The organism is Bacillus sp. TCT6 (genome assembly GCF_056033845.1).
In genome coordinates this window covers 3762762-3820432 of record NZ_JBVYHX010000001.1, presented here as the reverse complement: position 1 = coordinate 3820432, position 57671 = coordinate 3762762, and the positions used below count along the sequence as shown (strand labels likewise).

The window sequence follows — 57671 nt, the reverse complement described above, 5'->3', positions numbered from 1 at the left end:
TCATTACAGGTGCTTCTAGTGGGATTGGTGAGCAAGTTGCAATGCAAGTTGCAGCACAGGGAGCGACTCCAGTATTAATGGCTCGAACAGAAGAGAAACTACAAGCGTTAGTAGACAAAATTAAAGAAACTTATAATACGCCTTGCTATTATTATGTATTAGATGTAAGTGAAGAGATGGAAGTACAGTCTGTTTTTTCAAAGGTATTACAAGAAGTGGGACGTATTGATATATTAGTAAACAATGCGGGATTTGGTATTTTTAAAACGTTTGAAGATGCGTCAATGGGTGAAGTAAAAGATATGTTCCAAGTAAATGTATTTGGATTAGTAGCATGTACGAAAGCGGTACTACCTTATATGGTAAACAAGAATGAAGGACATATTATTAATATTGCTTCACTTGCTGGAAAAATTGCAACTCCGAAATCGAGTGCTTATGCAGCAACGAAACATGCCGTATTAGGATTTACGAATAGTTTACGCATGGAATTAGCGAATACAGATATTTATGTTACAGCAATTAATCCAGGTCCGATAGATACAAACTTTTTTGAAATAGCGGATCAATCTGGTACATATGTAAAGAATATGGGACGTTACATGTTAAAACCAACATACGTAGCAGAACAAATCGTAAAGTCGATGCACACGAAAAAACGTGAAGTAAACTTACCGAAGTGGATGGGCATTGGTCCGAAACTTTATGCTTTATTCCCAGGTTTATTTGAGCGTGTTGCAGGTAAATCATTAAGTAAAAAATAGGAGATTTCCATATGGAAATCTCCTATTTTTTATTGTTTTCCAGTTACATAATCATAAACAATATCCTCAATTTCCTCGTATAAATCAATTTCAATATTTGAATGAGTCACCGTTTGAATATGTTTCACTAGCATTTCCTGATCTTCTTTTGATATTGGACTGCATTGATATTGTTGAAAACTTTTTATAATCATTTTCTCAATTAATTTTTCGTTCATATTTTTCCCCGCCTGTATGTACGTATGTATTGTTTTATTGTACTTGAAGTGAAATAAAAAAACTACTATGCACTATTTTTGTATAAAAATTCGGTTGAGTATATTATTTTTCTAATAAAATTAAGTTTTTTTAGATTTAAAAATTTATAAATATTTAATTGACTCTATAAATATACAATATTATAATCATACTTAATTTAAAGAATCGATATGAGGAGGAACTTATGAAAGTCGCAATTATTGGAGCCACTGGATATGGGGGCATTGAGTTAATTCGTTTATTAGAACAACATCCATATTTTTCGATAGCATCTCTCCATTCTTTTTCACAAGTTGGTGAGTGTATAACAAATGTATATCCTCATCTTCGAAATGTCCTTTTTCATACGTTACAAGAAATTGATGTGGAGACGATAGGAAAAGAAGCAGAAATCGTATTTCTAGCAACCCCAGCAGGAGTATCGGCGGAGTTAACTCCTAAGTTATTAGCAGAAGGTTTAAAAGTAATTGACCTATCTGGAGACTTTCGTATGATAGATCCTTCGTCATATGAACTGTGGTATAAAAGGCCAGCAGCGAAAGAAGAAATTCTTAGAAAAGCAGTGTATGGGTTAAGTGAATGGAAAAGGACTGGGATTCAAAAGGCAAATTTAATTGCAAACCCAGGATGTTTTGCTACAGCCACATTGCTAGCGATAGCGCCGTTAGTACGTAGCGGCATGATTGAAGAAGATTCGATTATTATTGATGCGAAATCAGGGGTATCAGGAGCAGGTAAAACACCAACAACAATGACTCACTTTCCTGAGCTATATGATAACTTGCACATTTATAAAGTGAATGAGCATCAGCACGTTCCAGAGATTGAGCAAATGCTTACAGAATGGAATAGTGAATCACAGCCAATTACATTTAGCACACATTTAATACCGATATCACGAGGAATCATGATTACACTTTATGCAAAAGTAAAACAAAAGATGGAAATAAAGCAACTTCAAAAATTGTATGAAGAAACGTATGAACAATCGCCTTTCATCCGAATTTGTACGCAAGGGAAATTTCCAAGTCCAAAAGAAGTGAGAGGCTCAAATTATTGTGATATTGGCATAGCTTACGATGAAAGAGCTGAAAGAGTTACGGTCGTTTCTGTTATAGACAATATGATGAAAGGCGCGGCTGGGCAAGCGATTCAAAATGCAAACATAATAGCGGGACTAGAAGAGACAACAGGTTTACAACATATACCGCTTTATGTATAAGGGGGACATGGTGATTAAAGTAGCGTCTATTACAAAATTAGAAAATGGTTCAATTGTAACGCCGAAAGGCTTTTCGGCAATTGGTACTGCAAATGGTTTAAAAAAGGAGAAAAAGGATTTAGGTGCCATCGTTTGTGATGTACCAGCATCATGTGCCGCTGTGTATACAACGAATCAAATACAAGCAGCTCCTTTGCAAGTAACGAAGGATAGTATAACGGCAGAAGGGAAGTTACAAGCAATTATCGTTAATAGTGGAAATGCAAATGCTTGTACTGGAATGAAAGGATTACAAGACGCATACGAGATGCGCGCATTAGGGGCGGAACATTTTGGGATGAAAGAAAATTACGTTGCAGTAGCTTCAACAGGTGTAATTGGTGTTCCACTGCCGATGGATATAATCCGAAAGGGAGTTGCAACTCTTATACCGACGAAGGAAGAAAGTGAAGCATATTGTTTTTCTGAAGCAATTTTAACGACGGATCTTATAATGAAAGAAACTTGCTATGAAATGATTATTGATGGGAAGAAAGTGGCGATTGCGGGTGTTGCAAAAGGTTCAGGGATGATTCATCCGAATATGGCAACGATGCTTAGTTTTATTACGACAGATGCTCATATAGAGCATGACGTATTGCAAACAGCGTTATCCGAAATTACGAATCATACATTTAATCAAATTACGGTAGATGGAGATACTTCTACGAATGATATGGTCATCGTTATGGCAAGTGGATTATCAGAAACAAGGCCGATAAATATGGAACATACAGATTGGGAAACTTTCGTATGTGCTTTACAGCAAGTATGTGAAGATTTAGCGAAAAAAATTGCGCAAGATGGTGAAGGAGCTACGAAGTTAATAGAAGTAAATGTGCTAGGAGCTCAAACGAATGAAGAGGCAAAAAAAATTGCAAAGCAAATAGTCGGTTCGAGTCTTGTGAAAACAGCAATACATGGTGAAGACCCAAACTGGGGGCGAATTATTAGCAGTATTGGACAAAGTGAAGTAGCTATTCATCCGAACACAATTGACATTACTCTTCAATCTATATCGGTATTAAAAAATAGTGAGCCTCAAATATTTTCTGAAGAAGAAATGAAAGAGAGATTACAAGAAGATGAAATAGTCATTAATGTGTACTTACACTTAGGTGAAGAGACAGGATCAGCTTGGGGCTGTGACTTAAGCTATGAATATGTGAAAATAAATGCTTGTTATCGTACATAAGGAGAGAGAAGATGAGCGATTATATTGTAGTGAAATGCGGCGGTAGTATGTTGAATCAATTAAATGCTGTGTTTTTTGATTGTATAAAGAAATTGCAACAGAAGTATAAAGTGGTGATTGTTCATGGTGGTGGGCCAGAAATTGATGCCAAATTAAAAGATTGTAACATCAACGTAGAAAAAAGAGATGGATTACGCGTAACACCAAAAGAAGTTATGGATGTTGTTCAAATGGTGCTATGCGGAAGTACGAATAAAAAACTCGTAATGAATTTACAAAAGCATAATTTACTTGCTGTAGGTTGTTCAGGGTGTGACGGTAATTTACTTCAAGTTCAACCTGTCAGCGAGGAGATAGGATATGTGGGAGAAGTAAGTTATGTAGAAACAGCCTTATTAAAAGGATTAATAAATATGGGGTATATTCCTGTTATTGCTCCAATCGGGGTAAATGGTAATGAAATTTATAACATAAATGCGGACAATGCTGCAGCTGGGATTGCGGCCGCGTTAGGGGCAAAAGAGCTGATTTTTATTACGGATGTAGATGGAATATTACATGAAGGGAATTTGGTAAAGGAAACGGATGAATCTGAAATTGCAACTTTTATAGAAACAGGTGTTATTACAGGTGGGATGATTCCGAAAGTACAGGCGGCACTAGCATCATTAAAAATGGGAGTGCAAAAGATAAGTATTGTGAATGGTACAAAAGATTTTACTGAGGTTACGGGAGAGTGTATTGGAACGACGGTAACGAAAGGTGTGAGTATTGCATGACGAGTCATCTTTTTCAAACGTATGGCAGAAGAACTATTGAGTTTGTAAAGGGAACTGGAACGAAAGTTATTGATAATAAAGGTAAGCAATATTTAGATTTTACATCAGGAATTGGCGTATGTAATTTAGGACATTGTCACCCTACTGTTCTCAAAGGTGTACAAGAGCAACTTGATGATATATGGCATATATCTAACCTGTTTACAAACAGCTTACAAGAAGAAGTTGCGTCATTATTAACAGAAAATAGAGCATTAGATTATGTGTTTTTCTGTAATAGTGGGGCAGAGGCAAATGAAGCGGCTTTAAAGTTAGCACGTAAGCATACTGGAAAATCTCTCGTCGTAACATGCCAGCAGTCTTTTCACGGTAGAACATTTGGAACGATGAGTGCAACAGGCCAAGATAAGGTAAAAGAAGGATTTGGTCCATTACTTCCATCTTTTTTACATATCCCTTTTAACGATATTAAAGCATTAGAGGAAGTAATGAATGAAGAAGTTGCGGCGGTAATGGTAGAAGTAGTTCAAGGAGAGGGAGGAGTAATACCTGCTGATCTATCTTTTTTGAAAGAGATTGAAACATTATGTAATAAGTTCGGTTCCTTATTTATTATAGACGAAGTACAAACGGGGATAGGAAGAACTGGAACACTATTCGCTTATGAACAAGTGCGAATAGAGCCTGATATCGTTACCGTTGCAAAAGCACTTGGGAATGGGATTCCTGTCGGAGCAATGATTGGCCGGAAAGAGCTCGGAACGTCGTTTACTGCAGGATCACACGGTTCAACTTTTGGCGGGAATTACATCGCGATGGCTGCAGCGAAAGAAGTATTGCAAGTAAGTAAAAGACCATTGTTTTTAAAAGAAGTACAAGAAAAAGGCGAGTATGTATTAGAGAAGTTGCAAGAGGAATTACAGCATGTCGAATGTATTCAAAATATACGTGGTAAGGGGCTTATGATTGGGATTGAGTGTAAGCATGAAGTTGCAAGTTTTATAGAACAACTAGAAAACGAAGGACTTCTCGTATTACAAGCAGGCCCTAATGTTATAAGACTATTACCGCCACTCATTGTCACGAATGAAGAGTTAGAACAGGCAGTATATATAATAAAAAAAGTAGTTTGTACAAAAAACGTATCAATCATATAAGGGGGAAGTTTCATGTCAACTGTACAAGTACCGAAATTAAATACGAAAGATCTTTTAACACTAGAAGAATTAACGAAAGAAGAAATTATTTCTTTAATTGAGTTCGCTATATATTTAAAAAAGAATAAGCAAGAGCCTTTATTACAAGGCAAAATATTAGGGCTTATTTTTGATAAGCATTCAACTCGTACTCGTGTATCTTTTGAAGCGGGAATGGTACAACTCGGGGGACATGGTATGTTTTTAAGTGGGAAAGAGATGCAAATGGGAAGAGGAGAAACCGTTTCAGATACTGCGAAAGTATTATCGCAGTATATTGACGGGATCATGATACGTACATTCTCACACGCGGATGTAGAAGAGCTTGCAAAAGAATCGAGTATTCCTGTTATTAATGGATTAACGGATGACCATCATCCTTGTCAAGCATTGGCAGACCTCATGACGATATATGAAGAAACAAATACATTTAAAGGAATAAAATTAGCTTACGTAGGTGACGGAAATAATGTATGTCATTCATTGTTGTTAGCTAGTGCAAAAGTTGGAATGCATATGACTGTTGCAACGCCTATAGGGTATGAACCGAATGAGGAGATTGTAAAAAAAGCGTTAGCGATTGCCAAGGAAACAGGAGCTGAAATTGAAGTTTTGCATGATCCTGAATTAGCGGTGAATGAAGCAGATTTCATTTATACTGACGTTTGGATGAGCATGGGGCAAGAGGGCGAAGAAGAGAAATATTCTTTATTTCAACCTTACCAAATCAATAACGAACTTGTTAAGCATGCGAAACAAACATATCGTTTCTTACACTGTTTACCTGCCCATCGTGAAGAAGAAGTAACAGGCGAAATTATAGATGGACCACAGTCTATCGTATTTGAGCAAGCTGGTAATCGATTGCATGCTCAAAAAGCGTTATTAGTGAGTTTATTTAGAAATGTAGAAGAGCCTTCCTAAAAGGGAGGTTTTTTTATATTAAAATGTCGGATGTATATTTGGTTAACCATTTCGATATCATTTATAATAAAAGAGAAAACTAAATTTGTTTTTCAGAGTGTGTAAGGACATACTACATATAAAAATATAGTTAAAGAGATGATGAGGGTGAAAACAACTAAGAAAACATATTCGTTTTTTCAGCGGATGTGGAGAATATTAAAGTTTCAATATTATAAGTTGCTTCGATCGCCAGAAGGCGCAAAGAAAGTATCGTTAGGGTTTGCTATAGGATTCGGCTTAGAAATGTTAGTCATTTATACGGCATCGCTCGTATATGTAATATTTTATCCAATCGTCAGGTTAGCAAAGGGATCTTTCCCTGCGGCAGTTATTGGCAATATTATTGGGAAAATATCGTTTCTCCCAGTATTTTTATTTCCGCTTGCGTATGCGCTAGGAAAAATGATTTATCCATTCCATGTACAGAAAATTCATCATGAACCATTTACGGTATCGGACTTGTTTTCAAGTCACATTTTTACGATATTAAAGAGCTTATTACAAAGTGAAGTGTATGTATTAATTGGAATGACGATTTTAGGAGTTGTGTTTGGTCTCATTTCGTATTTCGTTGTGCATTATTTATACGAAAAGAACCGTAAGTTACGCTTGAAGAAAAGGAAGAAACGAGTGAGAGAACCACTTGTACAATTATAAACAATGTCACATCCATTTTCTCCTTTGAATATGTTTAAGAAAAAGGAGGAGAGGATAATGTATTATTATTACGTACCTCAAGTATATCCATATGTAAATTATTATCCGGTTTATGATACGAGTAGACAATACGAATTATATCGGCAACAACAATTACAGCAATTATCACAAATACCACAATTACCACAACAACAGCCTACACAGGAAAAAAAACCATATTTAACAACATGGCCATATTCCAATGTGTACTATGGTAACTATTACGAATCATAAAGCTGCTTCTATTTAGAAGCAGCTTTATACGTTTGTTTTCAAAATTAAATTTTGAATGGTTTGAAGAGAATGAATGAGCTTTTCGCGCTCTTCCTCAGATAATGTTTGGAAATTTTCTTTTAGTTTGTCTAAAATGAATTGCTGATACTGATTTACTAATAATTTCCCTTCAGCTGTTAGGGAAATTAAAATGACCCGTCGATCTTTTTCGCTATAATGACGCTCTATTAGTTCTTCTTGAATAAGTTTGTTTAATAGAGGTGTCATGTTAGGCCGTGAAATCGCTAGCCGCTTGCCGATTTCGGAAACTGCTAATGTGCCGTTTTCATGCAAAAGCAGTAATACTTGTGTATGTGATGGCGGCATATGTCTTTGAGAAGAAAATTCTCCAGGAAGCATAAATTTGCGATAAAAAAGAGGCACTAGCGAAAGAAGATGATCAACAATACGTTCCCACTCGCGTGATTCCATATAAAGGCCCCCTTCCACTATCATTGTAACAAAAAAGACATGTTATAAAAATAGAATTGTTTCATGGGAATTTTAATATTTGTAGGCCAATACTTTTTTTGTAAATGAATCGGCAATAATCGTATAGCCTTTATCATTTGGGTGTACTTGGTCAAAGAGCAATTCTTTTTTATCATTCGATATTAATTTACGAATTGGCAAAACGATAGATGGTTGATTCACTTTTGCAATGGAATAAACGGATTCATTCCAGCCGTCTAAAAACATATCTGCATAACTTGCGATGGAGTCATCGAGTTGTAACGGGTTATAGAGTTCAGAAAGAATGAGTAAAGCATCCGGATTTTGATCTCGGACTGTCTTTACAATATTTTTTACATCCGCTTCAAAATGAGCTTTTTCTTTATTTAACATTTTAATACCGTCTATAACACCGACATCACGATTTAAGCGAAATAAATTATTTCCCCCAATATTAATTGTAATGATATTTGCTGCTCTAATTTTTTGCTTTACATCTTCTGATTGAACTTTTTTAGCGAGACGATCTGTTGTAAGACCGTTTATCCCAAGGTTTTCTACAGTAATTGGTTTATGAATTTGTGCTTCTATTTGTTTAGAGGCTAATTCAGCAAATCCACCTTGTGTTGATCCATATCCTTTGGCGAGCGAATCACCTAGTACGAGATGATAAAAGGAATCGTTTGTTTGCTTATCAATCCAACTTGGAGTAGATGTTTTTTCTTCGGGTTCATTTTGTTTTGTCTCGTCGTTCTTTTCAAAATAAGAATAAGAAATGATCAGAAGGAGGAGACAAACAATTGTTAAGATGACTTTTTTCATAAATTCATCCTCCTTGTAATTGGTAATTGTATCATATTCAGCAGTATTAGCAATGTAAGGGCATATTATATGTTTATGAAAAGTTTATAATAACTTTACAGAAAATTTGTTGAAGTTTGTCAAAAAATATTGACGATAGGAAAGAACTTTATATATGATAATGTCAGATAAGGTGAAATTTTAATTAGTGGGAGCTTTATTTCCTATTAATTGTTAGTCTTCATCAATCGAGCGTTTAAGGGGACTACTCGTTAGCGCAGGGTGAAATGAAAATTGTGTCTCTAATAGAAGAAAAAAGGTATGTGGTTAGAGACAGATAGGGATTCATTTCATTATTTCTGGTAATTGTATAAGGGGGATTTTTTGTGAAAAAGTCAAAAAAAATGCTAGCTGGAGCAACTCTTGCGATTGGTGTAATGGCACCGCAAGTAATGCCAGCAACAGCTCATGCAGATGAGAACACTGGGGAGAGTACAGTTAACTTACGAATTCTAGAAACATCAGATATTCACGTTAACTTAATGAATTACGATTATTATCAAACGAAAACAGATAATAAAGTAGGTCTTGTACAAACGGCAACACTCGTTAATAAAGCACGTGAAGAAGTGAAAAACTCTGTCCTATTTGATGATGGGGATGCATTACAAGGGACACCGCTTGGGGATTACGTAGCGAATAAAATAAAAGATCCGAAGAATCGTGTGGATCCTAGTTATACACATCCATTATATCGTGTAATGAATTTAATGAAGTATGACGTCATCTCTCTTGGGAATCATGAATTTAACTACGGTTTAGATTATTTAAAGGAAGTGACTAGTAAAACAAAAATTCCGGTTATTAACTCGAATGTCTACAGAGATGACCATGATGGTAATGATGAGAATGACGAGCATTACTTTGATAGACCATATCATATTTTAGAGAAAGAAGTAGTGGATGAAGCAGGCCAAAAACAAATAGTGAAAATTGGTGTAATGGGATTTGTTCCACCACAAATTATGAATTGGGATAAAGCGAATTTAGAAGGACAAGTTAAAGCGAAAGATATAGTTGAAACAGCGAAGAAAATGGTACCAAAAATGAAAGCAGAAGGTGCAGATGTTATCGTTGCACTAGCTCATTCCGGTGTTGATAAAAGTGGATACAACGTTGGTATGGAAAACGCGTCGTATTATTTAACAGAGGTTCCTGGCGTAAATGCAGTATTAATGGGACATTCACATACTGAAGTGAAGGATGTATTTAATGGTGTTCCAGTTGTAATGCCGGGTGTTTTTGGTAGTAACTTAGGTATTATTGATATGCAATTGAAGAAGGTAAATGGAAAATGGGAAGTGCAAAAAGATCAGTCTAAGCCGCAACTTCGTCCGATTGCTGATAGTAAAGGTAATCCATTAGTAGAATCTGATCAAAAATTAGTTAATGAAATTAAAGATGAACATGAAAAGACAATCGAATATGTAAATACACATGTAGGTGAAACGAAAGCACCAATTAATAGTTATTTTTCATTAGTACAAGATGATCCTTCCGTACAAATTGTGACAAATGCGCAAAAATGGTATGTAGAACAAGAACTTAAAAAACCAGAATACGAAAAGATTAAAGATATTCCAGTTTTATCTGCAGGAGCACCATTTAAAGCAGGTGGCCGAAACGGTGCGACATATTATACTGATATTCCAGCTGGAACGTTAGCAATTAAAAACGTTGCAGATTTATACGTGTATCCAAATACGTTATATGCTGTAAAAGTAAATGGGGCACAAGTGAAAGAATGGCTTGAAATGTCTGCAGGTCAGTTTAATCAAATTGATCCAAAGAAAACAGAAGAACAGCCGTTAGTAAATATAGGCTATCCTACATATAACTTCGATATTTTAGATGGCTTAAAATACGAAATTGATGTAACACAACCGGCGAAATACGATAAAGATGGAAAAGTTGTAAATGCAAATGCTAATCGTATTGTAAATATGACATATGAAGGTAAGCTAGTAGCTGACAAGCAAGAGTTCATCGTCGCTACAAATAACTATCGTGGAAGTAGCCAAACGTTCCCAGGTGTAAGTGAAGGGGAAGTTGTATACCAATCACAAGATGAAACACGTCAAATCATTGTGAAGTATATGCAAAAAATAAAAAATATTGATCCAGCAGCTGATCAAAATTGGACGTTTAAACCGATTGTTGCAGATAAATTAAATACAACATTTGATTCTTCACCAAATGCACAAAAGTATATAAAGAAAGATGGGAACATATCATATGTTGGACCATCTGAAAATGAATTTGCTAAATATGCAATTGATATAACGAAGAAGAATGATGATAAAGAAACTGGTGGAGAAAACCCAACAATACCACCAAAAGGTGATGGAGAAAACCCAACAACACCACCAAAAGGTGATGGAGAAAACCCAACACCACCAACAGAAGAAGGTAATAATGGTAATGAACCAAAGCAAGATGGAAATAATACCGGATCTGGACAAACTACAACAGATGATCAAAATACAAAAGAAACAACAACAACTGTAAGTGAAAATAAAGAAGCTGAAAAAGATGAACGTGATTTACCGAAAACAGGTGCAAGTATTGCTTCTACAATTGGAGCTGGTCTTGCGTTTGTTGGAGCGGGATTACTTATGTTATTTAGAAGAAAGAAAGCGAATAGATAGTCGAGAAATATAAAAAGGATTACCGATTTGGTAATCCTTTTTGTTATATTATGAAACTGGTACTGCTTTTTCTTTTTTCCATGAAAGACCGAATCCAGTAAAGCCGACGATAATGGTTACGACTGGACACGCTAAACAGAAGATTGCGTATGGCAGGTAATCGAATGTTGGAACGCTAAGAACGTTTGTTAAGAATACGCCACTGACACCCCATGGTACGAGTGGATTAATTACTGTACCAGCATCTTCTAATACTCGTGATAAATTACGACGCTCTAAACCGACTTCATCGTATTTATTAGCAAATGCTTGTCCTGTTAAAACGATGGATAAGTACTGCTCACCGAGTAAGAAGTTTACACCAATTGCAGTTGAAGCAGTAGAAATAATTAAGCGTGTGCTATTTTTTACGAAGCTAGAGATAATATTCATCAGCTGCGCTATAATGCCCATTCCTTGTAATAATCCTCCCATACAAAGAGCTAGGAAAATAAGAGCGATTGACATCATCATACTTTGCAGACCACCGCGAGATAATAAGCTATCAATATCTTTAATACCAGTTTTAGAAACGTATCCGTCTTGCATAATTTTCATTAAATCCGCTAAAGAAGTGCTAGGTTTAAAAATAAAGAGAATAATAATCCCTACCACAATTCCTGCAAGTAATGTTGGAACTGCGGGTACCTTTTTAAATGCGAATAGGAACAGTAATAAAATGGGAATCAGCGTAACGATAGAAATCGTTGCATTTTTTTCTAGTGTGTTGATAAATGCTGAGAAATCAACGTTTCCACCAGATCCGCTTCCTAAAATGAAAAATGCGATAAAAGCAATAATGAAAGCTGGTACTGTTGTCCAAAGCATGTTACGAATATGTTCAAATAAATCTACACCCGTTACAGCAGGCGCTAAGTTTGTTGTATCAGATAAAGGAGACATTTTATCTCCAAAGAATGCACCAGAAATAATTGCACCAGCAATAAGAGCTGGATCGTATCCAAGGGCAGTACCCATTCCCATAAAGGCAAGTCCTACAGTTGCAGCAGTTGTAAATGCACTACCGATACTCGTTCCAACAATTGCACAAACAACAAAAACAGTTGGAACGAAAATTTTTGGAGATACAAGTTGGAAGCCGTATACCATTAAAGTCGGAATAGTTCCAGCTGCGATCCAAACGCTAATTAATACGCCTACAAGTAAGAAAATAAATATAGATGGAATACCAGCTGAAATACTACTAATCATCCCTTTCTCCATAGTAGACCAAGAGATTTTCTTCAGGAATCCAAATGCTAATAAAAGAACGATACCAAATAAAATTGGGATGTGTGGTGAAACTTCTAATTGAATAACACTAAAACCAATACAGAAAAAGATAAAAATTGTTAAAAGAACAGACTCAATTTTTGAAACCATTGTTTTCCCCTCCTAAGTAATGTGAAATAGCTCTTTTTTATATAAAATTCGCCAATATTGTATATTTCCTTCTAAATTTTAGAATTTTGTGACAAATTACCGGTAATTGTTGGTTCTTCTATATGATGCGGAAATGATTGGATAAAAAAACGTCCCTGCATATAATTATGCAGGGACGAAGAAATCGCGGTACCACCCTAGCTTGTGAAATGAATGTATCACAAAATAAAGGGTCATATGATATGCGCTTATAAAATAAAAAACGCCCCTGCAATATATGCAGGGACGAAAAATTCGCGGTACCACCCTAAATTGTGAAACAGTGTCGTTTCACCACTCTTTAGACATAACGGTCTATAACCGTCTTTCACTACTCCTCACGTTTCGTAAAAGAAGCTCCAGGGGGTAATTCATAATTCGCTCTGTACTGGTTCGCACCGACCACCAGCTCTCTGAAATCAGAAATCGAAATACTACTAAATCCTATCATCGCCGATTCATATGATGTTAGTTAAATTTTTATCACATTTTCATCTTAAATGTCAATAAAAATATTAAATGTTTTTTTAGGGAAATAAAGGAGAATTGTTTTAAAGCTCTAATTTTGTACGTTATAATGAATTTGAAAGGGGAGGAAAGAGTGAAGAAAAAAATAATTCTTTTTACCACCTTACTAGTCGTTGGCGGAAGTGCTGGAATTTACACAGCTTTTGCGGCTGAATCAGAGCAGTTGAAACAAAAACAAATACAACAGTCAGAAGTGAAGAAAGTAAAAGAAATAGAAGAGAAGAAATCAATGGAAAAAGCAGCAGAGAAACTAGGAGTTTCTACTGAGGGGAAAACAAAAGAAGAGGTTACGAAAGAAGTAAATACCGCTAGGTTTGAGAAGCGTCATGATTTATTAATTGAGCACGCTAAACAACTTGGAATTGATACAGAGGGAAAAAAAGATGAAGAAATTATTTTAGAAATTGGAAAGATACAGCATGGAAAGTAGAACAACTTATCGTATGATAAGTTGTTCTTTTTTAAGAACTATTTGATTTTAAAATAATTGACAGTCATTCGGATTTAATGTTAACTATATTTATAAACAAGTTAACATTAGGAGTGACAGTTGTGACAATAAATAGTAGAACGATTGAAAAATCATCTTATACATATGAAGAATTAGCAGAGAAAAATAAAGCTTACGTATGGCACCCATTTACACAAATGAAAGATTATTTAGAAGAAGATCCTGTCATTATTGAACGTGGAGAGGGAAGAAAGCTATACGATGTAAATGGTAATGAATATTGGGATGGTGTTTCATCTATATGGTTAAATGTTCACGGACATCAAGTACCGGAATTAGATGAAGCAATTCGTGAGCAATTAAATAAAATTGCTCATTCTACTATGTTAGGACTTGCTAACGTTCCATCTATTTTATTAGCAGAAAAAATTATTGAGGTTGTACCAGATGGATTGAAGAAGGTATTCTATTCTGATTCAGGTTCTACCGCTGTTGAAATTGCAATTAAGATGGCTTTCCAATATTGGCAGCATAAAGGGAAACCAAAGAAACAAAGATTCGTTACATTAAAAGAAGCATATCACGGTGATACAATTGGAGCTGTTTCAGTAGGGGCAATAGACTTGTTTCACCAAGTGTATAGTTCGCTCTTATTTGATGCGATTAAAATGCCGTATCCATATACATATCGTTCTCCTTACGGAAATAATAAGGAGGAAATTGTAAAAAGCCATTTAGCAGAAATGGAAGAATTGTTGAAAGAAAAGCATGAAGAAGTAGCTGCCATCATTGTAGAGCCATTAATGCAAGGTGCTGGTGGAATGATTACAATGCCAAAAGGATATTTAAAAGGACTGCGCGATTTATGTACAAAGTACAATGTATTATTTATTACAGATGAGGTAGCGACTGGATTTGGGCGTACAGGGAAAATGTTTGCGTGTGAACATGAAAATGTGACGCCAGACATTTTAACTGCTGGTAAAGGTTTAACAGGTGGATATTTACCAATTGCAGTTACCGTAACGACAGATGAAATATATAATGCCTTCTTAGGAGAATATGAAGAACAAAAAACATTTTTCCATGGACATAGCTATACAGGCAATCCGTTAGGGTGTGCCGTAGCAATCGCGAATCTAGAACTATATGAAAAAACAAATTTAATAGAAGAAGTGGCACGTAAAACGGATTATGTGGCAGCGCAATTAGAAAAGCTCTTTGCGTATAAACATGTAGGTGATATTCGTCAGTGCGGATTAATGGTTGGTATCGAGCTTGTGAAGAATAAGGAAACGAAAGAAGCTTTTGACTGGACAGAAAGAGTCGGTGTTCAAGTATGTAAACGCTCAAGAGAGCTAGGTATGATTTTACGACCGCTAGGTAACACGATTGTATTTATGCCGCCACTTGCTTCTACTTTTGAAGAGATTGATGATATGTTACGCATCTTATATAAGGCAATCTCGGATGTTACGGAGGGAGAATAATGAGTGGTTTTTTCATAACAGCAACTGATACTGAAGTTGGAAAAACAGTAGTTGCAGGTGCTATAGCAGGTGTATTTAGAGAATTAGGATATAACGTAGGGGTATATAAACCGTTGCAAAGTGGGCATGTTGCATCAAACCCTGAGGGAGATGCGGCAAGGTTAAAAGTATTATCAGGTGTACCGACACAAGAAAATGAAATTTGCCCTTATTCTATTGAAGAACCACTTGCTCCGAGACTTGCCATGAAAAGAGCTGGAAGAGTAGTAAAGTTAAAAGAAATTACTGATTACTATAATGAACTATTAAAAGAGTTTAATAGCTTATTTGTAGAAGGAGCAGGTGGGCTTGCTGTCCCATATACAGAAGATGCTTTAGTAATTGATTTTGCAAAAGAATTACAGTTGCCTCTTATTGTAGTAGCTCGTCCTACATTAGGAACAGTAAATCATACAGTGTTAACGATTGCTTACGCAAAGGCGCATGGCTTAACCGTAGCGGGTGTCATTTTATCAGGTTGCAAAGAATGTGAAATGGAAAGAGTGCAAGAAAATAAAGAGATGATTGAAGAGTTGAGCGGGGTACCAGTTTTAGGATTATTACCATTCTTTGAAGGTGAGTTTACGAAAGAAGAAGTATTGGAATCTGCAAAAGAATATATTATGATTTCAAAATTAGAGGAGTTTATCCAAAATGAATCAAACGTGGCGGGCGCACCTTCAATCTAAATTACAACAATTACATAAGCAAGGGCAGTATCGAAATTTATATGTAACAGAGCAGGCAGAAGAGACTTGGCTTATTCGAGATAAAAAAAGGATGTTAAATTTAGCGTCAAATAATTATTTAGGGTTAGCTGGAGATGAAAGGTTAAAAGAAGCTGCTATTGCCTGTACAAAAAGATATGGAACTGGAGCGACTGCCTCTCGTCTCGTTGTAGGAAATCATCCATTATATGAAGAGGTTGAGAGAAGCATATGTGACTGGAAAGGTACTGAAAGAGCTTTAATTGTAAATAGTGGGTATACGGCAAATATAGGTGCCATATCTTCTTTAGCCTCTCGGCACGATATTGTTTTTAGTGATAAGTTAAATCACGCAAGTATTGTTGATGGAATCATATTAAGCGGGGCAGAGCATAAAAGGTATCGTCATAATGATTTGGATCATTTAGAGAAGCTTTTGAAAATGGCTTCGCCTGAAAAGAGGAAATTAATCGTAACAGATACCGTTTTTAGTATGGATGGTGATACTGCGTATTTGAGAGATTTAGTACAACTGAAAGAGAAATACGGAGCAATCATTATAGTCGATGAAGCACATGCGAGTGGAATATATGGAATCGGCGGAGCTGGATTATCTCACATAGAAAAAAATCTTTCTCAAAAAATTGATATACATATGGGGACGTTTAGCAAGGCTTTAGGGTGTTATGGTGCGTATTTGACAGGTGATGAAATTTATATAGAGTATTTACAAAATATGATGAGAAGCTTTATTTTTACTACAGCTTTACCACCAAGTACGTTAGGAGCGGTGCAAAAAGCAATTGAAATTGTAAAAGAAGATAACGAAAGAAGAGAGAACCTTATAGCAAATGGAGAATACTTCAGAACTAAATTAAGGGATGCTGGTTTTGATATTGGGAATAGTTCAACTCATATTGTACCGATTGTAGTCGGTTCAAATGAACATGCTTTACGGTTTAGTAAAAGGTTGCAAGAGGCAGGGATTGCGGCTATTGCAATTCGTCCGCCAACTGTGCCGGTTCATAGTTCTCGAATTCGCTTTGCAGTTACATCGCAACATACAATAGCTGATTTAAAATGGGCTATTGATCGAATTATTCACATTGCGAAAGAAGAGGAGATTTTCGTATGAACGAGCTAAAGATTATTTTTATTCCCGGATGGGGAATGGAAGAGAATATTTGGGATTTAGTAATTCCGTATTTTAAAGGATATCCTGTTCAATGCATAGATTGGCGTAATGTGAAAGAACGAAGTGAATTTGCGGAACGAATTATAGATGTAGCGCATAATGACAACGTAATTTTAGTTGGATGGTCACTAGGAGCGTTAGCAGCAGTTGAAGCTTATAAAAAGATTAAGGCAAAAGGCATCGTATTAATTGGTGGTACTGCTAAATTTACAAGTACGAGCGATTACAGTAACGGATGGAATGCTTTGCATGTAGAACGGCTGAAAAGAAATTTGGCGAGAAGGAAAGAAGATACGCTCAAGCGGTTTTATGAAAATATGTTTACGAAAGATGAGCTAAAAGAGAATAAAAACTTTGAAGACATTGTAGACCGTTTTAAAGGTGATTCTATTCAGTCTTTACAACTAGGTTTAGATTATTTAATAGAAACAGATATGAGAGAAGAACTAAAAGAAATTAAAGTACCTATACTACTTATTCACGGAGAACAGGATGTAATATGCCCATTGTCTGCGACACGTAGTATGACGGAGAATAGCAGCAGCGAGCTGAAAGTAGTAAGTGAAGCAGGGCATGCATTATGTGTAACGAATTTTGAATATTGTGCAAATGAGATAATTCAATTTGTAGAGGGGATACGACATGATCAACAAAACGTTACTACAAAAACGGTTTAATGGGGCAGCCGTATCTTACGATCGATATGCAAATGTACAAAAAAAGATGGCACATTCATTACTTTCAATCTTAAAGGAACGATATAGTGAAACGGCATCAATACGTATTTTAGAACTGGGATGCGGGACGGGGTATGTAACAGAACAATTATCAAAGTTATTTCCGAAAGCACATATTACAGCAGTTGATTTTGCTGAAAGTATGATTGCGATTGCGCAAACTAGACAAAATGTAAAAAATGTAACGTTTCACTGTGAAGATATTGAGCGATTACGATTAGAAGAATCATATGATGTCATTATTTCAAATGCTACATTTCAATGGTTAAATAATTTACAACAAGTGTTAAGAAATTTATTTCAACATTTGTCTATAGATGGCATATTACTCTTTTCAACGTTTGGACATGAAACATTTCAAGAATTGCATGCTTCGTTCCAACGTGCGAAAGAAGAAAGAAATATAAAAAATGAAACATCGATTGGTCAACGTTTTTATTCAAAAGATCAGTTGCTTCATATATGTAAGATAGAAACAGGGGATGTGCATGTTTCTGAAACATGTTACATAGAGAGTTTTACAGAAGTTAAGGAGTTTCTGCATTCTATTCGAAAAGTAGGAGCAACTAATAGCAATGAAGGATCATATTGTCAAAGTCCCTCACTCTTTCGTGCGATGCTGCGCATATACGAAAGAGACTTCACGGGAAATGAAGGGATAATGGCAACGTATCATGCTTTATTTATGCATATAACAAAAGAGGGGAAGAGATGAAATGAAACAAGTACAAACAAAAAGGGATTGGAAAAAACTTGCATACGACGTAGTGGAAGAAAAGATGATTACGAAAGAAGATGCAATAGCGATATTAGAAGCTGATGATACAGAAGTTTTAGAAATTATGAATGCAGCTTACATTATTCGCCATCATCACTTTGGTAAGAAAGTAAAATTGAATATGATTATTAATACGAAATCTGGATTATGTCCTGAAGATTGTGGATATTGCTCACAGTCTATTATTTCAGAAGCACCAATTGATAAATATGCATGGTTAACGCAGGAGAAAATTGTAGAAGGGGCACATGAAGCAATACGCCGTAAAGCAGGTACATATTGTATTGTAGCGTCTGGTCGTCGTCCGACGGATAAAGAGGTAAATCACGTAATTGGAGCAGTTAAGGAAATTCGTGAAACGACAGACTTGAAGATTTGTTGTTGTTTAGGTTTCTTAAATGAAGATCAAGCAGGACGTTTAGCGGAAGCAGGCGTGCATCGTTATAACCACAACTTAAATACACATGCAAATAATTACGATAGTATTTGTTCAACGCATACGTATGATGATCGTGTTGATACAGTTCAAAAAGCGAAACAAGCTGGTATTTCACCATGCTCTGGAGCGATTTTTGGCATGGGAGAAACAATTGAAGAGCGTGCTGAAATTGCATTTGAATTACAACGTATAGATGCAGATTCTATCCCTTGTAATTTCCTTGTTGCTGTAAAGGGGACACCTCTTGAAGGGCAAAAAGAGTTAACGCCAGTAGAATGTTTAAAAGTACTGGCAATGATGCGTTTTGTAAACCCAACAAAAGAAATTCGTATTTCAGGAGGACGTGAAATCAATTTACGTTCTGTACAGCCAATCGGTTTATTTGCAGCGAATTCTATTTTTGTCGGGGACTACTTAACGACAGCTGGACAAGAGCCGACTGCGGACTGGGGTATGATTGCAGATTTAGGATTTGAGATTGAAGAATGTGCATTATAAGATAGATGAAAAAGCAAACTTGTAAAAGGGTTTGCTTTTTTTGTAAATAAAATGTAATAAATAGTTGTGAACGCTTGGTATTATTGGTTTTTGAGCGAAAAAAAGAATTTTTGTGGACGAATTTTCCAAGCCCTAGTTGTACATAGTAAATATGTAATTTATATTGGGTTGGAGGATTTTACATGTACAAATACATATTAGCGATTATGACTTGTTTAATTTTAATAAAAGCAATAAGTTCTGATCCAGTTAAGGCTGCTGAAAATCCTGAACAAAAAGAGATGCAACAAAGAATCGAACAACACTTTCGAACGAAAGCTGAACATTTTGGATTGAAAACGGAAGGAAAAGATTTAAAGGAAGTTAGAAAAGAAATTACTATTATAGAAGAAGCGAAAAAAAGAGAGAATGTATGGAGAACAGCACAAGCTCTTCATATAAAAACAGAAGGAAAAACGATGAATGAATTAATAAAAGATGTACAAAAAAAGGTGAAAAAATAAAAAGAGGCCGCAGCCTCTTTTTTTATGCCCATTGTTTTGATAAGTGAGCCATTTCAATTGCAGCAACAGCTGATTCATATCCTTTATTACCAGCTTTCGTACCTGCGCGTTCAATCGCTTGTTCAATTGTTTCTGTCGTTAATACGCCGAAAATAACTGGGATGTCCATTTGTAGTGATAAAGACGCAACACCTTTTGCTACTTCATTACAAACGTAATCGTAGTGAGTTGTAGCACCTCGGATTACAGTACCTAATGTAATAACAGCATCATACTTTCCGCTACTAGCCATCTTTTTAGCGATTAAAGGAATTTCAAATGCACCAGGAACCCAAGCAACATCAATATCATTTTCTTCTACACCGTGACGCTTTAATCCGTCTAAAGCACCGCCAAGTAACTTACTTGTAATAAATTCATTAAAACGTCCAACAACAACTCCAACTTTTAATCCTGTACCAACCAAATGACCTTCGAATACCATAATAAATCTCTCCTTTAATTATAAGTTTAGTAAGTGTCCTAATTTGTTTACTTTCGTTTGTAAATACGATTTATTCTCTTCTTTTGCTGGCGTTTGCAACGGTACACGCTCGACTACTTCTAAATCGTAACCTTGTAAGCCAGCAATTTTTCTTGGGTTATTCGTTAATAATCGTAAACTTTGTAAACCTAAATCTTTTAATATTTGTGCACCGATACCGTAATCACGAAGATCAGCAGGGAAGCCGAGTTTTTCATTTGCTTCTACAGTATCAAATCCTTCTTCTTGTAATTTATAAGCACGAAGCTTATTAAGAAGCCCAATGCCTCTTCCTTCTTGTCTCATATAAAGAAGAACACCTTTTCCTTCACGCTCAATTTGAGCAAGTGCTGCATGGAGTTGTGGTCCGCAATCGCAGCGATGTGAACCGAATACATCTCCTGTTAAGCATTCAGAATGAACACGCACAAGTACCGGTTCACCTATTGAAATATCACCTTTTACAAGTGCGATATGTTCTTTCGTATCTAATGAGTTAGAATAGCCAATTGCGTGGAAAGTACCGAAATCTGTAGGTAATGTAATTTCCACCTCTCTCGTCACAAGTGTTTCATGATGGCGGCGGTAAGCAATTAAATCTTCTATTGTAATCATTTTTATATCAAATTGTTTTGCGCATTCTATTAAATCAGGTACACGTGCCATCGTGCCGTCCTCATTTATAATCTCGCAAATAACTCCAGCTGGTTCGGCACCGCATAGCTTTGCTAAATCAACAGCAGCTTCTGTATGACCTGCACGACGCAGGACACCGCCTTCTTTCGCAATTAATGGAAAGATATGTCCAGGTCGATTGAAATCAGTGCCTTTTGATGCGGGATTTAACAATTCTTGTATCGTAGTTGCACGTTCGTGAGCGCTAATCCCTGTTGTTGTAGAAACATGGTCAATGCTCACTGTAAACGCAGTATGATGTGAATCTGTATTATGAGATACCATTGGTTCTAATTGTAGACGTTCTGCGTATCCTTCCGTAATCGGTACACAAACGAGACCACGACCATGTGTAATCATAAAATTAATTGTTTCCGGTGTAATGTACTCTGCTAAAGCAATAAAGTCGCCTTCATTTTCTCGGTTTTCATCATCACATACGATAACGACTTTACCTTGTTTTAAATCTTCTAGAGCTTCTTCAATACGATGAAACATTGTGCTTCCCCCTTATAGAAATCCGTTTTCTTGTAAAAAACTTTCGGTCATTGAACCTACTCGTTTTGCAGGTTTAGTAATAAAGCGTTCGATATATTTACCAATCATGTCACACTCAATATTTACGATATCTCCGGCATTTTTTTCTCCAATGACAGATTCGCTTACTGTGTGCGGGATGAGTGAAATCGTTATGGAAGCTTCGTCTATATCAAATATCGTTAAACTCGTTCCATCAACAGCAATGGACCCTTTATGCAAACAATAGTGTAGCAATTCATCAGAAATTGCTATTTTATAATAGACGGCATTGTAATGTTGTTTTTTAGTTAAAATCGTTCCGATGCCATCAATGTGTCCTGAAACGAAATGTCCACCGAATCTTCCATTTGCAGACATTGCCCGCTCTAAATTTACTTTAGAGTGGGGTTTAAGCATGCGAAGCGATGTCGACTGCATCGTTTCAGGCATTGCATCAACTGTAAATGAAGTAGTTGTAAAGTTTGTTACAGTTAAGCAAATACCGTTAACTGCGATACTATCACCTAAGTGAACATCTGATAAAATTTTCTTTGCATGAATCGTTAATTTCATCGCTTCTCCGCTTTGTTGCATGTTTGCTATCGTTCCTAATTCTTCTACAATTCCTGTAAACATTCCGTCACCTCGTTTCGGGCATTCGCAACGATTTTTATATCATCACCAATTTGTTTCATCTCTTGAATTTTCAAGGAAAGCGCATCTTGTAATTTTGAAAAACCATTTCCTCCAAATAAAGTAGGAGCATCTTTTCCACCAATTAATTTCGGGCTTATATAGGTTACAATTTCATTGAAATTGTTTGTTTTTAAGAAACTTGCATGAATTGATTGGCCACCTTCAACGAATAGAGAAAGAATTTGTTTCTCTCCAAGAAAGGAAAGAAGGTCCTCGATTTCTATATGCTTCGTTTCCATTTGGAATATAGCTATATTTTTAGAATTATAAGAAGATATCTTCTCTTTCTTTACATCCTTACCGACAATAATCCATGTCGGTGCTAAACCATCTGTTATAACATGAGAAGATGGTGGCGTTCGTAAATGGGTATCTAAAACAACGCGAATAGGATGTTTCCCACCATTTGGAATTCTTGTTGTTAAATGAGGATTATCAGCTATAACTGTATTCACTCCAACAAGAATTGCATCATGTGTATGGCGATATTGGTGAACATCAGCACGTGCTTCTTCACCTGTAATCCACTTACTTTCACCAGTTACAGTTGCTATTTTTCCATCTAAGCTCATCGCTGTTTTGATTGTTACAAAAGGGCGTTTCGTTTTCATGTAGTGAAAAAAGTAGCGATTTAATAAAACTGCTTCTGCTTCAAGAACACCGGTAGTTACTTCAATTCTAGCTTCCTCTAATCTTCTTTTTCCGTTACCAGAAACGAGCGGATTACAATCGAGAGTAGCAATTACCACACGCTTAACTCCTTTTTCGATGAGCAATTCACAACAAGGTGGTGTTTTTCCAAAGTGGCTACACGGTTCCAGTGTTACATAAACGGTAGCGTCTTTGGCGTTCTGACTAGCCATTTGAAGGGCATGAACTTCTGCGTGTTCTTCACCAGCTCGTAAATGAGCCCCCATACCAACGATGTTTCCATCTTTTACAACAACAGCACCAACCATAGGATTTGGACTTGTTTGTCCTGATGTTCCTTCTGCTAACTGCAGGGCAATCCTCATATATTCTTGATCTGTCATTTTCTTCACCTCTCCTAAAAAAATCAAAAAACCCCAAGGATTTAATATCCTTGGGGTTTGGGAGACGTGATTTCTAGAAATATAGTTTGAATACGAAAGCATAGGAAAGAAACCTAACGATAATTGATATTTCTGCATAAGGAAAAAACCTAGCAAAATATCGAATTTTTAAACGCTAGTTGTCTCTTTTTATTTCAGTATAAAAAATAAGTATAGAAAATTAAACATATATAAAGAATCAAAATGAATCTTTAAAAATATGCATACTGAAATAAAAGTGTATTCACTATATAAAAAACTAGAAACATATCCTTCTCCCATCCAGACTATACTGTCGGCCCTAGAGTTTCACTAGATCCACCGTTTTCGAGTTGAAAACGGGTCACGGACTTAGAAGTTTTCACTTCATCACCGCCGGTTGGGAATTTCACCCGACCCCGAAGGATGCTGTTTGCTCAAATTATAGCACAAAAAAAATAAAAGGCTAGTAAAAAATATTCGAATGTGAAGAATTGTGTGAAAATATATGTGGGCTGGAATGGAAATAAAAGTATTAGAAGTGTTGTAAGGAGAAGGGATATAACGGAGTTGCTAAAAAGAAAAAACATGCACAAAAAAATGTGCATGTCACATGTAAAATTATTCTGCCTCTGGTGCTCTAACAACAGACTCGAATTTACCTTTATGCGAAGCGTCGCAATAAGGCATATTTTTTGATAAACCACAACGGCATAAAGAAAATGCCGGTTTTGCTGGGAATACATTCCCTTGTGAGTCGACTAATTCCACGTCCCCTGTAACGCGAAAAGAGCCATTATCATTTACTTTAATTTGTACTTTTGCCAACGTTATCCCTCCTTCCCAAACGCTTAATTTCATCATATAATCAAGGGAAGTGCTTGACAATATAAAAAGAGCACTTTGTTTGAGAAAGAAGAGAGTGTTATAATAGTTTTCATAACTGACTAGAGTAAGGTGACGAGAGATGGATAAACAATTACATACATTACGAAACATTGCAAATGAGCGCACGTGGGCATCATTTTTGAATGATAATCATCCATATAGTTTGTTACATTGGTCCATTGCAGGTGTAGGGCAAGAGGCAAAGGATGTTTGGTTACTTCAAGATGAAGTAACATTTCAAACGACAGAATTCCCAACGTTAGATGATGCAATGCAATGGATTTCTGAAAATATGGAACAAGTTACAGACGTTTTAGCGCAATAAAAAAACAGGCTTATGCAAGCCTGTTTTTTGTTTCTTTCACATATGTGTTTAAAAATTGATCGATGGCTGCTTCGTACTCTTCTTTATTTTCGTTATAAGAGCAAGCGTGTGCACCACGTTCTGCAATATAAAGTTGTTTATTGTTTTCTTTTGCTTCATATAGTGATTTCGTCATATCAGCTAAAATATAATCATCATCTTTACTATGAATAAAGAGGACGGGATTGTTAATATTTTTTATACAATCAATTGGTGAAACTTCGCGAATCGTATAACCGTCACGCACTTTTAAAAAAGCATTTGCTAAAGGTAATAAAGGCCATTTTGGTAAATGGAATTCAACCTTTAAACGGTGCTGTAATTGTCCGTGAAAATCAGAGAAAGGACAATCTGCAATATAGAAATCAGCACCATCTTCTACAAGTCCTGCGTATTGAAGAAGTGTTGCAGCTCCCATAGATTCACCATGAATACCGAGTGTTATATTTGTTCCAAAGCGACTTTTTAGCCAGTCAACTACAGATTTTAAATCATGTTTTTCATAGTATCCATAGCTTGTTGTTTTTCCGCCAGTTTTACCATGACGACGATGATCATAAATAACGACATTATACCCTCTGTTTAAAAATAACCTTGCATATTTTACAGAGTTCATTTTATTTACAGTTACGCCGTGACAAAAAATCATAAACTTATTGGAATGACCAGCAGGAATGTAATAGCCGTGAAGATCATATCCGAATTGTGAAGGAATATGAATTTCTTCTTTATGAAGAGCATCAAAATCTTCTATACGAAAATGTTTTTTCGTTTCTCTTTCGAGTACTTCTTCCTCTGTTTTTTTCTTTAAATACATCACTTTATTTGTAAAGAAAATCCCAAGGGCTGTTATCGCACCTAGTACAGTAAACAATGCTGCAAAAAAACGTTTCATACTTTACCTCATCCTCCAAATACCGTTACATGTGATACACTTATATTGTATCACAATGATATAAAAGGGGAGAAATAGGAAATGGTGCATATACAAAAAATTACGCCAACGATGAAAGAAACAATTCGAATGTTTATGTGTGAGAACTGGGGAAGTTCATTGATGGTTTCACGTGGTAAGGGGCATCAATTAGAAGAGTTGCCAGGATTTGTTGCGTTTTCTAATGACAGAATAATCGGAATTATAACGTATGAAGTGACTGGAAATATGTGTGAAATTATATCGTTAGATAGTATTGAAGAAAGAAAAGGAATAGGGAAGAAGCTTGTGGATTGTGTATTGCAAGTTGCAGAAGAAGAACGGTGCAGGCAGGTTTGTCTTATTACAACAAATGATAATATGAATGCGTTACGATTTTACCAAAAACGTAATTTTGTAATGACTAATTTATATGTGAATGCGGTAGAGGAGGCACGAAAAATAAAGAAAGAAATTCCACGTATTGGATATGATAATATCCCAATTTTACATGAAATTCAGTTGGAGTATCGTTTAGTGAAATGATGTAACAATTTTCAGAAATATGAGTTATTAATCTTGACGGATAGTGTAATTTAGGTTACCGTAAAATTGTAATCTATTACCATATTAAGGGGTGACGATGTGGCAACTATACGTGATGTTGCAAAATTGGCAGGTGTTTCAGTCGCAACCGTTTCACGAGTTATTAATGAAAAAGGATATGTTCATGAGGACACAGTAAAACAAGTAAAGGAAGCAATTGAAGAATTACGTTATAGGCCAAACAGTGCAGCGAAGCCACTATTTAAAGAGAATTCAACGATAATTGCATTACTTGTAGATAATCTATATGACCCATCAAACATCACTTTGCTACATTGTATTGAGGAAATAGCATATAAAGAAGGATATCAAATCATTGTTTGTAATATAGAGAATAAAGATAGATACATATATATGTTGAAGGAGAATAACGTTGCAGGTGTTATTTTAACAAAATCCGTTTTTAAAAGTATAGGAGAAATTCCATTTCCGTTTGTTGTGATTGATGAGCAACAATCACATGGAAATTATTATGAAAGTGGACAGAGGGCTGTTTCTTTATTAAAAGAGAAAGGGTGTCACTTTCTTGCATATTTCGGTGAGGGAGAAGAAAGTGAAGAAATGGAAGATCATATAGCAGGTTTTTTAGATACTGTTTGGGATGAAGGAATCTCTTATCGAGAAGAATGTGTACAAGGGTATACAAATAAACAGTTTATTACATTATTGCGAAACAATCCGTATATAGATGGAATTGTAACCTCAAGTGATCAGATTGCTATTGAGTTAATTCGGTCAGCAAGATTTGTAAATATACATGTACCAGATAAATTAAAAATTGTTGGACCGAATGGGAGCATAGAGTGTGAATGGATAGGTTCATCACTACCGGCAATTGAAAGCTATGTCAAAGATAACGGAAAAGTAGCTTTTCAACAATTAAAAGGAAAAATAAAAAAGTAAAAGGTGCGTTTTATACGCACCTTTTTATAATGTAATTGCGGCAATAAAGCCAAATATAAGTAACGGTATATTGTAATGTAGAAAAGTGGGTACACATGTATCCCATATATGATGGTGCTGACCATCAGCATTTAAACCGGATGTTGGTCCGAGGGTACTATCTGATGCTGGAGATCCTGCGTCACCTAGCGCTCCGGCTGTACCAATAATTGCAATTGTAGCCATCGGACTAAATCCAAGCTGAATGCACAGAGGTACAAAAATTGTTGTTAAGATAGGGATGGTTGAAAAGGATGAACCAATTCCCATCGTAACGAGAAGTCCAATAACAAGCATAAGAAATGCAGCGAGTGGTTTGTTATTTCCGATTATATGTGCACTCGTTTGCACCAGAGATTCAACATGTCCTGTTTTTCGAAGAACAGCGCCGAATCCAGCGGCAGCAATCATAACAAAGCCAATAAAGGACATCATACGCATTCCGCTTGTTAATATCGCATCTGCTTCTTTAAGTGGTAGACTACCACTTACTGATAAGACGATAATACCTGCTAAAGCACCGAAAATCATTGATTCTGTTGTTAATTGAACAGTTAATGTAGCAATGATAGATAATAACCCGAAAGTAATGCTACGTTTTGTATAGGGAACGATCTCATTTTCGGTAGTATGAATTTGTTCTGTTTCATACGTACGAGGTTTTCGGTACGTAATGAATACCGCTACACATAATCCAATAATCATACCGAGTGCTGGAATAGTCATTGCTTTTGGAATAAGTGTGACATCAAATGTAAGACCGCTTTGCGCAGCGTTGGTTTGCAATACGTCATGATAAATTTTTCCGAACCCTGCAGGGATCCACATATAAGGAGTAATTAATCCAAATGTAATAATACACGTGACAAGTCTTCGATCCACTTTCAGCTCATTTAATACTTTTAAAAGTGCTGGAATTAAGATGGGGATGAAAGCAATGTGAACAGGAATCACATTTTGTGAGAAACAAGCCATCGTTAAAATAATGAATAAAATAAGTATTTTAGAATAAACTTGTTTTTTCGTGTCTTGTTCATTGCCAATCCATTTTAATGCAGTTTGAATCATAGCATCTGGAAGTCCTGTTTTGGAAAGGGAAATAGCGAAACCACCAAGCATTGCATAACTTAAAGCGATTGGAGCACTGTTTCCAAGACCAGTTGTAAAAGTGTTAATCGTTTCTGAAATACCGAGTCCGCCGATAATTCCGCCTGTTAAAGCTCCAACAATGATGGCGACAATGACCTGGACACGTAACAAACTAAGCAATAGCATAATTGCTACTGCGACGAGTACAGCGTTCATAATAAATGTAATCTCCCTAAATTTTTATTCTGTTAAGACAAGTAAATATGAAACATTTTGCTATGTTTATACATACTTGCGACATATTATTATAAAATGTTTTCTATGAAATGTAAAAGAGCCTTTTGTTACTAATGCTGAAAAGCTAGCTCTTGTTTAATTGATTGCAAAGAATTGGCGAATAATTCTGGTTCTTCTAGATCAGGAGAATGTGCTGAATTTGGGAACCAAATCATTTTTTTTATAGGCGCTTCAATAATATCGCAATATTCCTGAACGAGTGCATAAGGAGTTTGATAATCATAGCGACCAGAACAAAAATAAACTGGAATAGATAAACTTGAGATAGAAGAAAAGAAATCGATTGTCAGCATTTCTTCCCATAAAACGCCAGATTTTAAATTTCCTGCGAGAAACTTGAACCAATCTAATAGCGTATATTCAGGAGAAAAGAAACCTTTTCGTATGAAAGAAAAGGAAGATCCGTTTTGGATTGCTCCTCCGAATGTGCCAAGCCACTTTCTTTGAATAATAAGACGTCTCATATCTAAAAATGGTGGTTTTCCTAATTTTAAAAGGGAAGCTAATGCTTTTTTATGATCATGTTTTTTTGCAGAACTAATTAAATGTTGATATAGCAATTCTTCATTTTGTTTCATATGTACAATTTGCCCAATACCGATGTAAGCCTCGATATACTTTGGATATTGATGTGCTATGTTAAGCCCAATAATACTTCCCCAAGAATGACCAGCGAGAAATAGTTTTTGTTTGTTGAACCTTTTAAGTGCATATTGAATCACTTCTTTTGCATCGGAAACGAATTGTTCGATTGTAAAATTTGCTCCGAAATCTTTCATTGAAAAAGATTTACCCGCCCCGCGCTGATCCCAATTAATAACAATAAAGTGCTTCTCTAATTCTTTTTGAAAATGACGAATAAATCCGATTTGTGCCATGCCGGGTCCACCATGGCAGCATAATAAAATAGGCTGCTCTACGTTTTGCCCACGCATAAGGAGAGTTTGTTTTCGATTATTAATCATAACGCTTTCTATCGTAGCGATACTATTAGGAATGAGTTGTTTGTTTTCAGTATAGAACTGAGGGGTATAGCTACGCAAAAGCATATTGAAAACCTCCTTTTGTGAAATCGTATGAATCGCACAGGCTATTCATTTTGCATATACTGTTAGAAAATCATTGTAACATACCATACTAGTGTCATTTCAACACGGGAGGAGGGAAATTGTGACGATTGGAGAAATTATAGATGGTTTAAATAGGCGTGAATCCATCGCTATTATAGCAAAACGTCTTGAAATAAGCCCGTATACATTATCGAAGAAATTAAGATTGATTGGATACGAATATGATGGAGAGCAGAAGAAACGTATTTTTGTAGGAGATGGAGAAGAACCACGTCACTTACAACTCCAAGAAGCGACCGCCCTTCAATATGAGAAAACAGATTATCAATTATTAATTTATGAGCAATTACAAAGTATTTATGAATTATTAAGAAGAAGAGAAGAAGTAATTGCACCAATTATGAGTAAAAGTACAGAGAAAAAGAGACGCACCTTTTCTATTAATACAGAAATATTAGCAAGATTGGACCTTATATCAGAATCGAAAGGAATTCAAAAATCTAAAATTGTAGAAGAGGCGTTGCAACAATTTTTACAGCAATATGAATTTAACAAAACATCACATTTTGATAACTAAAGAAAAGGATACTATGTTCATTGGAAGAACGAGTATCCTTTTTATGATGCATATTACGTATAAATACAGGATTAGTGCAAATCTTTTATGGCGTGAAAAATGAAATTTCTTATTAGAGAAACACTTAATTTACTTTTTGGATTCTTCCATCAATAACTGGCTGAATTGGTTCTTTTAATTGTTTTACGTAATCGACTAACGCTTCAAAGTCGTTTGGACCAGTTTCTGCATTTTTACCATTTTTAAATGATATGAATCCGTCACCGCCAGAAGCTAAGAAAGCATTTGCAACTACGCTATACGTTTTAGATGGAGATAATTCTTCTCCGTTTGTTAAACGTATATTTGTAACTTTTTCACCGTTTGGTTTATTTGCATCCCACGCATATTGAATACCTGAAATTTGAAGCATTCTTGTTGTTCCTTTTTGCCATTGCTGATTTAAAATATCGCGAATGTCTTGACCTGTTAAATCTACTTTAATCAATTGATTTCCAAAAGGTTGAATGCCGTATAACTCACCCCACGTAATATCACCAGCATCTAAGTCATTACGAATGCCACCAGGATTCATGAGGGCGATTTGAGTTTGCATCGTTTGACGCTGAGCATCGGCAACTAAATTTCCAAGAGTGGACTCACCAGCATCATTTTGTTTACGGTCGATAGATGCTGTAGATTTTCCGACCACTTCATTTACAAGTGGTGCGATTTTTTCTTTATATTGATCTAGTTTTTTCTTTACTTGTTTATCAGGTTCTACACCTTCATGATACGTTGTAACAACTTCAGCTTTTTTCTTTATAATATCCTTTGTTTTACGATCAATTGTTACATCCACGTCTGAGAAAGCCGTGCCGTAAGAATTTGCTTGGACAATTAGCTTATTATTTACTGTACCATTTACATACGTATGACTATGTCCACCGAAAATAACATCAACTTCTGGGTCTGTTTCATTTGCAATTCGAGTAAGGTCGCCATTTGTTACCCCAGACTCATCGGTTGTTCCACCGACATGAGCAAGAACGACGATAGATTTAACGCCGAGGCGTTTTAATTGTTGTGTTGATTTATTAATTGCTTCTACTTCATCAGTAATTTGTACATTTTTAAGCATCGTAGGCATAACGACATTTGGTGTATCAGTTGTAACAACACCAATGAATCCTACAGGAACACCATCTACCATTTTTACAGTAAATGGTGGTAAAAATAAGCGGCCAGTTGATTTGTTATAGAAGTTAGCAGCTACATAGGGGAAGTTAGCCCCTTTGAAATTCCCTGTTTTTTCATGATATCCACCGTAAATGAGGCGTTTCATTTCATCAATGCCTTCATCAAATTCATGGTTTCCGATTGTACCAACATCAAATTTTAAATCATTTAAAAATTCAATCGTCGGTTCATCCTGTAATAATGCTGAAACTGGTGGACTAGCTCCGACGATATCACCAGCATGTACGAGAAGTGTATTAGGGTTTTGTTTTTTACGTTCTTTTAAATAAGTAGCTAAGTAATCAGCGCCACCAGCTTCTTTATTATTAATTTTTTTAACAGTATCTAGTTGTCCATGGAAATCATTAATACCAAGCATTTGTACGTCTATGTAGCGGTTTTGTTCAGCTGGATTCTGAGATGGGGGAGCGGCAAATACGCTTGAAAAAGTAATAGTGCTTAAAACAGCAACGGCAGGAATAATTTTTTTCCACATAGTTCATTTCTCCTTTTTTATAATCTGACATCATACGACATAATTTTAATAGATTCATAGGATTATAGCTACATAAAAATTTAGTCTTTTCGAAAAATTAACATATTCACAAAAAGTGGATAATAGAGTAAAGACCCTTTTTTATTGTCGATTGCATCGTGTATCTACTATAATGGAGAAAAAAGTAAAAGGTGAGTAGCATGAAGAAAAAGAAACAAAGACAAATGCAAAGACAATCGCAAGTGAATCCACCAAAGAAAGAAACACTTACATTAGGCGATCAATTAAATGATTCACTCATGCAACAATTAAAGAGTAAGAAGAAAGAGTTGCAAGTGAGAGAAGAGGAAAAAGAGGCAGCTGAACTGGAAAGAAAGCGCAAAGAACAAAAAGAACGTGAAAAGAATAAATCATTTGAAGAACTGCTAAGTGAAAGTAACCTTACTTGGAAAGACTTTAAATAATAAAAAAATGATCAGTGAAATTCACTGATCATTTTTTGACGAGCTTGTAAGAAAAGGGGAGTTATTATGAGGAAAATTGTAGTTGTTCCGCATGAAAATCATTGGAGTGAAAAATTTCAAATGGAGGCTGAAAGATTAAAAACAGCGATGCCAGAAACGGTGAAAATTCATCATATTGGAAGTACGTCAGTGCCAGGACTGGCAGCTAAACCTATTATTGATATGATCATGGAAGTAGAAAGTATTGAAAGGGTAGATAGGTGGAATGAACGATTTATAGAGCTTGGTTACATCGTAAAAGGGGAAAATGGTATTTCAGGACGCCGATTTTTTATCCATGGAACGGAAGAAAAACGTTTGTATCATTTACACGTGTTTGAAAAAGGAAATCCAGAGATAGTAAGGCATTTAGCATTTCGTGATTATATGATGGCTCATTGTGAAGAAGCAGAGGCATATGCAACCTTAAAGAAAGAATTGGCCGAAAAGTATACATATGATGGCACGTTATATACGGAAGGGAAAAATGAGTTTGTGCGCAATGTGGATGAAAAAGCGAAAGAATGGAGAGAAAATAACGTGAATAAATGAGTTCACGTTATTTTTTAGCTATATAAAAGTGTTATGTAAACTGTACGTATGTTTTGACTTTTGGGATGAATCTTGTTGAAATAAAGTTGTGGCTTATAAAAAAATGTAACAATGAAAGGGAGACGACTGTGTATATTCCAACAACTACACTTCATAATGGCGTGAAAATGCCGATGATTGGTCTAGGCGTTTATAAAGCAAAAGAAGGCGACGAAGTAAAACAAGCAGTAAAAACAGCGTTAGAAGTTGGATACCGTTCGATTGATACAGCAACTGTGTATGAAAATGAAAGCGGTGTCGGAGAAGCGATTCGTGAATCAGGAATTCCAAGAGAAGACCTATTTATTACAACAAAAGTTTGGAATGACGATCAAGGATACGAGGAGACACTCGAGGCGTTTGAAAAAAGCTTAAAGAAATTACAAATGGACTATGTAGATTTATATTTAATACATTGGCCAGTAAGAGGGAAGTATGTGGATACGTACCGAGCGTTAGAAAAATTATATGAAGAAGGTAAAGTGCGTGCGATTGGTGTTTCTAATTTTCATAAACATCATTTAGAATTGTTATTACCAAATTGCAAAGTGAAGCCGATGGTGAACCAAGTAGAACTTCATCCGATGTTAACGCAATTTGAATTGCGTAATCATTGTCAAGGTGAGCAAATCCAAATGGAAGCGTGGAGTCCGTTAATGAGGGGCGGAGAAGTATTTCAGCATCCAATCATTCAGGCTATTGCTAACAAATATGAAAAAACACCTGCGCAAGTTATATTAAGATGGGATATTCAAAGCGGGATTGTTACAATTCCTAAATCTGTTACACCATCTCGTATTAAAGAAAACTTTACTATTTTTGATTTCTCACTAACTGAAGAAGAGATAAATCAAATTAACACGTTGAATCGCGATTTACATGTAGGCACAAATCCTGATAAATATGATACGTTATAAAAAAGACTGTCTCCTAATAAAGGAGACAGTCTTCTGTTTATCGGTAATTCGATATTTTTAACGATGCAAAGCATATGTGTCATATTTAACAATTTTTTGAAGTTGTACATATTCTTCTTTAGTTAAAGGTAACTGTTGGCTAGCTCGTATATTTTCCTGCAATTGTTGAAGAGAGCTTGCGCCAGGTATAACAGCTGCAACAGTCTTATTATGTAAGCAATATTGAATAGCTGTTCCTGTTAAAGAGCTTTCTCCAATCGTTTCTTTTACACTCGCTAGAGTTGTATGTAATTCATCGTAAGAATAAGAGAGGTAATCCTTTTCCTTTACTCTTTCTATTTTTCTTGCATTGTTATCAGTTAAAATTCCTTTTGCAAGTGGTCCGCGAGCAATGATGCTAATTTGGTATTCATTCAGAAGCGGGAACCATTCTTCTGGACGACGATTTAAAAGGCTATATTCCATTAGTACACTAACGATGTTTGAGCGTTTTGCATATTCACGGATTACATTTGGACGTATAGAAGAAATACCGTAATGGCGGATAATACCTTCTTTTTTCAATTCTTCAAAAGCTTCAATTGTTTCATCTATTGGATCTTCAATCGTTCCGCCGTGAAGTTGGTAAAGGTCAATATAATCAGTTTGAAGTCTACGTAAACTTTCTTTTACTTCAGCCTTTATGTAAGCTTTAGAAGGGTCCCAAGACCAGCCGTTTTTTTCTTCTGTCCAACGATTTCCAACCTTCGTTGTAAGAACAATTTTGTCTCGTTTCCCCTTCAAGGCTTTTCCAACAAATTCTTCATTTAATCCGTAATCATATAAATCTGCTGTATCAAAAAAATTAATTCCTAAATCGATTGCTTCATCGACAATACGCATAGCCTCTGTTTCAGATGTACCGAGAGACATACAGCCAAGGCCCATTTCTGTAACAAATAAATCTGAGTTTCCTAATTGACGTTTTTTCATAGGTCAACCTCCTTACCTTTATTGTACGAGAGGGAAAAGAGGTTGACAAACGTTTCCTTTTCGCTTTGCATTAACTGCCCGTAAAAGCATAATTAATGTGAGCTTAATGGATTAATGTTTCATTTTATTTGCTGTAATCCACTCTTGTACAGTTGTATACTCTTTGCTATATTGTTTTAGCTTATGGCGAATTTGCCATGCTTTTCCGACTAACGTGATGCGATTTGGTAAAATATAAACTTTCATTTCTATCACGCTCCTTTCAATGTGGTAAAATGTATGAAGAAAGAATAGGAAATAGAACAGGGAGATGAAGTAGTATGAGTAATCTTACAGAGAGAACAGTAAAAACTGAGCCGATTTTTGATGGTAGAGTTATAAAAGTTCGTGTTGATGATGTAGTATTACCAAATGGAGAAATGAGTAAACGTGAAATTGTAAATCACCCTGGTGCAGTTGCGATTATTGCTATTACAGATGAGGGGAAAATTGTGCTTGTTGAGCAGTATCGTAAAGCGCTTGAAAAGGCGATTATAGAAATTCCAGCCGGCAAGTTAGAGCCTGGTGAAAAACCAGAGGTAACAGCAGTTCGTGAATTAGAAGAGGAAACAGGATATGTATGTGAAAATATGGAGCTTATTACTTCTTTCTATACATCTCCAGGATTCGCAGATGAAATTTTATATGTATATAAAGCGACAGGTTTGACAAAAAAAGAAAATAAAGCTGAGTTAGATGAAGATGAGTTTGTGGAATTAATGGAAGTATCGTTAGAAGAAGCGATTACTCTTATGAAAAATCTTCGTATTCATGATGCGAAGACGATGTTTGCAGTACAATATTTACAACTACAAAAATAAACACTCGCCAAAGGCGAGTGTTTTTAATTGATTTTTGCATATACACGTGCATCACGTAAGCTACCGTCTGGTGCTAGGAAATCATTTTCCATTGTACCTTCTAGAATGAATTCTAAACGTTCTGCTAAGCTACATGCATTTATATTTGTTGCATCAGTACGAATTTCAATTCTTCTAGCGCCTAGTTTATCAAAGGCGAATTGGATAGCGCCTTTAACAGCTTCAGTCATATAGCCTTGTTTTGTATAATCGCTATGCAACCAGAAGTGAAGTGAAAACTTTGGAATATCCCAGTTTTCAGGTTTTAGTGTAATTGCTCCGATGAATGTACCAGATACTTTATCGTATAAGTGAAAATCAAGTGTTTCACGAAGTAAAAACTGTCCGTGAGCTTCGCGAACAATTTCTTCAGCACTCTCTTCTGTTTCAGCGTTAATTGGTACCCACGGTACTAAGTCTTCTAGAGAAGCTTGGATTGCTTCATATACTTCTGCACCATCACCTGGAAATGGTTTACGAACTTGTAAGCGTTCAGTTTGAAATAATGTTGGAAAATCTAATAATAATGGTTTCAAGAGAAATCCCTCCTATTCTCTACTTTTTAGTTTAGCAAAGTAGAGCGGAATTTCAATGTTAATTCGTCATACTTTTTTCTTTCTTTCATACATTTTTAATAAGAGTGTGAACGGAGGGAAGAAAAATGTGGCGAAAAAATTGGCAAGACCTTGTAATGTCTCACATACAGGAAAACTCTTCATTATATATATTTAACGCTGTTTTATTATTGATGGGAGTAATATTTGGAGCCATTCTTGTGAATAGTTTACAAATCAATCAAAAACAAGATTTATCATTTTATTTACAACGTTTTTTTGGACAAGTCTCTAAAGGAGAATTTGCCATTGCGGGCGAAATGTTTCGAGAAAGTTACTTTTCGCAATTAAAATACATCGGATTTATTTGGATTTTAGGGATTTCAATTATTGGATTACCACTTATTTTTATTTTATTATTTGTAAAAGGAGTTGTTGTTGGATTTACAGTTGGTTTTTTAGTAAGTCAGCATGGATGGAATGGACTATTATTAGCATTTGTATCTGTTTTGCCACAAAATTTAATTATCATTCCAGTCTTTCTCATTATGACAACCATTGCTGCAAGTTTTTCTTTACGGATGATTAGGCATCAATTTATTAGAAAAATAACCGAGCCACTATTACCATTATTAATCCGGTATACATGTTTCTTTCTTGTAATTGGAGCGGTATTAGCAATGGCTTGTAGTGTGGAGGCTTACGCATCACCAGTTTTAATGAAAGAAGTTGTTGAGGCTATTAATAAAAAATAAATATTTTTTGAGAATAATTATCAATTTGTTTTTATTGTTTTTCTTTTGACAGAAGCCCTTCTTCTGATATAATGGTGTAAGAGTGGCGAGGAGGGAGTAGTACCGAATGGAAGAAAGAATTGAACGAATTAAGAAGCAATTACATGCAGCGAGCTATAAATTAACACCGCAACGTGAAGCAACAGTTCGTGTGCTGCTAGAAAATGAAGAAGATCATTTAAGCGCAGAAGATGTTTACCTCCTTGTAAAAGAAAAGTCGCCAGAGATCGGATTAGCAACCGTCTATCGAACTTTAGAACTATTATCTGAGTTAAAAGTTGTCGATAAGATTAACTTCGGAGACGGTGTTTCACGCTATGACTTACGCCAAGAAGGTGCGCAGCGTTTTCACCATCATTTGATTTGTACACAATGTGGTGCTGTACAAGAAATACAAGAAGATTTACTTGGTGAAGTGGAAAGGAAAGTAGAACGAGACTGGAGCTTTAAGGTGAAAGATCATCGTTTAACATTCCATGGGATTTGTAAAAATTGTCAAGAAAATGAAACGGATGAAAAATAACCTTTTCCTATTTATCTAGGAAGAGGTTTTTTATTTGAATAAGGTATAAATTGGTGAAAGCTTGGCATATGTTGTAATAACTTATATTTTGGAGGAATTTACAATGCGCCGAGCTTTAAAATTAACTTTTGATGGAATAAAAGTATTTTTATTATTTACAAGTTGTACGATTTTGTTTTATTTCGCTATACTATGGATAAATGAAGAATATGAAAGCTATCATCGTTATGAAAAACCTAAAGAAGAGACTGTAGAAAAAGTATCAGGGAATGAAGAACCGGCAAAGGATGCTTTCGTAAATAGAATGATGTTTTTCTATGAAAATGGGGAGTAGTGTAGAGTGGAAGATCAATTAAAAGATTTTATTCATTATATGGTTGTCGAAAAAGGATTAGCAAAGAATACAGTAGTATCTTATGAACGGGATTTAAAAAGCTACGTAAAGTATTTGCAAAATGTGGAACAGACGAAAACTTTTCATGAAGTGACCCGTTTACACATTGTTAACTTTTTGCAGTATTTAAAAGAAAACGGAAAATCTTCGAAAACATTGGCGCGTCATATTGCATCAATTCGTTCGTTCCACCAATTTTTACTTCGTGAACGAGCGGTAGAACACGATCCATCCGTACATATTGAAACGCCGCAAGGGGAACGGAAATTACCAAAAGTATTATCAGTTGATGAAGTAGAGGCGTTACTTCAAACACCAAAAATGACAAGTGCTTTTGGGATACGTGATAAGGCGATGCTAGAGTTACTGTATGCGACAGGACTTCGTGTTTCAGAATTGATTGCACTCAATTTAGAAGATGTACATTTAACGATGGGATTTGTTCGTTGCATAGGGAAAGGGAATAAAGAAAGAATTATTCCACTAGGAAGTTTAGCAACGGAAGCGATTCAAAAGTATATTGAAAAAGGAAGAAGAGAATTAATGGGGAAAAAAGTAGTAGATGCACTCTTTTTAAACCATCATGGTAATCGATTATCAAGACAAGGATTTTGGAAAATATTAAAACGATTAGCGAAAGAAGCAAATATTGAAAAAGAGCTTACACCTCATACGTTGCGTCACTCGTTTGCTACGCACTTATTAGAAAATGGAGCAGATTTACGTGCTGTACAAGAAATGCTTGGTCATGCAGATATTTCAACGACGCAAATCTATACGCACGTTTCAAAAACTAGATTAAAAGATGTATATAAACAGTTTCATCCAAGAGCATAGTTACTATGCTCTTTTTTCATAGATTCAGAAGGGAAGACCGTTTCACAGAAACTTCACAAACATTTCGTATATTGTTTTCAGCAGAAGACTGGAATATTACAATGTATTTCCTCTATACTAAATAAAGTATAAAGGAGGAAATGATGATGAAAAAACTGATTATAACTTTATTTATCGCGATGCTAGCGTTGGCTGGCTGTAATACAAACAAAGAAGAACCGAAAAAAGAACAGAAACTTGAAGCTGTAAAAGTAGCAGTCCAAACAAATCCGAAAGAAATTAAACCAGGTGAAAAAACAGAAGTACAAGCACTTGTTACACAAGGGAAAGAAAAAGTAACGGATGCCGATGATGTAAAGTTTGAAATTTGGAAAGATGGCGACGAAAAGCACGAGATGTTAGATGGTAAGCATAAAGGAAAAGGTGTTTATGCAGTAGAGAAAACATTCGAAACGGATGGAGTATACCATATTATCGCTCACACAAATGCACGTGAAATGCACGTTATGCCGGAAGTGAAAGTTGCTGTAGGAAATGCGAAAGTAGAAGATGCGAAAAAAGAAAATAGTGATCACAGTGCAGGACATGGAGATCATAAAAGTGACACAATGATCCATCTTATGGCTGGAGACATAAAGGCAAATGCTGAATCTACAATGAAAGTTCATTTAAAGCAAAAAGAAGAAGCATTAGCTGGTGCTGAAGTACAACTAGAGATTTGGAAAGATGGTGTTGAAAAACACGAATTTATTCCAGCGAAAGAAGGGAATAAAGGAGAGTATGAAACGAAACATACTTTCAAAGAGAACGGTGCTTACAAAGTGAAAGTGCATGTAAGAAAAGGCGAATTGCATGAACATAAAGAAGAAACAATAGAAGTAAAATAAAAAGTAGCTCTTTAGAGCTACTTTTTATTTTTAATATGAAGAAATAAATCATAAAAAAATTAGCACTTCGTTGCAGAATGAATTACAATAGAAGTGTGAAGAAAATGAGAAATTCTACGAAAATGTATTAAAAAGAAAGCGTAAACATGTTATGATATCAGTATCAGATGTCTGACATCTGACTTAGAAAAAACTAGAAATGTTTTTGAGTCGTTTCAAGTAAAACGAAATAGGTTAGAGAATGGTTTAAAGAAGTACTGTTTGACAATGAGAATTCTTATGGATAACAGTTTCACTTTATAGCGTTTTGAACATACTACAAGAAGTAGAACTGAACTTATAGGAGGTCGCAGTTATGAATAAATATAAACGTATATTCCTAGTCGTAATGGACTCTGTGGGAATCGGTGAAGCACCAGATGCTGAGCAATTTGGTGATTTGGGATCTGACACAATTGGTCACATTGCTGAACATATGAATGGTTTACAAATGCCTAACATGGTGAAATTGGGTCTTGGTAACATTCGTGAAATGAAAGGTATCTCTAAAGTAGAGAAACCACTTGGATATTACACAAAAATGCAAGAGAAATCTACTGGTAAAGATACAATGACAGGTCACTGGGAAATCATGGGCCTTTACATTGATACACCATTCCAAGTGTTCCCGGAAGGATTCCCGAAAGAATTACTTGATGAATTAGAAGAAAAAACAGGCCGTAAAATTATCGGTAATAAGCCAGCTTCTGGAACTGAAATTCTTGATGAACTTGGCCAAGAGCAAATGGAAACCGGCTCTTTAATCGTTTATACTTCTGCTGATAGCGTATTGCAAATTGCAGCACACGAAGAAGTAGTGCCACTTGATGAGTTATATAAAATCTGTAAAATTGCACGTGAATTAACATTAGATGAGAAATACATGGTAGGTCGTGTTATTGCTCGTCCATTCGTTGGTGAACCTGGAAACTTTACACGTACACCAAACCGTCATGATTATGCATTAAAACCATTCGGCCGTACAGTAATGAATGAATTAAAAGATAGTGACTACGATGTAATTGCTATCGGTAAAATCTCTGACATCTATGATGGTGAAGGGGTAACGGAATCACTTCGTACGAAGTCTAACATGGATGGAATGGATAAGCTTGTAGATACATTAAATATGGACTTTACAGGTCTTAGCTTCTTAAACTTAGTTGACTTTGATGCATTATTCGGCCACCGCCGTGATCCACAAGGATACGGAGAGGCTCTGCAAGAATATGATGCACGTCTTCCAGAAGTATTCGCAAAACTACAAGAAGATGATCTATTATTAATTACAGCAGACCACGGTAATGATCCAATTCACCCTGGTACTGACCATACACGTGAATATGTACCATTATTAGCATATAGCCCAAGTATGAAAGAAGGCGGACAAGAGTTACCACTTCGTCAAACATTTGCTGATATTGGTGCAACAGTAGCAGAAAACTTCGGTGTGAAAATGCCAGAATACGGAACAAGCTTCTTAAACGAGCTAAAGAAATAGGGGGATAAACAAATGAATCGTGAACTTATTACAAAATCAGCTTCATACTTAAAAGAGAAATTTCAAGAGACACCACAAGTAGGACTAATCCTTGGATCAGGACTTGGTGTATTAGCAGACGAAATTGAGAACGCAGTAACAGTACCTTACAGTGAAATCCCTGAGTTCCCAGTATCAACTGTAGAAGGCCATGCAGGTCAACTAGTATTTGGCACACTTCAAGGTGTAACAGTAGTAGCAATGCAAGGACGTTTCCACTTCTATGAAGGATACGACATGCAAAAAGTAACATTCCCAGTTCGTGTTATGAAAGAACTAGGTGTAGAAACGGTTGTTGTAACAAACGCAGCTGGTGGTGTAAATACATCATTCGAGCCAGGCGATCTTATGTTAATTTCAGACCACATTAACTTCATGGGTACGAATCCATTAATCGGGCCAAATGATTCTGAAATGGGCGTACGTTTCCCTGATATGTCTACATCGTATACAGTAGAACTTCGTGAAATGGCGAAACAAGTTGCAGCAGACTTAAATATTAAAGTACAAGAAGGTGTATACGTTGGAATGACAGGTCCTGTATATGAAACACCTGCTGAAATTCGTATGCTTCGTACACTTGGCGGAGATGCAGTTGGTATGTCAACAGTACCTGAAGTAATTGTAGCACGTCATGCTGGAATGAAAGTATTAGGTATTTCTTGTATTTCAAATATGGCAGCTGGTATTTTAGATCAGCCACTTCATCACGATGAAGTAATTGAAACGACAGAACGTGTTAAAGCTAACTTCTTAGCATTAGTAAAAGCAATCGTCAAACAAATGAAGGGGTGACTTCACAATGAGAATGGTGGACCTAATTGCAAAAAAACGTGACGGACATGCATTAACGACAGAAGAAATTAACTTTATTGTTGAAGGATATACAAATGGTGATATTCCTGATTATCAAGTAAGTTCACTTGCAATGGCAATTTTCTTCCAAGATATGAACGACCAAGAGCGTGCTGATTTAACGATGGCAATGGTAAATAGCGGCGATACAATTGACTTATCAGCTATTGAAGGTGTAAAAGTAGATAAGCATTCGACAGGTGGTGTTGGTGATACAACAACACTTGTATTAGGTCCATTAGTAGCTGCTTTAGACGTACCAGTAGCGAAAATGTCTGGACGCGGTTTAGGACATACTGGTGGTACAATTGATAAATTAGAAGCAGTTCCAGGATTCCATGTGGAAATTGAAAACGATGAATTCATGCGACTTGTAAATGAAAACAAAATCGCTGTTATCGGCCAAAGTGGTAACTTAACACCTGCTGATAAAAAGTTATATGCACTTCGTGATGTAACAGCAACAGTAAACTCAATTCCGCTTATTGCAAGTTCGATTATGAGTAAAAAAATTGCTGCTGGTGCAGATGCAATTGTTCTTGATGTAAAAACTGGAGCAGGTGCATTTATGAAAACGGATGAAGATGCAAAACGTTTAGCAGAAGCAATGGTACGCATCGGTAATAACGTTGGTCGTAATACGATGGCAGTTATTTCTGATATGAGTCAACCACTCGGTGAAGCTATCGGTAACGCACTAGAAGTACAAGAAGCAATTGATACATTACAAGGTAAAGGGCCAAAAGATTTAGAAGAGCTATGTTTAACACTTGGAAGCCAAATGGTGTACCTTGCTGGACAAGCTTCATCTTTAGAAGATGCACGTGAAAAGCTAATTGAAGTAATGAACAACGGAAAAGCGCTAGAATCATTTAAAACGTTCTTATCAGCGCAAGGCGGCGACGCATCTGTTGTTGATGACCCTTCTAAATTGCCACAAGCACAATTTAAAATTGAAGTGGAAGCGAAAGAAGACGGATATGTATCAGAAATCGTTGCAGACGAAATCGGAACAGCAGCAATGCTTTTAGGAGCAGGACGTGCAACGAAAGAGTCAGAAATTGATTTAGCAGTTGGTCTAATGCTGCGCAAAAAAGTAGGCGATAGCGTGAAGCAAGGTGAATCCCTTGTTACAATTTACGCGAACCGCGAAAATGTTGAAGATGTAAAAGCGAAAATTTATGAGAACATGAAGATCTCTAAAGAACACGTAGATGCACCAACTTTAGTACACGGTATCGTAACGAAGTAATAAAAAAAAGCTGAGGAGATTTCTCCTTGGCTTTTTTTACTATTTTTTGTTTATAATAATAATGGGTGAAATTATGATTAGAATTTGTGCAGTAACAAAAACAGATGAAGTATTATATGATGTTTCTCTAGAAGAAACAAAGAAAGACCATATTGTATGGTATTGGCTAGATTTATATAAGCCAACGAAAGAAGAGTATACATATATTCTGCAAGACCATTTTAAGTTCCATCCCCTTGCAATTGAAGACTGTCTAGAATATGTACAAAGGCCAAAAGTTGATTTTTATGATGGATATAACTTTTTAGTTCTTCACGCGTTTGGAGAAGATGGGCTAGAACCACATGAAATTGATTTGTTTGTTAGTGATCGCTATATTGTTTCTTTCCATTTTTCTCATAATAATGCAATTGAAAGAGTATGGAAAACACTTGGTGAGAAGAGGCGGATTAAGAAAGGACCTTTACATGTAGCACATACAATCACTGATCAAATTGTAGATGATTATTTCGCACCTGTATATTACATTGAAGATCATTTAAATGCGATTGATGATAATTTAACAGGTGAGACAGCAGGAGCCGTGCTAGAAGAAGTATTTGATATTAGGGCAGATTTATCTAAGTTAAGACGTACAATTATTCCAATGCGTGATTTATTGTATCGTATTTTGAATTCCACTCGTTTTTACGGTATAAGTGATCATGAGATTTATTTTAAAGATATACATGATCATTTACTTAAACTTACGGAAATGATTGAGGCAAGTCGAGAGTTAACGGCGGATATTCGGGATAGTTATTTTTCATTAAACTCACATCATATGAATAACATTATGAAAACATTAACTGTATTCTCGACTATTTTCATGCCATTAACATTTATTGCGGGAGTATATGGAATGAACTTTACGCATATGCCAGAGCTTGGTGGACAATATAGTTATTTTATTTGTCTTCTTCTAATGGCATTAATTGGCGGCGGAATGATGGCATGGTTTTATAAAAAAGGATGGTTTAAGTAAAAAACACCGAGGATTTCCTCGGTGTTTTTTCTTAACCAATAGCATGTAATACAAACATAGCTAAGAATAAGCATGTAATGATATACATAGATGGTGCGACTTCTTTACGCTTTCCAAGAGCAACTTTTAAGATAGGGTAAGCAATAAATCCGAACGCAATGCCATCAGCGATACTATATGTGAGCGGGATCATAACGATAATTAAGAATGCTGGAAATCCTTCTGAAAAGTCGTTCAGAGGAATTTGTTGAATGCTTGTAATCATCAGACCGCCAATAATAATTAAGATTGGTGCAATGGCACTATCAGGAATTAATTTGACAAATGGAAGAGCAAACAGTGATGCAAAGAATAGCAACCCAGTAACGATAGACGTCAGACCTGTCTTACCACCTGCAGTAATACCTGCGGCACTTTCTACTGTTGAAACGGTAGGGCTTGTGCCAAATAGACCACATGTCATTGCTGAAATTGCATTGGCTTGGTAAGCACGTGGGAATTTACGATCATCTTCTAATAAACCGTGCAGAAGTCCCATGTTCTCAAAAATAAGCACCATGCTTAAAGAGAATGTTGCAATCCAAAATGGTAAGGAAGAAAGTTTCCCAAATGACATAGCTCCAAACACATCACCGTAATTAGCGAATGAGAATGAACTATTTCCCATTTGACTCGTATCCACAAGACCAAATAACCATGAGATACCAGTTCCTATTGCAATCGTCCATAAAAAGTTTCCACGTACGTTACGAATAAATAATACAAGTGCAATGATAAGAGTAAGTAATGTCGCAAGAACGACAGGATTACTTAATTTCCCCATTGCCACAGCAGTATTTGGGTTCGAAACGACTAAACCACCTTTTTGCAATCCGATAAACGCTAAAAATAATCCAATGCCGACAGTAATCGCTTCCTTTAATGACTTTGGAATTGATACTGATAGCACGCGAGCGATTGGTGTAAAAGCGGCAATTGCAAAAATAATACCAGAGATAAAGACAGCAGCTAATGCTTCTTGCCAAGTTAGTCCAAGCGTATGCACAGCTGTGTACGTGAAGAATGCATTTACACCCATACCAGGGACAAGAATAGCAGGTGCATTTGCCCAAAATGCCATGAGTAGACATCCGACAAATGAACTAAAAACAGTTGCTAAAATTCCAGCTTCAAGAGGAATGCCAGCATCTGATAAGATGGACGCATTTACAATCATAATATATACGATTGTGAAAAATGACGTAACTCCAGCTAAAACTTCTTGTTTTGGTGATGTTTCGTGTAAACCTAATTTAAATGTTCTTTCAAGTATTCCTTTCATGTTAAACCTTCTTTTTCATATCCCTCTCCCACCCGTGATATCTCTTTTGTAAGAGCTCACCGTCCTTTATTATATCAGAACATCATGTTTTTACAACAAGTAAAATGATAACGTTTACTTGTAAAGAGAATTCGTTATAAATACGTAAAAATAGCCCGTATGGATGAAATGATTTCTAATTCACCAGATTGAATGGGCGGGGCTGCTTGTGCATGTAAAGTAGCATAAGACGTAACCTCCCGTGGTAATTGGGCAGATTCTTCAACGAATGAGAGGGGAACAGGATTAATATTTAGATTATATGTACTCGCAATAGCACGAGCTTTTTCTACTGCCTGGTGCAGAGCTTGAATGAGAGCCTTCTCATAATATTTATTTGGATGAGATACTCGGAAACGTAAACCTTTTGCTACATTTGCGCCATTTGATACGGCTATATCATATACTTCCCCAGCTTTTTGTACATTTAAAACGGTAATTTCATACAAATGCTCCACACGGTATCCTTGGAGCAATGCTTTATCATTTACATATTCGTATTGAGGAGTGATCGTATAAGAAATCGTTTCTATATCTTTATCGGCAATACCAAGCTGTTTAAGTGCATCCAGTAATTGTTTTGATTGTACTGCATTTTCTTCCTGCGCTTGTTTTACATTTTTACTATCAGTTCGAATGCCAAGCGTTAATATAACAACGTTTGGTTTTGCTTTGACAACGCCTTCGCCTTGTACAGTAATAGTAGCTTCTTTACCAGTATTAGCTGTGCGTACGTTGTGTAAATAAGGATTTATTCCACCCTGCATTTTCCATCACCATCCTTTTTATATGTATATGTGTGAACAAAAAAGAAATTTATATGAAAAAAGTTACATAAATGAGAATGTTGAGGAAAGAAATCATATACAATATAGGTATTTATAGATTATAATATGTGTAAATATGATAAAAAAGGGACGAGGCTATTGAACGAAAAAAGAGAAACGCTGATTTTAGATTTATCTGCATCATTTCGAAAAATGATACGTTTATTACAAAATGATATTAATACACGTTTTGCAGAACATATGCCATATAATGAATTTTCTGTATTACGTGCGTTATTTTTAAACAGTCCACAGATGGCTTCGCAAATTGCGAGTGAAGTAAACGTAACCTCCAGTCATATTACAGCTGTTACAGATCGACTTGTACGAAAAGGATTAGTAGAAAGAAAACGTTCTAATTCAGATCGTCGTATCGTGTACTTAGAAATTACAGAGCACGGAAGAGAAGTAACTGAAAAACTTGAAGCTGTGCGTAAAGAATATTATAAAGAGAGATTTAAAGGTTGGAGCGACCAAGAAATAGAAATGGTCTTAGAACTATTTGGCCGCGTATTATAATAAATGAGGATAGGAAGCGAAAGCATTCCTATCCTTTTTCTTTTGAATAAAAATATTTTGAAACTCCGATACTTTAATTAAAAGATCGGAGGAAAGATTATGAAATATATTGCTGCACTTACCATTTTATTTGGTAGTTTTTTCTATTTTAAAACATTCACGTACGCAGATACGCCTATCCAAGTGGTGCGAAAAGAAGTGAAGTACATTGAAACTGATAATACAGTTTTATATTCGAAATTATGGGTTCGTTCTATGCAAAACGCAGTATTATTTCACCATAGCGATAATATTCGTAATCGGGACACATTACGTAATGTAACAAGTTCATCGTTTGTTAAAGCGAAGCAACTATCTTTTCAGAAAGCAGCACTTTATATACCGAGACTATCGCAATACGTATCAAAAATAGGGAAAGAAAACATTCAAGTGTACTACATTGCGATTCACTATAATGTGAAAAAAGAAAATGCATATCAATTAGATGGTATGAACTATTTTCTACAAGTATTTGTAAAAGAGCGTGGGGAATGGAAAATTGCCGAAAGTGTAGTTGCACCGACAGAGCAAATTGTGCAAAATGGTGATGGATTTGGGATGAAAGAAGAGATGGTGTATGGGGATAGGAGAGAGAATGTGAAATAACCTCCTCTTTAAGAGGAGGTTATTTCGTATGAAGTAAAAACTTTTTATTGACCAAATAGTTAAGTATTACATAGCTAAATAATCCTATTATTATGAATCCGGTGTAATAATTTAATAGAGGATCATTTTTTCCACCTGTTATCCGACCTCCTAATAAGGCAAAACATATTGTGGCACATGGTATAAATAAAACATGTAGTTTAGTGAATAATAATATTTTACCGCTATTTTCATTTGGAGTTCGATCATATAAAAATACTCCTAATGGTAAAAGAATGAGAATATAAAGAATCGGTGTGGAAATCTTCCAGATGGGCATGAATTGATGGTGCTCCTTAACGGATTCTTTTGAATTATTATTGCCATCTTCTTTTACTTTGGGATTAAATGTATAAGATATATAAGTATTATTAGTAGGTGCGAAAACTTCAATATTTTCTATATATGATGCATAATTCGTTTTTTTAAGGAAAAATTCAGTTGTAGATACATTTGTGTGAATCCAAGAAAAGTGAAACAGTAACATGCCTATTCCAGATGGTAATATAATGAAAATTAAGCTTAATATACTATGCGAAATGACATTGCCAGCAATTGTTCCGATAAAAATAGCTATTGTAAAAATTGCCATCCATGTAATGGTAACATAACATAATAATGTACCCATTGGCCCAAAAGATTGGTGTTGGCTAAAAAGATTAATTTTTAGGATGAAATACAATACGATGGCATTAATACCTATTATGAATATAATTGCGGTTGTCCCGAACAGCCACTTAGAAAGAAAAAGCTCTTTTCTTGTGAATGGCATTGCAAATAACAGATAGTCTGTTTGATTATGTCTTTCCCAACTGATTAATGAACAGGCAAGTAATATGAAAATTGGAATGAAGGGGATAATAAGAGTATCCCCATTTAAACTATAAAAGAAATAGCCATCTTCGTTTGGTTTAACCTGTAAATCCCTAAAATAGTTAATAGGTAAAAACCAAAAACTACTACAAGCAAAGAGTAAAAGAATGTACTTACTTTGTTTGTAATGATGGAGCCATAAAGCTTTATGAAACATGTAATCCCTCCAGTACAAAATTGTGATAATGATGAGTTTATTTAGCGTTCCAAGAGAACTTCCATTTCAATAGTTTGGATAGAAGAAAATAGCTCATTGTGCTTGCGCCAAAAAATCCAATGTAAAAATTAAGTAATGATTTATCTCCCCTTAAGACTAAACCAGCAACGATTCCTATAAAGAAAACAGCAAGGCCTATAACTATTTTTTGTAAATTCGGATAAAGTAAGAAGCTACCGTTTCGCTCATTGACTGAACGAACATATAAATATATACCCAAGGGTAATAAAATAATGGTATGTATAATAGGCGCAATCAATAATTTTGCTGAAGGGATTTTTGTAAAGTTTGGTTCGTTATGACGCACTTCATCAGAATCGGTATAGGCACTTTGTGGATTATAATCAAATCTAATACGAAAATCTTCTACTGGACCAGAAATACGGATGTTTTCCAAAAAACGGTGCATAATTCCATTGTTTTCATGAAAATCTATATTCGAGTGAACAGCAATGACTCCTGAAATAAGTGCTGGAATTAACATTGGGAACATGAATAGAGCTGCAGTGAGAAATCCTTGCGATATAACATTCCCAGCGATTGTTCCTATACATAAGGCAAGTGTATAAATAGCGATTAATACAATTAACATGTATATAAAATAACTATGGAATGGGGAGAATACTTGATATTTATTATGAAAAGTCAACTTTTTCATAATAGCAAATAGTCCCCAGTTTAAAATGACAACAGCGGCGATATTACAGATTCCAAACAACCACTTTGTTATATAGAGGTGTGAACGTTTAAAGGGCATAGACCATAACAAGTCGCTAGCGTTATTTTGTCTTTCCCATCCAATTAACGTACAAGCTAGCAAGATAAGCACAATACCTAACAGTGTGACGGGATTTATGAGTGTTAAATCAAAATTGTAATGATATACATAGTTCCACTTTTTATTGTCATTTAGAAATTGTTGCTGTTGAATAGAAGTCATATAGTAGTAATATGACAAAGTATAGAAGCTGACGAGCCAAAATAACCATACAACATATTTACTTTGTTGATATGTTCTTAGCCATAGTGCTTTTTGAAACATAGGATCTCTCCTTTAAAAAACTTTATAATTTGTTAGGCGTGATAATATAACATAAGTAATGATTCCAGTGAGAAACAAACAAATATAGTAGTTAAGTAAGAAATTAAATTGATTTAGTTTATAGCCACCTAGTAATGCAAAGTAAATGGTTGTCCCCCATATCCATATTCGTAAATGTTTTTGGAAAATAAATATCTTTTGAGTGTTTTCATTTGGTGATCGTGTATATAAATATGTTCCAAGTAGTAAGTAAACTATTGTATAAAAAATAGAGACTAACATCGATTTAGCTGAATAATAGTGATAAGATGCTGGATCTCTTAAAATAGTTGAGTTCTTTTCTTTTTTACGTGATTCAGGATCATAATGGTAATAAATCGTGAAATTATATATTGGTGCAACTATATTTGTTTTTTGATTAATTTCGTAAAGTTGTTCATCTAACTTATAATTTTTAGTATCGGTAGCTTCTAAGTGATTTATCGTAAAAGTGTACACTAGTGGAATAAATGTAAGCCCCATTAGTAACCAAGGAATACAAAAAACAACCTGCGAAACAACGCTTCCAGTAAAAGTACCGATGCATAGTGCAGCTGTATATACTGCTGCATAAGAAACAATCGCATAAAGAAAGTATCGATGAAATGGACTAAATGATTGATAATCAAAATGAATAGTTGTTCTATAAATAACATACATAAGAATCCAATTTATAAGTAACGAGCTCACAATACAAAAGGAACCGAAAGCCCATTTAGATAAGAAGACATCTTTTCTTTTAAAAGGCATCGTCATAAGTAGTGTATTAGATTGGTTGCTACGTTCCCATCCTATCAATAAGCAGGCTAAAGCAATGATAAGAACAGTTAACCAAAAACTATTACCTTCGCCTGGCGAAAAGGCATAAAAATAATAATACTGTTTACCTTTTTCTTGTAATTCGTAATACTCAGCAAGTTGTCTCTGAGCACTTTTATAGTAGCTAAAAGATAACAAGTAAAGCGAACTAAAGAAAAACAGTAACGCAGCATATTTCCCGCGCTTCCAATTCCACATCCACAACGCTTTATGAAACATACCCATCCTCCTCCAGTGTCGTAACGAAGACATCTTCAAGTGACATTGTTAGTTCTTCAATGAGTATAGGTTGCTCTTTATAAAACTTCTCCAGTGTTGTAGCTACATTTCCCTCAATTAAGATTGTATATACTTTTCCCGTTTGGTTTAATATTTTAATATTGCTTAAGTTTTCTAGTTTTTGAGGTAATGAGCGTTCATAGGCTACTTGGATTTTAGCAAATTGTGATTTTGCATCGTCTAGTGATGTAATAGAAGATACAGTATGTCCTTTTAAAATAATGATTGTATCTGCAATTTGTTCAACTTCATCTAAATGATGGGTAGATATGAAAATGGTAATCTCTTTTTCTGCAACTTCTCCAACGAGAAACTGTAAAATCTGTCTTTTAACGATAGGATCAAGTCCGTTTGTTGGTTCATCTAAAATAATATATTCTGCCTGTGCAGCAACAGCTAAAATGATGGCAAGCAGTGCTTTCATTCCTTTTGAATAACTACGAATTCGTTTGTTTGGTAAATTGAAACGTTCTAGTAGTTCGTAGAAATATGGTTCATCAAATGCTGTATAAACTGCTTTATAAAACTTCACGATTTCTTTTACTGTATAACCGTTCAGTATGTTAGTAGAATCCGGAACGTATACGATTTTTTGTTTCGTTTCAGGATTTTTATGAATGTCGATATCCTCATATGTAACAGTTCCCTCATCTGGGTCTAAAATACCGACTATCGTTCGTAATAAAGTTGTTTTCCCCGCACCATTTCTTCCAAGTAATCCGACGATACTACCTTTTTGTAATGTGAAAGAAACATCGTCTAAAATTGTTTGATTATCAATTGTTTTCTTCAAGCTTGTCACTTTCAACATCCGTATTTCCTCCAATCTCTTTATAGTATGAATCTATCCAATCATGAATTTTATCTTTCGTAATACCAAGATAAGAGGCTTCTAATAGTAATTGATGAAATTGCTTTTCAACCATAGCGATTTTCCTTTCGTCTAATGTTGGGGTAATCGATTGGGATACAAATGTTCCTTTTCCTCGTAACGTTTCAATAATTCCTTGTCGCTCTAACTCTTGATACGCTTTACTTACTGTATTTGGATTTATAACGAGTAAAGAAGCGAGCTCGCGTACAGAAGGAAGTTTATCACTTGGAGCCAACATGTTTTTCAATACGAGTTCTTTTATATTTTGAACAATTTGTTCCCATATCGGAGTGTTGCTTCTTGGGTCAAGTTGAATATGCAAGAGCAATGTCTCCTTCCTCATATGTATTAAGTGTACTACTGCGTGTAATACACTTAATACAATATAGGGGACGAATGTATTTGTCAAATGAAAATAATAGAAAAAATTGGTATTAAAAAAAGGAAAATTGGAAAAAATAGGTCTGATATAGAATGGAGGGTTAGTCATGAAGCGAGTTTTTGGAATACTTGTTTGTTTCATGTTATTGCTTTCTGGAACTTCAGTGAGTTTTGCGCAATCTGAGAAAACGAAGCAGGAGAAAACAGAAGAAACAACGCCGAAGTTAGCGGAACAAGCGTCGTCAGCAATCGTAATTGAGCAAGATACAGGTAAAGTTTTATTTGATAAAAACCCAAATGAAAAATTACCACCTGCTAGTATGACAAAGATTATGACAATGCTTTTAATTATGGAACAAGTTGAAAAAGGAAAACTAAAACTGACCGATAAAGTTAGAGCGAGCGAACATGCAGCTTCAATGGGTGGATCGCAAATCTTTTTAGAACCTGGGGAAGAGATGACTGTAAATGAGATGTTAAAGGGTATTGCAATTGCATCTGGAAATGACGCATCTGTTGCAGTAGCTGAGCATATCGCAGGTTCAGAAGAAGGATTTGTAAATATGATGAACAAAAAGGCGAAAGATCTAGGGTTGAAAAATACACATTTTCAAAACCCAACAGGTCTTCCGGCCAAAGACCATTATTCGACAGCAAATGATATGGCTATAATGGCGAGAGAATTGATGAAGTATCCACTTATTCGTAAATACACAGGTAAGTACGAAGATTATTTACGTGAAGATACGGATAAAAAGTTTTGGCTCGTTAATACGAATAAGCTAGTACGTTTTTATCCTGGCGTAGATGGAGTAAAAACAGGTTTTACGACAGAAGCGAAATATTGTTTAACAGCATCGGCTCAAAAAAATGGCATGCGTGTCATTTCAGTTGTCATGGGAGCACCAACATCAAAAGAACGGAACAACGAAGTGACGAAGCTTCTTGACTATGCATTTGGACAATATATGACAAAGAAATTGTATACGCGCGGCGAAAAAATTAAGACAGTTCAAGTAGGAAAAGGGAAAAAAGAAAAAATAGATTTAGTTGCGTCAGATAATGTTTCTCTTCTTATGAAGAAGGGCGAGAGTATGGACAAGGTAAAACAAGAAGTAATTGCTGAAAAGAAAGTAAAAGCACCGATTAAAAAAGGTGACGCGCTTGGCACACTTGTTATTAAAAAAGATAAAGATGTTTTATTAAAACAAACAATTGTAGCAAAAGAAGATGTTGCTGCAGCGAGCTGGTGGGAGTTATTTAAAAGAAGTTTTGGGATGTTTTCAACATCAAAATAGCGGCAAATAGTTTGCCGCTTTTCTATTCGTATGCCAGTGAATAATGCTGAAAGGTTTCACTTTATGACGAAATAGTTCTTCTTTTGTCAGCAGGAAGGATTCTTATTTTATATCACGAAAATCTTTATGTATGTGAATAAGTAAAGTTTGAGCATAAGGAGGAAATCGTGTGAGTCTTTCCATGCAATTAGAAGTAAAACGTGACGTCCTATGTGTGAGACTAGAGGGTGAATTAGATCATCATACGGCTGAAGAGTTGCGAACGAAAGTAACAGATATGATTGAGACACATGGTGTTCATCATATTGTTTTGAGCCTAGAGAACTTATCGTTTATGGATAGTTCTGGTCTAGGTGTTATATTAGGCCGATATAAACACGTAAAGGGATTAGGTGGAGAAATGGTTGTTTGTGCAATTTCACCGCCTGTTAAGCGTTTATTTGAAATGTCGGGCTTATTCAAAATCGTTCGCTTAGAAGAAAGTGAAGCGCACGCGCTCGCGACGTTGGGGGTGGCATAGATGAGAAATGAAATGAACCTTCAATTTTCAGCATTAAGTCAAAATGAATCATTCGCTCGCGTTACAGTGGCGGCTTTCATTGCACAACTAGATCCAACGATGGAAGAATTAACGGAGATCAAAACAGTTGTGTCAGAAGCGGTTACAAATGCAATTATTCATGGATACGAAGGAAATGCAGAAGGTATTGTTTATATTTCTGTAATTTTGGAAGAAGCAATGGTGAAACTCACGATTCGAGATGAAGGGATTGGAATCTTTAACTTAGATGAAGCGAGACAACCCCTTTTTACAACTAAACCTGAATTAGAGCGTTCCGGAATGGGATTTACTATCATGGAAAATTTTATGGATGAAGTAGAAGTTATTTCAAACGAATCTTTCGGGACAACAATCCATTTGACAAAATACTTATCAAATAGTAACGCTCTATGCAATTAAGGAGAATAGCCTATGGACATAGAGGTCAAAAATGAGAAGAAGAAACCTCAGTTAAAGGACCACGAGCTAAAAGCGTTAATTCAAAAAAGTCAAGATGGAGATCAACAGGCGAGAGATACAATCGTTCAAAGTAATATGCGTCTCGTTTGGTCGGTTGTACAGCGGTTTCTTAATCGAGGATACGAACCAGACGATCTATTTCAAATTGGATGTATTGGGCTCTTGAAATCGGTAGATAAATTTGATTTATCTTTCGACGTGAAATTTTCAACATATGCAGTTCCAATGATTATTGGAGAAATACAACGTTTTTTACGTGATGATGGATCAGTGAAAGTTAGTAGGTCTTTAAAAGAAACAGGGAACAAAATTCGAAAGATGAGAGATGAGCTTTCGAAAGAGTTCGGAAGGGTTCCAACGATTAATGAGGTGGCAGAGGCGCTAGAACTAACGCCAGAGGAAGTTGTTCTAGCACAAGAAGCGAGCCGGGCGCCTTCATCTATACATGAAACTGTATATGAAAACGACGGTGATCCAATCACTATTTTAGATCAAATTGCAGATCAATCTGAAACGAAATGGTTCGATAAAATTGCTTTAAAAGAAGCGATTAGAGAACTAGATGAACGAGAGCGCTTAATTGTATACTTGCGTTACTATAAAGATCAAACACAGTCAGAAGTAGCAGAGCGCATAGGTATTTCGCAAGTACAAGTTTCAAGACTTGAAAAGAAAATATTAAAACAGATGAAAGATCGAATAGACGAATAATTGTCTATTCGATTTTTTTATGAAGTTAATAGGAGAGAGATGTTAATTTTCGAAAAAATTAACAGAATTTATTGATAATTTAGTTAATTTAAAATATAATCCAAGTATGAACTTGTCATAAAGGGGGGAAGGAAACATGGAAACGAGGCAACAATGGGGAACGAGAGCTGGATTTATTTTCGCAGCGGTCGGATCTGCCGTTGGATTAGGAAACATATGGCGTTTTCCTTATACAGCGTATGAAAATGGCGGCGGGGCATTCTTTTTACCGTACTTATTTGCATTATTAACGACGGGTATTTCATTGTTAGCATTTGAGTTTGCTCTTGGTCATCGTCATCGTGGCTCAGCACCACTTACATTTTTCCGTATTAGCCCGCGTGCCGAATTTATTGGATGGTGGCAAATGTGCGTAACATTTATCGTTTCAACATATTATGCAGTGATTATTGCTTGGTCTATATCGTATACATACTTTGCAATTACTGGAGCATGGGGAAAAGACACGCAATCATTTTTATTTAAAGAGTACTTACATGTTGCAGATAAGCCAGGACAATTTGGAGGACTTGTACCGGAAGTATTAATTCCGTTAGCTCTCGTTTGGATTATTGTGCTTGGCGTTGCATTTAAAGGAGTTAAAAAAGGAATCGAAGTTGTTAACCGTATATTTATTCCTTTATTAGTTGTTATGTTCCTTATTATCGTCGTTCGTGCAGTGACGATGGAAGGTGCTATGCAAGGACTAGATGCATTCTTTAAACCAGATTGGAGTCGTATTTTTGATGGGAAAGTATGGCTTGCTGCTTATGGTCAAATATTCTTTAGTTTATCTTTAGCATTTGGAATTATGATTACGTATTCTAGTTATTTACCGAAAAACTCTGATACAACAAATAATGCCTTTATTACTGGATTCGCAAACTCAGGATTTGAATTATTAGCAGGTATTGGAGTCTTTGCAGCTCTTGGATTTATGGCAAATAATATGGGAGTACCGGTTGATAAAGTAGCAAGTGCTGGCGTTGGACTTGCGTTCGTAGTATTTCCGCAAATTATTAATGAGTTGCCGATGTCACCGTTGTTTGGTGTATTATTTTTCTTATCGTTAACGGTTGCTGGAATCACATCACTTATTTCACTTGCGGAAGTATGCTTTGCCGCTGTATCTGAAAAATTCAGTTTAAGTCGTGAAAAAACCATTGGAATTATGGGAACCCTTCTCGTGTTAGTTTCTCTTGTTTTTGCAACACGTGGTGGACTTATGTTCTTAGATGTTGTCGACTATTTCGCTAATAATTTCGGATTAATTACAATTGCACTTGCGGAAGTAGTTACGATAGGGCTCATTTTACGTCGTTTACCAGTTTATCAAAATCATGCAAACTTTGTATCTGATATTAAATTAGGAACGTTTTGGAGAGTGAGTTTACTCGTTATTACTCCGCTTATGTTAGGGTATATGCTAATTGATGGTACAATCCAAAATATTAAAAAGAACTATGGAGATTATCCGACTGAGTTTGTTGTAACGTATGGTTGGTCGATAGCAGCAGCATTCCTCATAGTTGCAATAATCATTGGTCTGAAAAAATGGGATGCACAAATTCATTCGGACTCTGCCAAACTTGAAAAAGAATGGAAAGATCGAGGTGTTTCATAATGAGTGGATCAGCGATTATGATGATGGTTATTGGAATCGTAGTCATTTGGGGAGGGCTTGCATTAAGTATTGCAAACTTATTTAAGAAAAAGGCATAAGTAAAAAACATCTGCACCAAAATGGTGCAGATGTTTTTTTATGAAAAAATTGTATTAGAAAAAAATTCAATAACCATACTACAACTACGAGGAAGAGTGAAGGGGTGAATGAAAGTTGGAACAAACGATTTATATTAAAATGCGCAATCGTTTAAAAGTTTCTCCTACTTATGAAGTAAAGCTGGGCGATGTTGCTCAACTTGCCGGAGATTCTTCCGTAGTTGAGTTGTTACAAAATGAGATAGTTTACAAAATAACAGCGCATGATAAGACGCATGTTGTAA

The 57671-nt window shown here is 35.7% G+C and carries 66 protein-coding genes, 1 riboswitch and 1 other annotated feature (2 of these 68 cut by a window edge); of the genes, 43 read left to right on the top strand and 23 right to left on the bottom strand.

Annotated features, from left to right (window positions below; all coding sequences use genetic code 11):
* Nucleotides 1–764, top strand: partial view of an SDR family NAD(P)-dependent oxidoreductase gene (locus AC0ONG_RS19390; protein WP_000147794.1) — the 3' portion only. It extends 31 nt beyond the left edge of the window; the window shows 764 of its 795 coding nt (coding positions 32–795); its start codon lies beyond the left edge, outside the window; its stop codon occupies nt 762–764.
* A 29-nt stretch (nt 765–793) separates the two neighbouring features.
* Here the strand turns inward: AC0ONG_RS19390 and AC0ONG_RS19385 are convergent, their stop codons facing one another.
* Nucleotides 794–982 (bottom strand): YqzH family protein, encoded by a 189-nt coding sequence (locus AC0ONG_RS19385; protein WP_001003222.1) that lies wholly within the window; start codon nt 980–982, stop codon nt 794–796.
* 224 nt (nt 983–1206) lie between these two features.
* On the opposite strand from AC0ONG_RS19385, the gene argC reads away from it, so the two are divergent.
* The 7 genes from argC (at nt 1207) to AC0ONG_RS19350 (ending at nt 7349) form a co-directional block, all read left to right on the top strand.
* Nucleotides 1207–2244: an N-acetyl-gamma-glutamyl-phosphate reductase gene (gene argC / locus AC0ONG_RS19380; RefSeq protein ID WP_474203715.1), complete on the top strand. Its 1038-nt coding sequence runs from the start codon at nt 1207–1209 to the stop codon at nt 2242–2244.
* A 10-nt stretch (nt 2245–2254) separates the two neighbouring features.
* A complete protein-coding gene (gene argJ, locus AC0ONG_RS19375; protein WP_000598383.1) occupies nt 2255–3478 on the top strand; it encodes a bifunctional glutamate N-acetyltransferase/amino-acid acetyltransferase ArgJ in 1224 nt (407 codons plus the stop codon).
* 11 nt (nt 3479–3489) lie between these two features.
* Nucleotides 3490–4257, top strand: coding sequence for an acetylglutamate kinase (gene argB, locus AC0ONG_RS19370; RefSeq protein WP_001286792.1), 768 nt, complete (start codon nt 3490–3492; stop codon nt 4255–4257).
* The gene (locus AC0ONG_RS19365; protein ID WP_000200545.1) at nt 4254–5414 is read left to right on the top strand and encodes an acetylornithine transaminase; all 1161 of its coding nucleotides are present in this window, start codon (nt 4254–4256) and stop codon (nt 5412–5414) included. Before argB ends, AC0ONG_RS19365 begins: the two co-directional genes overlap by 4 nt.
* 12 nt (nt 5415–5426) lie before the next feature.
* A complete protein-coding gene (gene argF / locus AC0ONG_RS19360; protein ID WP_000108860.1) occupies nt 5427–6377 on the top strand; it encodes an ornithine carbamoyltransferase in 951 nt (316 codons plus the stop codon).
* 138 nt (nt 6378–6515) lie between these two features.
* Nucleotides 6516–7076, top strand: a complete 561-nt coding sequence (locus tag AC0ONG_RS19355) for a DUF2062 domain-containing protein (RefSeq protein ID WP_003279874.1) — start codon at nt 6516–6518, stop codon at nt 7074–7076.
* A gap of 57 nt (nt 7077–7133) precedes the next feature.
* Nucleotides 7134–7349 carry a hypothetical protein gene (locus tag AC0ONG_RS19350; protein ID WP_000291956.1) on the top strand — a complete coding sequence of 72 codons (216 nt, stop codon included), beginning with the start codon at nt 7134–7136 and terminating at the stop codon, nt 7347–7349.
* 24 nt (nt 7350–7373) lie between these two features.
* On the opposite strand, the gene AC0ONG_RS19345 is transcribed toward AC0ONG_RS19350, so the two are convergent.
* A complete protein-coding gene (locus AC0ONG_RS19345; RefSeq protein WP_000445819.1) occupies nt 7374–7820 on the bottom strand; it encodes a MarR family winged helix-turn-helix transcriptional regulator in 447 nt (148 codons plus the stop codon).
* 72 nt (nt 7821–7892) lie between these two features.
* Nucleotides 7893–8663, bottom strand: coding sequence for a GDSL-type esterase/lipase family protein (locus tag AC0ONG_RS19340; RefSeq protein ID WP_000755844.1), 771 nt, complete (start codon nt 8661–8663; stop codon nt 7893–7895).
* A gap of 365 nt (nt 8664–9028) precedes the next feature.
* On the opposite strand from AC0ONG_RS19340, the gene cpdB reads away from it, so the two are divergent.
* Nucleotides 9029–11350, top strand: a complete 2322-nt coding sequence (gene cpdB, locus AC0ONG_RS19335; protein ID WP_000748669.1) for a bifunctional 2',3'-cyclic-nucleotide 2'-phosphodiesterase/3'-nucleotidase — start codon at nt 9029–9031, stop codon at nt 11348–11350.
* Between the two features lie 48 nt (nt 11351–11398).
* On the opposite strand, the gene nhaC is transcribed toward cpdB, so the two are convergent.
* Nucleotides 11399–12772, bottom strand: coding sequence for a Na+/H+ antiporter NhaC (nhaC, locus tag AC0ONG_RS19330; protein WP_000253732.1), 1374 nt, complete (start codon nt 12770–12772; stop codon nt 11399–11401).
* Nucleotides 12773–13050: 278 nt separating this feature from the next.
* Nucleotides 13051–13271, bottom strand: a binding site (T-box leader).
* Nucleotides 13272–13412: 141 nt separating this feature from the next.
* On the opposite strand from nhaC, the gene AC0ONG_RS19325 reads away from it, so the two are divergent.
* From AC0ONG_RS19325 to AC0ONG_RS19290, 8 genes are all read left to right on the top strand, one after another.
* On the top strand, nt 13413–13769 hold the full coding sequence (locus AC0ONG_RS19325) for a hypothetical protein (protein WP_000726908.1): 357 nt from the start codon (nt 13413–13415) through the stop codon (nt 13767–13769).
* A gap of 77 nt (nt 13770–13846) precedes the next feature.
* Nucleotides 13847–15280 carry an adenosylmethionine--8-amino-7-oxononanoate transaminase gene (gene bioA / locus AC0ONG_RS19320; RefSeq protein ID WP_003255568.1) on the top strand — a complete coding sequence of 478 codons (1434 nt, stop codon included), beginning with the start codon at nt 13847–13849 and terminating at the stop codon, nt 15278–15280.
* Nucleotides 15280–16008, top strand: a complete 729-nt coding sequence (gene bioD / locus AC0ONG_RS19315) for a dethiobiotin synthase (protein WP_000012478.1) — start codon at nt 15280–15282, stop codon at nt 16006–16008. Before bioA ends, bioD begins: the two co-directional genes overlap by 1 nt.
* On the top strand, nt 15974–17161 hold the full coding sequence (gene bioF / locus AC0ONG_RS19310; RefSeq protein WP_001077300.1) for an 8-amino-7-oxononanoate synthase: 1188 nt from the start codon (nt 15974–15976) through the stop codon (nt 17159–17161). The genes bioD and bioF overlap by 35 nt, the downstream gene beginning before the upstream one ends.
* Entirely contained in the window at nt 17158–17898 is a 741-nt protein-coding gene (locus AC0ONG_RS19305) for an alpha/beta fold hydrolase (RefSeq protein ID WP_001004159.1), read from the top strand. Before bioF ends, AC0ONG_RS19305 begins: the two co-directional genes overlap by 4 nt.
* Complete coding sequence (bioC, locus tag AC0ONG_RS19300) at nt 17864–18673, top strand: malonyl-ACP O-methyltransferase BioC (RefSeq protein WP_000608912.1); 810 nt, start codon at nt 17864–17866, stop codon at nt 18671–18673. Before AC0ONG_RS19305 ends, bioC begins: the two co-directional genes overlap by 35 nt.
* 1 nt (nt 18674) lies before the next feature.
* Complete coding sequence (gene bioB, locus AC0ONG_RS19295; RefSeq protein WP_000815856.1) at nt 18675–19673, top strand: biotin synthase; 999 nt, start codon at nt 18675–18677, stop codon at nt 19671–19673.
* A gap of 182 nt (nt 19674–19855) precedes the next feature.
* A complete protein-coding gene (locus tag AC0ONG_RS19290) occupies nt 19856–20176 on the top strand; it encodes a hypothetical protein (RefSeq protein WP_000280032.1) in 321 nt (106 codons plus the stop codon).
* Nucleotides 20177–20198: 22 nt separating this feature from the next.
* On the opposite strand, the gene ribH is transcribed toward AC0ONG_RS19290, so the two are convergent.
* From ribH to AC0ONG_RS19265, 5 genes are all read right to left on the bottom strand, one after another.
* Complete coding sequence (gene ribH / locus AC0ONG_RS19285; RefSeq protein WP_000230895.1) at nt 20199–20660, bottom strand: 6,7-dimethyl-8-ribityllumazine synthase; 462 nt, start codon at nt 20658–20660, stop codon at nt 20199–20201.
* Nucleotides 20661–20678: 18 nt separating this feature from the next.
* Nucleotides 20679–21872: a bifunctional 3,4-dihydroxy-2-butanone 4-phosphate synthase/GTP cyclohydrolase II gene (ribBA, locus tag AC0ONG_RS19280; protein WP_000469007.1), complete on the bottom strand. Its 1194-nt coding sequence runs from the start codon at nt 21870–21872 to the stop codon at nt 20679–20681.
* Nucleotides 21873–21884: 12 nt separating this feature from the next.
* On the bottom strand, nt 21885–22529 hold the full coding sequence (ribE, locus tag AC0ONG_RS19275) for a riboflavin synthase (protein WP_000493902.1): 645 nt from the start codon (nt 22527–22529) through the stop codon (nt 21885–21887).
* On the bottom strand, nt 22511–23623 hold the full coding sequence (gene ribD, locus AC0ONG_RS19270) for a bifunctional diaminohydroxyphosphoribosylaminopyrimidine deaminase/5-amino-6-(5-phosphoribosylamino)uracil reductase RibD (protein ID WP_000131995.1): 1113 nt from the start codon (nt 23621–23623) through the stop codon (nt 22511–22513). Before ribD ends, ribE begins: the two co-directional genes overlap by 19 nt.
* 305 nt (nt 23624–23928) lie before the next feature.
* Nucleotides 23929–24072, bottom strand: a riboswitch (FMN riboswitch).
* A 190-nt stretch (nt 24073–24262) separates the two neighbouring features.
* On the bottom strand, nt 24263–24469 hold the full coding sequence (locus AC0ONG_RS19265) for a CDGSH iron-sulfur domain-containing protein (RefSeq protein ID WP_001151582.1): 207 nt from the start codon (nt 24467–24469) through the stop codon (nt 24263–24265).
* A gap of 139 nt (nt 24470–24608) precedes the next feature.
* On the opposite strand from AC0ONG_RS19265, the gene AC0ONG_RS19260 reads away from it, so the two are divergent.
* Nucleotides 24609–24854, top strand: coding sequence for a DUF2552 family protein (locus AC0ONG_RS19260; RefSeq protein ID WP_000360793.1), 246 nt, complete (start codon nt 24609–24611; stop codon nt 24852–24854).
* A 10-nt stretch (nt 24855–24864) separates the two neighbouring features.
* Here the strand turns inward: AC0ONG_RS19260 and AC0ONG_RS19255 are convergent, their stop codons facing one another.
* A complete protein-coding gene (locus AC0ONG_RS19255; RefSeq protein ID WP_000819241.1) occupies nt 24865–25788 on the bottom strand; it encodes an alpha/beta hydrolase in 924 nt (307 codons plus the stop codon).
* A gap of 81 nt (nt 25789–25869) precedes the next feature.
* Here AC0ONG_RS19255 and AC0ONG_RS19250 point away from each other — a divergent pair, with 81 nt between their 5' ends.
* The gene (locus AC0ONG_RS19250) at nt 25870–26352 is read left to right on the top strand and encodes a GNAT family N-acetyltransferase (protein WP_000233419.1); all 483 of its coding nucleotides are present in this window, start codon (nt 25870–25872) and stop codon (nt 26350–26352) included.
* Between the two features lie 99 nt (nt 26353–26451).
* Nucleotides 26452–27315 carry a LacI family DNA-binding transcriptional regulator gene (locus AC0ONG_RS19245; RefSeq protein ID WP_000201358.1) on the top strand — a complete coding sequence of 288 codons (864 nt, stop codon included), beginning with the start codon at nt 26452–26454 and terminating at the stop codon, nt 27313–27315.
* Between the two features lie 24 nt (nt 27316–27339).
* Here the strand turns inward: AC0ONG_RS19245 and AC0ONG_RS19240 are convergent, their stop codons facing one another.
* Together AC0ONG_RS19240 and AC0ONG_RS19235 are read right to left on the bottom strand one after the other, a co-directional pair.
* On the bottom strand, nt 27340–28659 hold the full coding sequence (locus tag AC0ONG_RS19240) for a Na+/H+ antiporter family protein (RefSeq protein ID WP_000994811.1): 1320 nt from the start codon (nt 28657–28659) through the stop codon (nt 27340–27342).
* A gap of 131 nt (nt 28660–28790) precedes the next feature.
* On the bottom strand, nt 28791–29789 hold the full coding sequence (locus tag AC0ONG_RS19235) for an alpha/beta fold hydrolase (protein WP_000926820.1): 999 nt from the start codon (nt 29787–29789) through the stop codon (nt 28791–28793).
* Nucleotides 29790–29910: 121 nt separating this feature from the next.
* Between AC0ONG_RS19235 and AC0ONG_RS19230 the strand changes: the two genes are divergently transcribed.
* Nucleotides 29911–30387: a ribbon-helix-helix domain-containing protein gene (locus AC0ONG_RS19230; RefSeq protein WP_000151934.1), complete on the top strand. Its 477-nt coding sequence runs from the start codon at nt 29911–29913 to the stop codon at nt 30385–30387.
* A gap of 124 nt (nt 30388–30511) precedes the next feature.
* On the opposite strand, the gene AC0ONG_RS19225 is transcribed toward AC0ONG_RS19230, so the two are convergent.
* Complete coding sequence (locus tag AC0ONG_RS19225; RefSeq protein WP_000265545.1) at nt 30512–32101, bottom strand: bifunctional metallophosphatase/5'-nucleotidase; 1590 nt, start codon at nt 32099–32101, stop codon at nt 30512–30514.
* Nucleotides 32102–32301: 200 nt separating this feature from the next.
* On the opposite strand from AC0ONG_RS19225, the gene AC0ONG_RS19220 reads away from it, so the two are divergent.
* From AC0ONG_RS19220 to AC0ONG_RS19210, 3 genes are all read left to right on the top strand, one after another.
* Nucleotides 32302–32565 (top strand): YqkE family protein, encoded by a 264-nt coding sequence (locus AC0ONG_RS19220; protein WP_000727553.1) that lies wholly within the window; start codon nt 32302–32304, stop codon nt 32563–32565.
* Nucleotides 32566–32631: 66 nt separating this feature from the next.
* Nucleotides 32632–33156: a GrpB family protein gene (locus AC0ONG_RS19215; RefSeq protein WP_001227184.1), complete on the top strand. Its 525-nt coding sequence runs from the start codon at nt 32632–32634 to the stop codon at nt 33154–33156.
* A gap of 128 nt (nt 33157–33284) precedes the next feature.
* Nucleotides 33285–34112 (top strand): aldo/keto reductase, encoded by an 828-nt coding sequence (locus AC0ONG_RS19210; RefSeq protein WP_000275862.1) that lies wholly within the window; start codon nt 33285–33287, stop codon nt 34110–34112.
* A gap of 57 nt (nt 34113–34169) precedes the next feature.
* Here AC0ONG_RS19210 and AC0ONG_RS19205 read toward each other — a convergent pair whose 3' ends face one another.
* Nucleotides 34170–35084, bottom strand: a complete 915-nt coding sequence (locus AC0ONG_RS19205) for an aldo/keto reductase (protein ID WP_000747233.1) — start codon at nt 35082–35084, stop codon at nt 34170–34172.
* 111 nt (nt 35085–35195) lie between these two features.
* Nucleotides 35196–35330 carry a Z-ring formation inhibitor MciZ gene (gene mciZ / locus AC0ONG_RS19200; RefSeq protein WP_000870291.1) on the bottom strand — a complete coding sequence of 45 codons (135 nt, stop codon included), beginning with the start codon at nt 35328–35330 and terminating at the stop codon, nt 35196–35198.
* Between the two features lie 74 nt (nt 35331–35404).
* Between mciZ and AC0ONG_RS19195 the strand changes: the two genes are divergently transcribed.
* Nucleotides 35405–35944, top strand: a complete 540-nt coding sequence (locus tag AC0ONG_RS19195; RefSeq protein WP_000067931.1) for an NUDIX domain-containing protein — start codon at nt 35405–35407, stop codon at nt 35942–35944.
* Between the two features lie 23 nt (nt 35945–35967).
* On the opposite strand, the gene AC0ONG_RS19190 is transcribed toward AC0ONG_RS19195, so the two are convergent.
* On the bottom strand, nt 35968–36519 hold the full coding sequence (locus tag AC0ONG_RS19190) for a GNAT family N-acetyltransferase (protein WP_000803497.1): 552 nt from the start codon (nt 36517–36519) through the stop codon (nt 35968–35970).
* A gap of 155 nt (nt 36520–36674) precedes the next feature.
* Between AC0ONG_RS19190 and spoIIM the strand changes: the two genes are divergently transcribed.
* The 9 genes from spoIIM to corA all read left to right on the top strand — a co-directional run bounded on the left by spoIIM (nt 36675) and on the right by corA (nt 44682).
* A complete protein-coding gene (gene spoIIM, locus AC0ONG_RS19185; RefSeq protein ID WP_223308695.1) occupies nt 36675–37292 on the top strand; it encodes a stage II sporulation protein M in 618 nt (205 codons plus the stop codon).
* A 106-nt stretch (nt 37293–37398) separates the two neighbouring features.
* Nucleotides 37399–37854: a ferric iron uptake transcriptional regulator gene (gene fur, locus AC0ONG_RS19180; RefSeq protein ID WP_000392657.1), complete on the top strand. Its 456-nt coding sequence runs from the start codon at nt 37399–37401 to the stop codon at nt 37852–37854.
* Nucleotides 37855–37957: 103 nt separating this feature from the next.
* A complete protein-coding gene (locus AC0ONG_RS19175) occupies nt 37958–38188 on the top strand; it encodes a YqzK family protein (RefSeq protein ID WP_001250432.1) in 231 nt (76 codons plus the stop codon).
* 6 nt (nt 38189–38194) lie between these two features.
* Nucleotides 38195–39085, top strand: a complete 891-nt coding sequence (xerD, locus tag AC0ONG_RS19170) for a site-specific tyrosine recombinase XerD (RefSeq protein ID WP_000390088.1) — start codon at nt 38195–38197, stop codon at nt 39083–39085.
* Nucleotides 39086–39231: 146 nt separating this feature from the next.
* Entirely contained in the window at nt 39232–39972 is a 741-nt protein-coding gene (locus tag AC0ONG_RS19165) for a FixH family protein (protein ID WP_000733454.1), read from the top strand.
* A 355-nt stretch (nt 39973–40327) separates the two neighbouring features.
* The gene (gene deoB, locus AC0ONG_RS19160; protein ID WP_001046081.1) at nt 40328–41512 is read left to right on the top strand and encodes a phosphopentomutase; all 1185 of its coding nucleotides are present in this window, start codon (nt 40328–40330) and stop codon (nt 41510–41512) included.
* A 12-nt stretch (nt 41513–41524) separates the two neighbouring features.
* On the top strand, nt 41525–42346 hold the full coding sequence (locus AC0ONG_RS19155) for a purine-nucleoside phosphorylase (protein ID WP_001078446.1): 822 nt from the start codon (nt 41525–41527) through the stop codon (nt 42344–42346).
* 7 nt (nt 42347–42353) lie between these two features.
* On the top strand, nt 42354–43658 hold the full coding sequence (locus tag AC0ONG_RS19150) for a pyrimidine-nucleoside phosphorylase (RefSeq protein ID WP_001243069.1): 1305 nt from the start codon (nt 42354–42356) through the stop codon (nt 43656–43658).
* A 61-nt stretch (nt 43659–43719) separates the two neighbouring features.
* A complete protein-coding gene (corA, locus tag AC0ONG_RS19145) occupies nt 43720–44682 on the top strand; it encodes a magnesium/cobalt transporter CorA (protein WP_002026281.1) in 963 nt (320 codons plus the stop codon).
* 31 nt (nt 44683–44713) lie between these two features.
* Here corA and AC0ONG_RS19140 read toward each other — a convergent pair whose 3' ends face one another.
* Both AC0ONG_RS19140 and AC0ONG_RS19135 read right to left on the bottom strand, forming a co-directional pair.
* Nucleotides 44714–46003 carry an NCS2 family permease gene (locus AC0ONG_RS19140; RefSeq protein WP_000676243.1) on the bottom strand — a complete coding sequence of 430 codons (1290 nt, stop codon included), beginning with the start codon at nt 46001–46003 and terminating at the stop codon, nt 44714–44716.
* Nucleotides 46004–46137: 134 nt separating this feature from the next.
* On the bottom strand, nt 46138–46809 hold the full coding sequence (locus tag AC0ONG_RS19135) for an SIMPL domain-containing protein (RefSeq protein ID WP_001161431.1): 672 nt from the start codon (nt 46807–46809) through the stop codon (nt 46138–46140).
* Nucleotides 46810–46968: 159 nt separating this feature from the next.
* Between AC0ONG_RS19135 and AC0ONG_RS19130 the strand changes: the two genes are divergently transcribed.
* The gene (locus AC0ONG_RS19130) at nt 46969–47388 is read left to right on the top strand and encodes a MarR family winged helix-turn-helix transcriptional regulator (RefSeq protein WP_001003307.1); all 420 of its coding nucleotides are present in this window, start codon (nt 46969–46971) and stop codon (nt 47386–47388) included.
* A 99-nt stretch (nt 47389–47487) separates the two neighbouring features.
* A complete protein-coding gene (locus AC0ONG_RS19125; RefSeq protein ID WP_000873788.1) occupies nt 47488–48033 on the top strand; it encodes a hypothetical protein in 546 nt (181 codons plus the stop codon).
* A 19-nt stretch (nt 48034–48052) separates the two neighbouring features.
* Here AC0ONG_RS19125 and AC0ONG_RS19120 read toward each other — a convergent pair whose 3' ends face one another.
* From AC0ONG_RS19120 to AC0ONG_RS19100, 5 genes are read right to left on the bottom strand one after another with little or no spacing between them, the layout of a single operon-like run.
* A complete protein-coding gene (locus tag AC0ONG_RS19120; protein ID WP_000468504.1) occupies nt 48053–49102 on the bottom strand; it encodes an ABC-2 transporter permease in 1050 nt (349 codons plus the stop codon).
* Nucleotides 49103–49139: 37 nt separating this feature from the next.
* Nucleotides 49140–50204 (bottom strand): ABC-2 transporter permease, encoded by a 1065-nt coding sequence (locus tag AC0ONG_RS19115; RefSeq protein WP_000486555.1) that lies wholly within the window; start codon nt 50202–50204, stop codon nt 49140–49142.
* Between the two features lie 12 nt (nt 50205–50216).
* Entirely contained in the window at nt 50217–51281 is a 1065-nt protein-coding gene (locus AC0ONG_RS19110; RefSeq protein WP_000468519.1) for an ABC transporter permease, read from the bottom strand.
* Nucleotides 51271–52152, bottom strand: a complete 882-nt coding sequence (locus AC0ONG_RS19105; protein ID WP_000922124.1) for an ABC transporter ATP-binding protein — start codon at nt 52150–52152, stop codon at nt 51271–51273. Before AC0ONG_RS19105 ends, AC0ONG_RS19110 begins: the two co-directional genes overlap by 11 nt.
* A complete protein-coding gene (locus AC0ONG_RS19100) occupies nt 52118–52537 on the bottom strand; it encodes a GntR family transcriptional regulator (protein WP_000548027.1) in 420 nt (139 codons plus the stop codon). Before AC0ONG_RS19100 ends, AC0ONG_RS19105 begins: the two co-directional genes overlap by 35 nt.
* A 166-nt stretch (nt 52538–52703) precedes the next feature.
* Here AC0ONG_RS19100 and dacF point away from each other — a divergent pair, with 166 nt between their 5' ends.
* The 7 genes from dacF to AC0ONG_RS19065 all read left to right on the top strand — a co-directional run.
* The gene (gene dacF, locus AC0ONG_RS19095) at nt 52704–53894 is read left to right on the top strand and encodes a serine-type D-Ala-D-Ala carboxypeptidase DacF (RefSeq protein ID WP_000832002.1); all 1191 of its coding nucleotides are present in this window, start codon (nt 52704–52706) and stop codon (nt 53892–53894) included.
* A 169-nt stretch (nt 53895–54063) separates the two neighbouring features.
* Nucleotides 54064–54414: an anti-sigma F factor antagonist gene (gene spoIIAA / locus AC0ONG_RS19090; RefSeq protein ID WP_000059135.1), complete on the top strand. Its 351-nt coding sequence runs from the start codon at nt 54064–54066 to the stop codon at nt 54412–54414.
* On the top strand, nt 54415–54855 hold the full coding sequence (gene spoIIAB, locus AC0ONG_RS19085) for an anti-sigma F factor (protein ID WP_001243398.1): 441 nt from the start codon (nt 54415–54417) through the stop codon (nt 54853–54855).
* 12 nt (nt 54856–54867) lie between these two features.
* On the top strand, nt 54868–55626 hold the full coding sequence (gene sigF / locus AC0ONG_RS19080) for an RNA polymerase sporulation sigma factor SigF (protein WP_136996959.1): 759 nt from the start codon (nt 54868–54870) through the stop codon (nt 55624–55626).
* A gap of 136 nt (nt 55627–55762) precedes the next feature.
* Nucleotides 55763–57289, top strand: coding sequence for a sodium-dependent transporter (locus AC0ONG_RS19075; RefSeq protein ID WP_000450088.1), 1527 nt, complete (start codon nt 55763–55765; stop codon nt 57287–57289).
* Nucleotides 57289–57387 carry a methionine/alanine import family NSS transporter small subunit gene (locus tag AC0ONG_RS19070; RefSeq protein WP_000016826.1) on the top strand — a complete coding sequence of 33 codons (99 nt, stop codon included), beginning with the start codon at nt 57289–57291 and terminating at the stop codon, nt 57385–57387. The genes AC0ONG_RS19075 and AC0ONG_RS19070 overlap by 1 nt, the downstream gene beginning before the upstream one ends.
* A 115-nt stretch (nt 57388–57502) precedes the next feature.
* On the top strand, nt 57503–57671 hold the 5' portion of the coding sequence (locus tag AC0ONG_RS19065) for a stage V sporulation protein AA (protein ID WP_000438368.1). The gene runs 452 nt beyond the window's last position; the window shows 169 of its 621 coding nt (coding positions 1–169); the start codon lies at nt 57503–57505; the stop codon falls past the right edge of the window.

Bases quoted from the DNA above. Each gene is read 5' to 3' on its own strand.
- AC0ONG_RS19385 (WP_001003222.1), bottom strand. From the start codon at position 982: ATGAACGAAAAATTAATTGAGAAAATGATTATAAAAAGTTTTCAACAA.
- argC (WP_474203715.1), top strand. From the start codon at position 1,207: ATGAAAGTCGCAATTATTGGAGCCACTGGATATGGGGGCATTGAGTTA.
- argB (WP_001286792.1), top strand. From the start codon at position 3,490: ATGAGCGATTATATTGTAGTGAAATGCGGCGGTAGTATGTTGAATCAA.
- AC0ONG_RS19365 (WP_000200545.1), top strand. From the start codon at position 4,254: ATGACGAGTCATCTTTTTCAAACGTATGGCAGAAGAACTATTGAGTTT.
- argF (WP_000108860.1), top strand. From the start codon at position 5,427: ATGTCAACTGTACAAGTACCGAAATTAAATACGAAAGATCTTTTAACA.
- AC0ONG_RS19355 (WP_003279874.1), top strand. From the start codon at position 6,516: ATGATGAGGGTGAAAACAACTAAGAAAACATATTCGTTTTTTCAGCGG.
- AC0ONG_RS19350 (WP_000291956.1), top strand. From the start codon at position 7,134: ATGTATTATTATTACGTACCTCAAGTATATCCATATGTAAATTATTAT.
- AC0ONG_RS19345 (WP_000445819.1), bottom strand. From the start codon at position 7,820: ATGGAATCACGCGAGTGGGAACGTATTGTTGATCATCTTCTTTCGCTA.
- AC0ONG_RS19340 (WP_000755844.1), bottom strand. From the start codon at position 8,663: ATGAAAAAAGTCATCTTAACAATTGTTTGTCTCCTCCTTCTGATCATT.
- nhaC (WP_000253732.1), bottom strand. From the start codon at position 12,772: ATGGTTTCAAAAATTGAGTCTGTTCTTTTAACAATTTTTATCTTTTTC.
- bioA (WP_003255568.1), top strand. From the start codon at position 13,847: ATGTTAACTATATTTATAAACAAGTTAACATTAGGAGTGACAGTTGTG.
- bioD (WP_000012478.1), top strand. From the start codon at position 15,280: ATGAGTGGTTTTTTCATAACAGCAACTGATACTGAAGTTGGAAAAACA.
- bioF (WP_001077300.1), top strand. From the start codon at position 15,974: ATGAATCAAACGTGGCGGGCGCACCTTCAATCTAAATTACAACAATTA.
- AC0ONG_RS19305 (WP_001004159.1), top strand. From the start codon at position 17,158: ATGAACGAGCTAAAGATTATTTTTATTCCCGGATGGGGAATGGAAGAG.
- bioC (WP_000608912.1), top strand. From the start codon at position 17,864: ATGATCAACAAAACGTTACTACAAAAACGGTTTAATGGGGCAGCCGTA.
- bioB (WP_000815856.1), top strand. From the start codon at position 18,675: ATGAAACAAGTACAAACAAAAAGGGATTGGAAAAAACTTGCATACGAC.
- AC0ONG_RS19290 (WP_000280032.1), top strand. From the start codon at position 19,856: ATGTACAAATACATATTAGCGATTATGACTTGTTTAATTTTAATAAAA.
- ribH (WP_000230895.1), bottom strand. From the start codon at position 20,660: ATGGTATTCGAAGGTCATTTGGTTGGTACAGGATTAAAAGTTGGAGTT.
- ribBA (WP_000469007.1), bottom strand. From the start codon at position 21,872: ATGTTTCATCGTATTGAAGAAGCTCTAGAAGATTTAAAACAAGGTAAA.
- ribE (WP_000493902.1), bottom strand. From the start codon at position 22,529: ATGTTTACAGGAATTGTAGAAGAATTAGGAACGATAGCAAACATGCAA.
- ribD (WP_000131995.1), bottom strand. From the start codon at position 23,623: ATGACAGATCAAGAATATATGAGGATTGCCCTGCAGTTAGCAGAAGGA.
- AC0ONG_RS19260 (WP_000360793.1), top strand. From the start codon at position 24,609: ATGGATAAACAATTACATACATTACGAAACATTGCAAATGAGCGCACG.
- AC0ONG_RS19255 (WP_000819241.1), bottom strand. From the start codon at position 25,788: ATGAAACGTTTTTTTGCAGCATTGTTTACTGTACTAGGTGCGATAACA.
- AC0ONG_RS19250 (WP_000233419.1), top strand. From the start codon at position 25,870: ATGGTGCATATACAAAAAATTACGCCAACGATGAAAGAAACAATTCGA.
- AC0ONG_RS19240 (WP_000994811.1), bottom strand. From the start codon at position 28,659: ATGAACGCTGTACTCGTCGCAGTAGCAATTATGCTATTGCTTAGTTTG.
- AC0ONG_RS19235 (WP_000926820.1), bottom strand. From the start codon at position 29,789: ATGCTTTTGCGTAGCTATACCCCTCAGTTCTATACTGAAAACAAACAA.
- AC0ONG_RS19225 (WP_000265545.1), bottom strand. From the start codon at position 32,101: ATGTGGAAAAAAATTATTCCTGCCGTTGCTGTTTTAAGCACTATTACT.
- AC0ONG_RS19220 (WP_000727553.1), top strand. From the start codon at position 32,302: ATGAAGAAAAAGAAACAAAGACAAATGCAAAGACAATCGCAAGTGAAT.
- AC0ONG_RS19215 (WP_001227184.1), top strand. From the start codon at position 32,632: ATGAGGAAAATTGTAGTTGTTCCGCATGAAAATCATTGGAGTGAAAAA.
- AC0ONG_RS19205 (WP_000747233.1), bottom strand. From the start codon at position 35,084: ATGAAAAAACGTCAATTAGGAAACTCAGATTTATTTGTTACAGAAATG.
- mciZ (WP_000870291.1), bottom strand. From the start codon at position 35,330: ATGAAAGTTTATATTTTACCAAATCGCATCACGTTAGTCGGAAAAGCA.
- AC0ONG_RS19195 (WP_000067931.1), top strand. From the start codon at position 35,405: ATGAGTAATCTTACAGAGAGAACAGTAAAAACTGAGCCGATTTTTGAT.
- spoIIM (WP_223308695.1), top strand. From the start codon at position 36,675: ATGTCTCACATACAGGAAAACTCTTCATTATATATATTTAACGCTGTT.
- fur (WP_000392657.1), top strand. From the start codon at position 37,399: ATGGAAGAAAGAATTGAACGAATTAAGAAGCAATTACATGCAGCGAGC.
- AC0ONG_RS19175 (WP_001250432.1), top strand. From the start codon at position 37,958: ATGCGCCGAGCTTTAAAATTAACTTTTGATGGAATAAAAGTATTTTTA.
- AC0ONG_RS19165 (WP_000733454.1), top strand. From the start codon at position 39,232: ATGAAAAAACTGATTATAACTTTATTTATCGCGATGCTAGCGTTGGCT.
- deoB (WP_001046081.1), top strand. From the start codon at position 40,328: ATGAATAAATATAAACGTATATTCCTAGTCGTAATGGACTCTGTGGGA.
- AC0ONG_RS19155 (WP_001078446.1), top strand. From the start codon at position 41,525: ATGAATCGTGAACTTATTACAAAATCAGCTTCATACTTAAAAGAGAAA.
- AC0ONG_RS19150 (WP_001243069.1), top strand. From the start codon at position 42,354: ATGAGAATGGTGGACCTAATTGCAAAAAAACGTGACGGACATGCATTA.
- corA (WP_002026281.1), top strand. From the start codon at position 43,720: ATGGGTGAAATTATGATTAGAATTTGTGCAGTAACAAAAACAGATGAA.
- AC0ONG_RS19140 (WP_000676243.1), bottom strand. From the start codon at position 46,003: ATGAAAGGAATACTTGAAAGAACATTTAAATTAGGTTTACACGAAACA.
- AC0ONG_RS19135 (WP_001161431.1), bottom strand. From the start codon at position 46,809: ATGCAGGGTGGAATAAATCCTTATTTACACAACGTACGCACAGCTAAT.
- AC0ONG_RS19125 (WP_000873788.1), top strand. From the start codon at position 47,488: ATGAAATATATTGCTGCACTTACCATTTTATTTGGTAGTTTTTTCTAT.
- AC0ONG_RS19120 (WP_000468504.1), bottom strand. From the start codon at position 49,102: ATGTTTCATAAAGCTTTATGGCTCCATCATTACAAACAAAGTAAGTAC.
- AC0ONG_RS19115 (WP_000486555.1), bottom strand. From the start codon at position 50,204: ATGTTTCAAAAAGCACTATGGCTAAGAACATATCAACAAAGTAAATAT.
- AC0ONG_RS19110 (WP_000468519.1), bottom strand. From the start codon at position 51,281: ATGTTTCATAAAGCGTTGTGGATGTGGAATTGGAAGCGCGGGAAATAT.
- AC0ONG_RS19105 (WP_000922124.1), bottom strand. From the start codon at position 52,152: ATGTTGAAAGTGACAAGCTTGAAGAAAACAATTGATAATCAAACAATT.
- dacF (WP_000832002.1), top strand. From the start codon at position 52,704: ATGAAGCGAGTTTTTGGAATACTTGTTTGTTTCATGTTATTGCTTTCT.
- spoIIAB (WP_001243398.1), top strand. From the start codon at position 54,415: ATGAGAAATGAAATGAACCTTCAATTTTCAGCATTAAGTCAAAATGAA.
- sigF (WP_136996959.1), top strand. From the start codon at position 54,868: ATGGACATAGAGGTCAAAAATGAGAAGAAGAAACCTCAGTTAAAGGAC.
- AC0ONG_RS19075 (WP_000450088.1), top strand. From the start codon at position 55,763: ATGGAAACGAGGCAACAATGGGGAACGAGAGCTGGATTTATTTTCGCA.
- AC0ONG_RS19070 (WP_000016826.1), top strand. From the start codon at position 57,289: ATGAGTGGATCAGCGATTATGATGATGGTTATTGGAATCGTAGTCATT.